The 54993-nt window shown below is 72.9% G+C and carries 60 protein-coding genes (1 of these 60 only partly in view); 27 read left to right on the forward strand and 33 right to left on the reverse strand.

Annotated features, from left to right (window positions below):
* Window positions 1-145 precede the first annotated feature (145 nt).
* The 4 genes from ACIQPT_RS26440 to ACIQPT_RS26455 form a co-directional block, all read right to left on the reverse strand.
* Complete coding sequence (locus ACIQPT_RS26440) at window positions 146-1078, reverse strand: sirohydrochlorin chelatase (RefSeq protein WP_401159152.1); 933 nt, start codon at window positions 1076-1078, stop codon at window positions 146-148.
* Window positions 1079-1289: 211 nt separating this feature from the next.
* Window positions 1290-2477 (reverse strand): N-acetylglucosamine kinase, encoded by a 1188-nt coding sequence (locus tag ACIQPT_RS26445; RefSeq protein WP_401159154.1) that lies wholly within the window; start codon window positions 2475-2477, stop codon window positions 1290-1292.
* On the reverse strand, window positions 2474-3151 hold the full coding sequence (locus ACIQPT_RS26450; protein ID WP_219577698.1) for a uracil-DNA glycosylase: 678 nt from the start codon (window positions 3149-3151) through the stop codon (window positions 2474-2476). The genes ACIQPT_RS26445 and ACIQPT_RS26450 overlap by 4 nt, the downstream gene beginning before the upstream one ends.
* Window positions 3152-3195: 44 nt before the next feature.
* Entirely contained in the window at window positions 3196-4281 is a 1086-nt protein-coding gene (locus ACIQPT_RS26455) for a WD40/YVTN/BNR-like repeat-containing protein (protein WP_401159156.1), read from the reverse strand.
* Between the two features lie 237 nt (window positions 4282-4518).
* Here ACIQPT_RS26455 and ACIQPT_RS26460 point away from each other — a divergent pair, with 237 nt between their 5' ends.
* The 3 genes from ACIQPT_RS26460 (at window position 4519) to ACIQPT_RS26470 (ending at window position 6715) form a co-directional block, all read left to right on the forward strand.
* Window positions 4519-5235 (forward strand): cupin domain-containing protein, encoded by a 717-nt coding sequence (locus tag ACIQPT_RS26460; RefSeq protein ID WP_401159158.1) that lies wholly within the window; start codon window positions 4519-4521, stop codon window positions 5233-5235.
* Window positions 5236-5389: 154 nt separating this feature from the next.
* A complete protein-coding gene (locus ACIQPT_RS26465) occupies window positions 5390-5851 on the forward strand; it encodes a hypothetical protein (RefSeq protein WP_401159414.1) in 462 nt (153 codons plus the stop codon).
* 78 nt (window positions 5852-5929) lie between these two features.
* The gene (locus ACIQPT_RS26470) at window positions 5930-6715 is read left to right on the forward strand and encodes a class I SAM-dependent methyltransferase (protein ID WP_401159160.1); all 786 of its coding nucleotides are present in this window, start codon (window positions 5930-5932) and stop codon (window positions 6713-6715) included.
* A gap of 85 nt (window positions 6716-6800) precedes the next feature.
* Here ACIQPT_RS26470 and ACIQPT_RS26475 read toward each other — a convergent pair whose 3' ends face one another.
* Entirely contained in the window at window positions 6801-8219 is a 1419-nt protein-coding gene (locus tag ACIQPT_RS26475) for an FAD-dependent oxidoreductase (RefSeq protein WP_401159162.1), read from the reverse strand.
* A 67-nt stretch (window positions 8220-8286) separates the two neighbouring features.
* Window positions 8287-8973 (reverse strand): DUF305 domain-containing protein, encoded by a 687-nt coding sequence (locus ACIQPT_RS26480; protein ID WP_401159163.1) that lies wholly within the window; start codon window positions 8971-8973, stop codon window positions 8287-8289.
* Between the two features lie 160 nt (window positions 8974-9133).
* Here ACIQPT_RS26480 and ACIQPT_RS26485 point away from each other — a divergent pair, with 160 nt between their 5' ends.
* Window positions 9134-10627, forward strand: a complete 1494-nt coding sequence (locus tag ACIQPT_RS26485; RefSeq protein ID WP_401159165.1) for an LVIVD repeat-containing protein — start codon at window positions 9134-9136, stop codon at window positions 10625-10627.
* A 307-nt stretch (window positions 10628-10934) separates the two neighbouring features.
* Here ACIQPT_RS26485 and ACIQPT_RS26490 read toward each other — a convergent pair whose 3' ends face one another.
* The 5 genes from ACIQPT_RS26490 to ACIQPT_RS26510 all read right to left on the reverse strand — a co-directional run bounded on the left by ACIQPT_RS26490 (window position 10935) and on the right by ACIQPT_RS26510 (window position 14378).
* Window positions 10935-11111, reverse strand: a complete 177-nt coding sequence (locus ACIQPT_RS26490) for a hypothetical protein (RefSeq protein WP_401159167.1) — start codon at window positions 11109-11111, stop codon at window positions 10935-10937.
* A 96-nt stretch (window positions 11112-11207) separates the two neighbouring features.
* A complete protein-coding gene (locus ACIQPT_RS26495; RefSeq protein WP_401159170.1) occupies window positions 11208-11903 on the reverse strand; it encodes an HAD family hydrolase in 696 nt (231 codons plus the stop codon).
* 55 nt (window positions 11904-11958) lie between these two features.
* On the reverse strand, window positions 11959-12663 hold the full coding sequence (locus tag ACIQPT_RS26500; protein ID WP_401159172.1) for a phosphatase PAP2 family protein: 705 nt from the start codon (window positions 12661-12663) through the stop codon (window positions 11959-11961).
* Between the two features lie 70 nt (window positions 12664-12733).
* Window positions 12734-13669 (reverse strand): M56 family metallopeptidase, encoded by a 936-nt coding sequence (locus ACIQPT_RS26505; RefSeq protein WP_401159175.1) that lies wholly within the window; start codon window positions 13667-13669, stop codon window positions 12734-12736.
* Window positions 13670-13766: 97 nt separating this feature from the next.
* A complete protein-coding gene (locus ACIQPT_RS26510) occupies window positions 13767-14378 on the reverse strand; it encodes a DUF5134 domain-containing protein (protein ID WP_401159177.1) in 612 nt (203 codons plus the stop codon).
* Window positions 14379-14562: 184 nt separating this feature from the next.
* Between ACIQPT_RS26510 and ACIQPT_RS26515 the strand changes: the two genes are divergently transcribed.
* Window positions 14563-15123 carry a GNAT family N-acetyltransferase gene (locus ACIQPT_RS26515; protein ID WP_401159179.1) on the forward strand — a complete coding sequence of 187 codons (561 nt, stop codon included), beginning with the start codon at window positions 14563-14565 and terminating at the stop codon, window positions 15121-15123.
* Window positions 15124-15179: 56 nt separating this feature from the next.
* On the opposite strand, the gene ACIQPT_RS26520 is transcribed toward ACIQPT_RS26515, so the two are convergent.
* Window positions 15180-15863, reverse strand: a complete 684-nt coding sequence (locus ACIQPT_RS26520; RefSeq protein WP_401159181.1) for a glycerophosphodiester phosphodiesterase — start codon at window positions 15861-15863, stop codon at window positions 15180-15182.
* Window positions 15864-16158: 295 nt separating this feature from the next.
* On the opposite strand from ACIQPT_RS26520, the gene ACIQPT_RS26525 reads away from it, so the two are divergent.
* The 4 genes from ACIQPT_RS26525 to ACIQPT_RS26540 all read left to right on the forward strand — a co-directional run bounded on the left by ACIQPT_RS26525 (window position 16159) and on the right by ACIQPT_RS26540 (window position 20091).
* Window positions 16159-17556 carry a DUF6421 family protein gene (locus ACIQPT_RS26525; protein WP_401159183.1) on the forward strand — a complete coding sequence of 466 codons (1398 nt, stop codon included), beginning with the start codon at window positions 16159-16161 and terminating at the stop codon, window positions 17554-17556.
* 26 nt (window positions 17557-17582) lie between these two features.
* On the forward strand, window positions 17583-18350 hold the full coding sequence (locus tag ACIQPT_RS26530) for an SDR family NAD(P)-dependent oxidoreductase (RefSeq protein WP_401159186.1): 768 nt from the start codon (window positions 17583-17585) through the stop codon (window positions 18348-18350).
* Window positions 18347-19408: a threonine aldolase family protein gene (locus ACIQPT_RS26535; protein ID WP_401159415.1), complete on the forward strand. Its 1062-nt coding sequence runs from the start codon at window positions 18347-18349 to the stop codon at window positions 19406-19408. The genes ACIQPT_RS26530 and ACIQPT_RS26535 overlap by 4 nt, the downstream gene beginning before the upstream one ends.
* 83 nt (window positions 19409-19491) lie before the next feature.
* Window positions 19492-20091 (forward strand): transglutaminase family protein, encoded by a 600-nt coding sequence (locus ACIQPT_RS26540; protein WP_401159187.1) that lies wholly within the window; start codon window positions 19492-19494, stop codon window positions 20089-20091.
* 68 nt (window positions 20092-20159) lie between these two features.
* Here ACIQPT_RS26540 and ACIQPT_RS26545 read toward each other — a convergent pair whose 3' ends face one another.
* Window positions 20160-20882, reverse strand: coding sequence for a lysophospholipid acyltransferase family protein (locus ACIQPT_RS26545; protein WP_401159188.1), 723 nt, complete (start codon window positions 20880-20882; stop codon window positions 20160-20162).
* 230 nt (window positions 20883-21112) lie between these two features.
* Between ACIQPT_RS26545 and ACIQPT_RS26550 the strand changes: the two genes are divergently transcribed.
* From ACIQPT_RS26550 to ACIQPT_RS26575, 6 genes are all read left to right on the forward strand, one after another.
* On the forward strand, window positions 21113-21439 hold the full coding sequence (locus ACIQPT_RS26550; RefSeq protein ID WP_401159190.1) for a thioredoxin family protein: 327 nt from the start codon (window positions 21113-21115) through the stop codon (window positions 21437-21439).
* Between the two features lie 72 nt (window positions 21440-21511).
* Window positions 21512-21592 carry a putative leader peptide gene (locus ACIQPT_RS26555; protein WP_343240489.1) on the forward strand — a complete coding sequence of 27 codons (81 nt, stop codon included), beginning with the start codon at window positions 21512-21514 and terminating at the stop codon, window positions 21590-21592.
* Between the two features lie 43 nt (window positions 21593-21635).
* Window positions 21636-22145: a flavin reductase family protein gene (locus ACIQPT_RS26560; protein ID WP_401159191.1), complete on the forward strand. Its 510-nt coding sequence runs from the start codon at window positions 21636-21638 to the stop codon at window positions 22143-22145.
* Between the two features lie 196 nt (window positions 22146-22341).
* Window positions 22342-23127 (forward strand): electron transfer flavoprotein subunit beta/FixA family protein, encoded by a 786-nt coding sequence (locus ACIQPT_RS26565; RefSeq protein ID WP_401157045.1) that lies wholly within the window; start codon window positions 22342-22344, stop codon window positions 23125-23127.
* A 54-nt stretch (window positions 23128-23181) separates the two neighbouring features.
* Entirely contained in the window at window positions 23182-24144 is a 963-nt protein-coding gene (locus tag ACIQPT_RS26570; RefSeq protein WP_401159193.1) for an electron transfer flavoprotein subunit alpha/FixB family protein, read from the forward strand.
* A 164-nt stretch (window positions 24145-24308) separates the two neighbouring features.
* On the forward strand, window positions 24309-25607 hold the full coding sequence (locus tag ACIQPT_RS26575; protein WP_401159195.1) for a DUF6986 family protein: 1299 nt from the start codon (window positions 24309-24311) through the stop codon (window positions 25605-25607).
* 7 nt (window positions 25608-25614) lie between these two features.
* Here ACIQPT_RS26575 and ACIQPT_RS26580 read toward each other — a convergent pair whose 3' ends face one another.
* Both ACIQPT_RS26580 and ACIQPT_RS26585 read right to left on the reverse strand, forming a co-directional pair.
* A complete protein-coding gene (locus tag ACIQPT_RS26580; protein ID WP_401159198.1) occupies window positions 25615-26577 on the reverse strand; it encodes an SMP-30/gluconolactonase/LRE family protein in 963 nt (320 codons plus the stop codon).
* 230 nt (window positions 26578-26807) lie between these two features.
* On the reverse strand, window positions 26808-27356 hold the full coding sequence (locus tag ACIQPT_RS26585; RefSeq protein WP_401159199.1) for a CGNR zinc finger domain-containing protein: 549 nt from the start codon (window positions 27354-27356) through the stop codon (window positions 26808-26810).
* Between the two features lie 101 nt (window positions 27357-27457).
* Here ACIQPT_RS26585 and ACIQPT_RS26590 point away from each other — a divergent pair, with 101 nt between their 5' ends.
* On the forward strand, window positions 27458-28291 hold the full coding sequence (locus ACIQPT_RS26590; RefSeq protein WP_401159201.1) for an alpha/beta fold hydrolase: 834 nt from the start codon (window positions 27458-27460) through the stop codon (window positions 28289-28291).
* 36 nt (window positions 28292-28327) lie between these two features.
* Here the strand turns inward: ACIQPT_RS26590 and ACIQPT_RS26595 are convergent, their stop codons facing one another.
* Entirely contained in the window at window positions 28328-29356 is a 1029-nt protein-coding gene (locus ACIQPT_RS26595) for a LacI family DNA-binding transcriptional regulator (RefSeq protein WP_401159203.1), read from the reverse strand.
* A gap of 207 nt (window positions 29357-29563) precedes the next feature.
* Between ACIQPT_RS26595 and ACIQPT_RS26600 the strand changes: the two genes are divergently transcribed.
* Window positions 29564-30493: an ROK family protein gene (locus tag ACIQPT_RS26600; protein WP_401159204.1), complete on the forward strand. Its 930-nt coding sequence runs from the start codon at window positions 29564-29566 to the stop codon at window positions 30491-30493.
* A gap of 216 nt (window positions 30494-30709) precedes the next feature.
* A complete protein-coding gene (locus ACIQPT_RS26605) occupies window positions 30710-31747 on the forward strand; it encodes an NUDIX domain-containing protein (protein ID WP_401159206.1) in 1038 nt (345 codons plus the stop codon).
* A 47-nt stretch (window positions 31748-31794) separates the two neighbouring features.
* On the opposite strand, the gene ACIQPT_RS26610 is transcribed toward ACIQPT_RS26605, so the two are convergent.
* Together ACIQPT_RS26610 and ACIQPT_RS26615 are read right to left on the reverse strand one after the other, a co-directional pair.
* Window positions 31795-32481 (reverse strand): MBL fold metallo-hydrolase, encoded by a 687-nt coding sequence (locus ACIQPT_RS26610; protein WP_401159209.1) that lies wholly within the window; start codon window positions 32479-32481, stop codon window positions 31795-31797.
* A 75-nt stretch (window positions 32482-32556) separates the two neighbouring features.
* A complete protein-coding gene (locus ACIQPT_RS26615) occupies window positions 32557-33921 on the reverse strand; it encodes a dipeptidase (RefSeq protein ID WP_401159211.1) in 1365 nt (454 codons plus the stop codon).
* 195 nt (window positions 33922-34116) lie between these two features.
* Here ACIQPT_RS26615 and ACIQPT_RS26620 point away from each other — a divergent pair, with 195 nt between their 5' ends.
* The gene (locus tag ACIQPT_RS26620) at window positions 34117-35331 is read left to right on the forward strand and encodes a geranylgeranyl reductase family protein (protein ID WP_401159213.1); all 1215 of its coding nucleotides are present in this window, start codon (window positions 34117-34119) and stop codon (window positions 35329-35331) included.
* Window positions 35332-35428: 97 nt separating this feature from the next.
* Here ACIQPT_RS26620 and ACIQPT_RS26625 read toward each other — a convergent pair whose 3' ends face one another.
* Entirely contained in the window at window positions 35429-35884 is a 456-nt protein-coding gene (locus ACIQPT_RS26625) for a nitroreductase family deazaflavin-dependent oxidoreductase (protein WP_401159215.1), read from the reverse strand.
* Window positions 35885-36022: 138 nt separating this feature from the next.
* Here ACIQPT_RS26625 and ACIQPT_RS26630 point away from each other — a divergent pair, with 138 nt between their 5' ends.
* The 3 genes from ACIQPT_RS26630 to ACIQPT_RS26640 all read left to right on the forward strand — a co-directional run bounded on the left by ACIQPT_RS26630 (window position 36023) and on the right by ACIQPT_RS26640 (window position 38795).
* Window positions 36023-36745, forward strand: a complete 723-nt coding sequence (locus ACIQPT_RS26630) for a TetR/AcrR family transcriptional regulator (RefSeq protein WP_401159217.1) — start codon at window positions 36023-36025, stop codon at window positions 36743-36745.
* A 104-nt stretch (window positions 36746-36849) separates the two neighbouring features.
* Window positions 36850-38133, forward strand: a complete 1284-nt coding sequence (locus ACIQPT_RS26635; protein WP_401159218.1) for a sensor histidine kinase — start codon at window positions 36850-36852, stop codon at window positions 38131-38133.
* Complete coding sequence (locus ACIQPT_RS26640; protein WP_364889924.1) at window positions 38130-38795, forward strand: response regulator transcription factor; 666 nt, start codon at window positions 38130-38132, stop codon at window positions 38793-38795. The genes ACIQPT_RS26635 and ACIQPT_RS26640 overlap by 4 nt, the downstream gene beginning before the upstream one ends.
* On the opposite strand, the gene ACIQPT_RS26645 is transcribed toward ACIQPT_RS26640, so the two are convergent.
* The 4 genes from ACIQPT_RS26645 to ACIQPT_RS26660 form a co-directional block, all read right to left on the reverse strand.
* The gene (locus tag ACIQPT_RS26645) at window positions 38756-39022 is read right to left on the reverse strand and encodes a DUF6332 family protein (protein ID WP_401159220.1); all 267 of its coding nucleotides are present in this window, start codon (window positions 39020-39022) and stop codon (window positions 38756-38758) included. The genes ACIQPT_RS26640 and ACIQPT_RS26645 overlap by 40 nt on opposite strands.
* 89 nt (window positions 39023-39111) lie before the next feature.
* A complete protein-coding gene (locus tag ACIQPT_RS26650; RefSeq protein ID WP_401159221.1) occupies window positions 39112-39867 on the reverse strand; it encodes a maleylpyruvate isomerase family mycothiol-dependent enzyme in 756 nt (251 codons plus the stop codon).
* Between the two features lie 42 nt (window positions 39868-39909).
* Window positions 39910-40293 carry an SCO4225 family membrane protein gene (locus ACIQPT_RS26655; protein WP_401159223.1) on the reverse strand — a complete coding sequence of 128 codons (384 nt, stop codon included), beginning with the start codon at window positions 40291-40293 and terminating at the stop codon, window positions 39910-39912.
* Window positions 40294-40421: 128 nt separating this feature from the next.
* Complete coding sequence (locus ACIQPT_RS26660) at window positions 40422-41552, reverse strand: MFS transporter (RefSeq protein ID WP_401159225.1); 1131 nt, start codon at window positions 41550-41552, stop codon at window positions 40422-40424.
* A gap of 239 nt (window positions 41553-41791) precedes the next feature.
* On the opposite strand from ACIQPT_RS26660, the gene ACIQPT_RS26665 reads away from it, so the two are divergent.
* On the forward strand, window positions 41792-43006 hold the full coding sequence (locus ACIQPT_RS26665) for an ROK family protein (protein ID WP_401159227.1): 1215 nt from the start codon (window positions 41792-41794) through the stop codon (window positions 43004-43006).
* 100 nt (window positions 43007-43106) lie between these two features.
* Here the strand turns inward: ACIQPT_RS26665 and ACIQPT_RS26670 are convergent, their stop codons facing one another.
* Both ACIQPT_RS26670 and ACIQPT_RS26675 read right to left on the reverse strand, forming a co-directional pair.
* On the reverse strand, window positions 43107-43688 hold the full coding sequence (locus tag ACIQPT_RS26670; protein ID WP_401159228.1) for a DUF4865 family protein: 582 nt from the start codon (window positions 43686-43688) through the stop codon (window positions 43107-43109).
* Between the two features lie 10 nt (window positions 43689-43698).
* Window positions 43699-44283 carry a TetR/AcrR family transcriptional regulator gene (locus tag ACIQPT_RS26675; protein ID WP_401159230.1) on the reverse strand — a complete coding sequence of 195 codons (585 nt, stop codon included), beginning with the start codon at window positions 44281-44283 and terminating at the stop codon, window positions 43699-43701.
* Window positions 44284-44448: 165 nt separating this feature from the next.
* Between ACIQPT_RS26675 and ACIQPT_RS26680 the strand changes: the two genes are divergently transcribed.
* Window positions 44449-44742: an SHOCT domain-containing protein gene (locus ACIQPT_RS26680; RefSeq protein ID WP_401159232.1), complete on the forward strand. Its 294-nt coding sequence runs from the start codon at window positions 44449-44451 to the stop codon at window positions 44740-44742.
* Between the two features lie 40 nt (window positions 44743-44782).
* On the opposite strand, the gene ACIQPT_RS26685 is transcribed toward ACIQPT_RS26680, so the two are convergent.
* Both ACIQPT_RS26685 and ACIQPT_RS26690 read right to left on the reverse strand, forming a co-directional pair.
* Entirely contained in the window at window positions 44783-45301 is a 519-nt protein-coding gene (locus ACIQPT_RS26685; protein ID WP_401159233.1) for an ATP-binding protein, read from the reverse strand.
* Window positions 45302-45557: 256 nt separating this feature from the next.
* Window positions 45558-45875 (reverse strand): hypothetical protein, encoded by a 318-nt coding sequence (locus ACIQPT_RS26690; protein ID WP_266406844.1) that lies wholly within the window; start codon window positions 45873-45875, stop codon window positions 45558-45560.
* A gap of 234 nt (window positions 45876-46109) precedes the next feature.
* Between ACIQPT_RS26690 and ACIQPT_RS26695 the strand changes: the two genes are divergently transcribed.
* The gene (locus tag ACIQPT_RS26695) at window positions 46110-47243 is read left to right on the forward strand and encodes a PLP-dependent cysteine synthase family protein (RefSeq protein ID WP_401159235.1); all 1134 of its coding nucleotides are present in this window, start codon (window positions 46110-46112) and stop codon (window positions 47241-47243) included.
* Window positions 47244-47278: 35 nt separating this feature from the next.
* Window positions 47279-47461: a hypothetical protein gene (locus ACIQPT_RS26700; protein ID WP_401159237.1), complete on the forward strand. Its 183-nt coding sequence runs from the start codon at window positions 47279-47281 to the stop codon at window positions 47459-47461.
* A gap of 24 nt (window positions 47462-47485) precedes the next feature.
* On the opposite strand, the gene ACIQPT_RS26705 is transcribed toward ACIQPT_RS26700, so the two are convergent.
* From ACIQPT_RS26705 to ACIQPT_RS26730, 6 genes are all read right to left on the reverse strand, one after another.
* The gene (locus ACIQPT_RS26705) at window positions 47486-48175 is read right to left on the reverse strand and encodes an SMI1/KNR4 family protein (RefSeq protein ID WP_401159239.1); all 690 of its coding nucleotides are present in this window, start codon (window positions 48173-48175) and stop codon (window positions 47486-47488) included.
* A 154-nt stretch (window positions 48176-48329) separates the two neighbouring features.
* Window positions 48330-48809 carry an SRPBCC family protein gene (locus ACIQPT_RS26710; RefSeq protein ID WP_401159241.1) on the reverse strand — a complete coding sequence of 160 codons (480 nt, stop codon included), beginning with the start codon at window positions 48807-48809 and terminating at the stop codon, window positions 48330-48332.
* Window positions 48810-48870: 61 nt separating this feature from the next.
* Window positions 48871-50466 carry an SDR family oxidoreductase gene (locus ACIQPT_RS26715; protein WP_401159243.1) on the reverse strand — a complete coding sequence of 532 codons (1596 nt, stop codon included), beginning with the start codon at window positions 50464-50466 and terminating at the stop codon, window positions 48871-48873.
* A 113-nt stretch (window positions 50467-50579) separates the two neighbouring features.
* Complete coding sequence (locus ACIQPT_RS26720; RefSeq protein ID WP_401159245.1) at window positions 50580-52607, reverse strand: hypothetical protein; 2028 nt, start codon at window positions 52605-52607, stop codon at window positions 50580-50582.
* A gap of 119 nt (window positions 52608-52726) precedes the next feature.
* On the reverse strand, window positions 52727-53173 hold the full coding sequence (locus tag ACIQPT_RS26725) for an SRPBCC family protein (protein WP_401159246.1): 447 nt from the start codon (window positions 53171-53173) through the stop codon (window positions 52727-52729).
* 64 nt (window positions 53174-53237) lie between these two features.
* A complete protein-coding gene (locus ACIQPT_RS26730; protein WP_401159248.1) occupies window positions 53238-54116 on the reverse strand; it encodes a DeoR/GlpR family DNA-binding transcription regulator in 879 nt (292 codons plus the stop codon).
* Window positions 54117-54378: 262 nt separating this feature from the next.
* On the opposite strand from ACIQPT_RS26730, the gene ACIQPT_RS26735 reads away from it, so the two are divergent.
* Window positions 54379-54993, forward strand: partial view of a hypothetical protein gene (locus tag ACIQPT_RS26735; protein WP_401159250.1) — the 5' portion only. It continues 1836 nt past the right edge of the window; 615 of the gene's 2451 nt are visible here — the first part of the coding sequence; it begins with the start codon at window positions 54379-54381; the stop codon falls past the right edge of the window.

Here is a 54993-nt window from a genome sequence, read left to right on the forward strand (position 1 = left end):
CCGGCGCCGGGGGGGGGGGGCCCCCCCCCCCCCCCCCCCCCCCCCCCCCCCCCCCCGCGCGGCCCGCCCGCGCCCACCCCGCGCGGGCGCCCCCCGCGGCCCTGTCCGGCTTCCCGAGCCGCCGCCCGCCGGCGACGGCGTCCGGTCAGTGCGCCTGAGCTCCCTGCGCGCCCTGCGGCGTCGCCGGCGTGATGCCCAGCGTCGTGGCGTACAGGGACAGTACGAGCTTGCCGATCGCCGGGTAGGCGCCCAGCGGCTCGGCCGTCGCGCAGCCCGCCTCCTTCGCGGCGGCGTCCAGCAGGCCGGGGTCGACCTCCGGGCCCACCAGGTACGGCGCCAGCGCCAGCTGCGCGGAGCCGGAGCCCTGCAGCTGCTCCGCGATCGAGGCGACCGAGCCCTCCACGTCCAGCGCGGCGGCCATCACCGGCACGGCGAGCCGGGCGGCCAGCAGCATGCCGGTGATCCCGGCGGCCTGCACGGCCTCCTCGCCGCCCACGGTGGCCAGCACGATGCCGTCGGCGGCGGTGGCGACGGTGAACAGCCGGGCGCGGTCGGCGCGCGCGAGACCGGCCTCCGACAGCCGTACGTGCAGGGCCTCGGCGAGCAGCGGGTGCGGGCCGAGCACATCGGTCAGCTCGGCCTGGGTACCGCTGTCCATCACGGCCTGCCGTATCCGCCGGATCAGCGCGCTGTCGGGACCCGCGAGCAGCGGGACCACGACGGCGGGCGGACCCGTGGGCTCGGCGACCTCACGCCCGGCGGCGACGGCCTGCTCGAAGCGCGCGACGCGCTCGGCGGCGGTGTGGGCGAGAACGGTGACAAGGGTCGGGTACTCGGCATCGTCGCCGTCGAGGTAGCCGATCCGGGCGTTGAGGCCGGGCAGCTCGGAACGGGCGATGCTGATCACCTCTTCGGCCAGACTGCGCGTGGCCGAAGAAGGGGTACCGGGAACGGCGAGAACGAGCGCGGCAGCGCCCTCGGGTGCGACCACGGGCTCCGGGCGGCGGTGCCGTCCGGACTGGCGAGGTCGCGGCATTCGTACAGGCAGGCCGGAAGCGGGCCCAGTGGGGGTGCTCATGGCGCCGCATGCTACTGGTTTTGCCTGCCCCTCTGTTCGGGGAGGGTCCGGTCGAGCGTTAACTATCCGCTTATGTCCGATGAGTGATGTACCACCGGAGTGTCCCTGTCTGTCGGGTCGTTGTTCCGCCCGGGCCCCGCCCGGGCCCCGCCCGGGCCCCGCCCGGGCCCCGCCCGATTCCCGGTCCGATTCCCTTCCGGCTCCCTGTCCGTCACCCCGTCCGTGGCTCGTCCTGTTCCGCCGTTCCGACGCGCTGCCCGGTCTCGTGCTCCCGGGGCACGAACAGCATCGTCGGGTGGCGCGGCAAGCGGAGATCCCCGGCCGCCAGGGCATGCGCGATCCGGAGTGCGCCGGTCAGCGGATCGCCGGTCGCCGTCGTCACGCGAGCCCCCGGCAGGAGGTGCGCCAGCTCCTCGCGTAGGGGCGCGATCAGCGGCTCACCCATCCGGAACAGGCCGCCCGTCAGGGCCACTTCGCCGACCGCGCGGAGCTCGCTGCCCTCGCTGTCCGTGCCGTCGGCCGTCGGGTGCCCCGTCGTCGGGCAGACGGCCGCCGCCGCCTCGGCGATATGTCCTGCGGCCGCCCGCAGGATGCCCGCGGCGACCGGATCCGCTCCGGCGCACGCCGCCACCTCCGGGGCGAACGAGGCCAGCACGGCCGGCCGGTCGGAGCGTGGATAGAGCAGCCCCGGCAGCGCCTCGGCCGGCCCGAACACGGCCCGCAGCCGGTCCAGCAGTGCGGGGGAACCGCCACGCCGTCCGTCGTGGGCCCGCATCGCCGCGTCCAGCCCGGCCCGGCCGATCCACGCGCCGCCGCCACTGTCACCCAGAAGATGACCCCAGCCGTCGGCCCGGTGCCACTCCGTCAGGTCCGTACCGAGGGCGATCATGCCCGTGCCGCCCGCGACGACCGCCCCGGGGCGCTGTCCCACCGCGCCCGCGTAGGCCGTCACCGCGTCGGCGGCCAGCGCCAGCCGGCGTACCCCCAGCGCGTCCGCGAGCGCACCGGGCAGCTCCGCCCGCAACCGCTCGCCCAGGGTGGCCATGCCGGCCGCCCCGATCGCCAGCGCCGCGACCTCGCCCGCCGCGACCTCGCCCGCCGGGGCGTCGTCGGACGCGGAGGCGGCCGCCCGCTCCAGCAACTCCCGGGCGGCGGGCAACAGCTGGGCCAGCAGATGTCCGGCGTCGATGCCGCCGGGCCCCGTCCGCACCGGCTCGGCGCAGACCGTCGTCAAGAGCGGCGTCGTCGGGAGGGGCCCGGACAGCCCCGTCCGGCCGAGCGCCACCCGCAGCCCGGATCCCCCGGAGTCGACCCCGAGGACATACGCGCCGCGCCCGGCCGGGACGCTTCCGGCCGGGGCGGGCGTTGTCGGGGTGGACGACGCCGGAGGACGGGTCACGGAAGCCGCCAGTCCACCGGCTGGGCCCCTTGGCGCTCCAGCAGTTCGTTGACGCGGCTGAACGGCCGTGAGCCGAAGAAGCCCCGGTCCGCGGACATGGGGGAGGGGTGCGAGGACTCGATCGCGGGGAAGTCGCCCAGCTGCGGGCGCAGATTGCGGGCATCGCGCCCCCACAGCACCGACACCAGCGGAGTGCCCCGGGCCACCAGCGCCTTGATGGCCTGCTCGGTCACCTCTTCCCAGCCCTTGCCCCGGTGGGCGGCGGGCCGCCGGGGCGCGGTGGTCAGCGCCCTGTTGAGCAGCAGCACCCCCTGCCGCGTCCACGGTGTGAGATCGCCGTTGGACGGCCTGGGCAGTCCCAGATCCGCGTGCAGCTCCCGGAAGATGTTTTCCAGGCTGCCCGGCAGCGGCCGGACGTCGGGGGCCACCGCGAAGCTCAGCCCGATCGCGTGTCCCGGGGTGGGATACGGATCCTGACCGACGACGAGCACTCTCACCTCCTCGAACGGCTGCTGGAACGCCCGCAGTACATGAGCCCCGGAGGGCAGGTACGTGCGTCCCGCGGCGATCTCCGCGCGGAGGAAGTCGCCCATAGCGGCGATGCGTTCGGCGACGGGTTCGAGGGCGTCGGCCCACCCCGGCTCGATGATCTCTTTCAACGGTCGTGCTGCCACGGCCCGCACTCTACTGCTGATACGACCACTCCGATCAACTGCCGTCAGCCGAGCGCCACCGCCCGCACGCACAGGACGTCCGGCAGATGCGAGGCGAGCTGCTGCCAGCTGTCCCCGTCGTCCGCGCTGGCGTACAACTCGCCGTTGCGGTTGCCGAAGTAGACCCCGGCGGGATCGGCGTCGTCGGTGCACAGCGCGTCCCGCAGCACCGTGCCGTAGTGCGCCCCGTCCGGCAGGCCTTCCGTGAGCGGCTCCCAGGTGTGCCCCGCGTCGGTCGTACGGAACACCCGGCAGCGGTGCTCCGCCGGGACCCGGTCGGCGTCGGCGTTGATCGGGAAGATGTACGCCGTGTCGCCGCGGTGCGGGTGCGCGACGGCGGCGAACCCGAAGTCGGAGGGCAGGCCCGCGCCGATGTCGCTCCAGTGGTCGCCGGAGTCGTCGCTGCGGAACACGCCCCAGTGGTTCTGCAGATAGAGCCGGTCCGGGTCGGCCGCGTCCCGGGTGACCTTGTGGACGCACTGGCCGAACTCCGGGTCGGGGTCCGGGAGGAAGACCGCGGAGACGCCCCTGTTCGACGGGGCCCAGCTCGCACCGCCGTCCTTGGTCCGGAACACGCCCGCCGTCGACACGGCGACGGTCACGGTCTTCGCGTCCCGGGGGTCGGTCAGGACGGTGTGCAGCCCCTCGCCACCGCCGCCCGGCTCCCACCGCGAGCGGGTCGGGTGCTCCCAGAGCGGCCGGACCAGCTCGAACGACTCGCCCCGGTCCTCGGAACGGAACAGCGCGGCCGGCTCCGTGCCCGCGTAGACCACGTCCGGGGCCTCGGGGCCCGCCGGGTGCAGCTGCCAGACGCGCTCCAGCGACGCCCCGGTGGACTTGGGGAACTTGACCGCGGGCTGCCGTGGCTCGACCCAGCTCTCGCCCAGGTCGTCGGAGTGGAAGACGGACGGCCCCCAGTGGGCGCTGTCCCCGCCGACCAGGATTCTCGGGGTGCCGCCCCGGGTGTCCACGGCGACCGAGTAGATCGCCTGCGCGTTGAAGTGCGGGCCCGTGATCTCCCAGGTCCCACCGCGTCTGCGGCCGATGAACAGACCCTTGCGGGTGCCTGCGGTGAGCAGTACGTCGGTCATGGTCCTGGACCTCCCGATACGCCGTTGTGCCGGAACAGTGCCAGTCTGCACCCGGCCACTGACAGTGGCCCGCGCACACGCCCACCGCCCTCGCTGCCCGCGCACACGCCCACCGCCCTCGCGGCCCTCGCCGCCCTTGACCGGCGTCCGGCGGCGGCCCTAGCGTTCGGAAGCGATAGAAAGCGCTTGCTCTCGCCCCTGTCGAGAGGCCCGTTCCGCCCCGACCCAGGAGCACTCGTGGTGACCTTCGAAGGACTGCCCGGCGCCGTCGCCGTCTCCCACCTGAGCGTCTACGACTGGCCCGCCGCCGACGGGCTGCGCGGGGGCACCCCGCATCTGCATCTGACCTGCTCGGAGGGGTACGTGGTGGTCGGCGGCAGCGGTTCCGTGCAGACCCTCACGGCCGCCGGATTCCGGGAGACGCCGCTGACGCCCGGCGCGCTCGTGTGGTTCACCCCGGGCGCCGTCCACCGCCTGGTCAACGAGGACGGGCTGCGCGTCATCGTGCTCATGCAGAACAGCGGGCTGCCCGAGGCCGGTGACGCCGTGCTCACCCTGCCACCCCACTGCCTTGCGGGCCCCGACTCCTATCGCGCGGCGGCGGCGCTGCCCGTGGACGCCGAGGAGGCCGTGCAGGAGCGGGCGGCGCGGGCCCGGCGCGACCTCGCCGTGGAAGGGTTCCTCGCCCTGCGCGAAGCGGTGGAGGACGGCGACCCTGAGCCGCTGGCCGCGTTCCACCGGGCCGCCGCAGCGCTCGTCCGCTCCCGGGTGCCCGAGTGGCGCGCCCGCTGGGAGAAGGGGGCCGCGACGGCCGCCACCGCCACCGCCGGCCAGCTCGACGCGCTGGACCGGGGCGACGCCGGCCACCTCGCCGACGCCCGCGTCCACGCCGAACGGCCCTCCGCGCACGGCAGGTTCGGCATGTGCGGCCGGCTGGACGTCTACCGGACCTGAGCCCGTCCCGCCGGGCGTTCCCGGTCGGCGCGAGGCATGTCGCCGGCCCCGCTCGCGCGCCCCGCCGCCGGGTGCTGACATCCTGGCGGAGGCCGTGCGACGGCCGGACGACGGCCCGGACGCGGCCGAGGACAGGGACACCGAGGAGACGACGATGGGCAGCGGGATCACGGACGCCGACGGCCACCCGGTGCCGGTCACGGTCACCGCGGGCGAGGCCGCGCCGGGCGCGGTCGCCGCGGGGAAGACGGGAGAGGCGGGGGAGGCGGGGGAGGCGGACCGGGGCCCCCGCGTCGGCATCCGGCTCTCGCCCCCGGCCGGCGACCTCGTCTGGTCCTGCACCCCGGCGGCGGCCCGCGAGCTGGCCGCCGTACTCCTCCGGGCGGCCGAGGAGACCGAGAACGCGCCCGGGGAGCGTCCCGTCACGGTCACGGCGGGCGAACTGCGCCGCGGCGACGTGCGCGACGGCGACCGGGCCATGACCGTGGAGAGCGCCCGGACCGACGGTTCAACGGTCCACGTCACCTGGAAGTCCGGGGCCGGCCGCAGCTGGACCCAGGCGTACGCCGCGGATACGGCCATCACCCTCAAGCGGCGACTTCCCGGGGGTCGTTGACGCGGGCGGGGCCCCACATCGGGCGACGCGGCAGCGGGTGGCCGCAGGGGGTGCGCCGCGTCGGTAGGGTGGCCCGTGATGTTCACCAAACAGGACCCCGAGCAGGGCCCCACCGTGCGCGAACTGGCCGTCCAGGCGCTCTCCTCGACCGAGCGCGGCTACGACCTCCTCGCCCCGAAGTTCGACCGGACGCCCTACCGCACACCGGACCGCGTGCTCGACGCCGTCACCCGGGCGGTGCGTGAGCTCGGCCCCTTCGACACCGGACTCGACGTCTGCTGCGGCACCGGGGCGGGCATGGGCGTACTCCGGCAGCTGTGCCGGGAACGGGCGGTCGGGGTCGACTTCAGCGCGGGCATGCTCGCCGAGGCCCGGGCCGCCTTCCCGCCCGGGAGCGACGGTCCGGCGGACCCGGCGACCGGCGAGGGACGTGCGGCCGACGAGGGGCCGGCGGTGGACTGGGTACGGGCCGACGCCCGCTCGCTGCCCTTCGCGCCCGCCTTCGATCTCGCCCTGAGCTTCGGCGCGTTCGGCCACTTCCTGCCCGCCGAACGGTTCGGCCTCTTCGCCGAGGTGTACGGATCCCTCCGGCCGGGCGGACAGTTCGTCTTCCCGATCGCCGCACCGCCCCCGGTCGGATCGCGCGCCTACTGGTCGCTGTTCGGCTTCGACGCGGCGATGCGGGTGCGCAACGCCCTGTGGCGGCCGCAGTTCGTCATGTACTACCGCACGTTCCGGCTCGGCGATGTGCTGGAGGACCTGACCCAGGCCGGATTCGTCGTGCGGCTGATGGCGCTGACCGAACTGGGCCCGCGCCCCGACGGAAGCCCCCGGGCCCGGCTGGTGGTGGCGACCCGGGAGTGAGAGAGCGCGGGGCGCCCCTCGGCGGTTCACGAGCGACAGCGCGGGGCGCCACGCAGCGGTCGGGACCGCAAGCGCGGGCTGCCCCTCATGCCCCTCGGCTGTCCCCGTTCCGGGCCGCCGCCAGCAGCCCCGGCCAGTCGGGGATCTTCACCGGGCCGCGCCCCAGCGAACGGCCCAGCTCCGCCTCCGCGCGCTCGATCGACAGCCAGCCGGCCCACTCCACCGGCCGCAGCCCCCACAAGCGCAGTACCGCCAGCGGATCGTCCGCCGCCGTACGCCGCGTCAGCGCGGCCGCGTCCTCCAGGAGCGAGGCCACGGTCTCCTTGGCGCAGGAGCGGTTCGAGCCGATCACCCCGGTCGGCCCCCGCTTGATCCACCCCGCCACGTACTCACCCGGCGACGGCACTCCCTCCCGCAGCACCCGGCCCGCCACATGCGGCACCGTGCCGCGCGCCGGGTCGAAGGGCAGCCCCGGCAGCTCCACCCCGCGATAGCCGACCGCCCGCAGGACGAGCTGCGCCTCGATGTCCTCGTAACCGCCGGTGTCCCGGACCCCGCCCGCGCCGTCCGGAGCCGTCCGGGCGAACCGCACCCCGGCGACCCGCCCGGCGCGCTCCAGCAGCTCCACGGGCCGCAGGAAGAACCGCAGCCGGATGCGGCGCGCGGTCCCGGCGGCGGAGGGAGGCCCCTCCGCCGCCCCGTCCGCCGACCAGCCGCGCAGGACCGCCAGGTTCCGCCGCACCACGGCGGGCAACGGGGGCGACCCCGGCAGGCCGTCCGGAGCCGCGTACGCCGGGTCGAGCGCGAGCTCCGCCGGGTCGACGACCACCCGCGCCCCGGGCAGGGCCCCCAGCTCCCGCAGCTCCTTGGTGGTGAACCGGGCCTGGGAGGGGCCCCGCCGGCCCACGATATGCACATCGCGCACCCGGCTGGCCTCCAGCGCGCTCAGCGCGGCGCGGGGCACATCGGTGGTCCGCAGTTCGCCGGCGCCGCGGGCCAGGATCCGGGCCACGTCGACCGCCACGTTGCCCACGCCGATCACGACGGCCGAGCGGGCGTCCAGGGCGAACGGATCGGCGCCGATGTCCGGGTGGGCGCTGTACCAGGAGACGAAGCGGGTGGCGGAGTAGCTGCCCGGCAGGCTCTCGCCCGGCACCGCAAGCGGGCGGTCCGCCGACGCCCCGACGCAGTAGACGACCGCGTGGTACAGCTCCGCGAGCCGGGCGGGGGAGACCACACCGGCCCCACCGGCCCCACTTGCCCCGCCGACGCCGACGTTGCCCACGAAGGTGACCCGCTCGTCCTCCAGCACCGTCCGCAGGCTGTTCTGCAGCGACTTGATCTTCTCGTGGTCGGGGGCCACCCCGTACCGCACGAGTCCGTACGGGGTGGGCAGCCGGTCCAGGACGTGCACGCGCACATCGGGCACGAGCGACTGCTGGAGCAGGGCCTGGGCGGTGTAGACCCCACTGGGGCCGGAACCGACGACGGCGACTGAGAGCACGGCGCACCTCTTCCCGGAGGTTGCTTCCAGGATGGCACCGAAGGGCGGATCGGGGCAGTGGACGGGCTCAGGTCATCAGCGACCGCATCCGGTTGATCTCCACGGTCTGCTGGGCGACCACATCGCTCGCCATCTCCTCGACGATGACGTCGTTGCCCTCGGTGAGCGCCTCCGTGGCCATGGTGATCGCCCCCTGGTGGTGGGTGATCATCAGCTCCAGGAAGAGCTTGTCGAAGGCCTTGCCCTCGGCGGCGCGCAGCTTCTTCAGCTGCGCGTCGGTCGCCATGCCGGGCATCCCGGCGTGGTCGTGCTGCTGCTTGCGCCGATCGCCGCCGTTCCTTTTGAGCCATCCTTCCATCGCGCCGATCTCCGGCTTCTGACCGGCCGATATGCGCTCGGCGAGCCGTTTGACGGTGGCGGAGGAGGCTCGTTCCGGAACGAGCTCGGTCATCACGAGCGCCTGCCCGTGGTGTTCGATCATCATCTGCGCGTAGCGGAAGTCCGCGGAGTTGGCGGTGTCCTGGCCGGCCTCCTTGACGGCCTCCTCGGCGGAGAGCGTCCGGGCGGGCTCGCCCGGTCTGCCGGGCGCGACCACGCCCGGACCTGCGTCCTTGGCCTTGTCCGACGTTCCGTCACCGCTGTCCGCGTCACAGGCTCCCAGGGCGAGCACGGCGGCAACCACCGCCGCCGCGAGAGCGGTTGAGCGCGAAGCTGCGGACCGGCGATGGATCAACACGGCGACCTCCTGTGCCACATGGTTTGTTGCAGACCGTCCTAACACGCTTCCACGGGCCGAAGATCAAAAACTTTCATTACGTCTGTGTTGCCATCTGTTGATGTGTACATGGGAGGGACGATACTGCCGGGGGTTCATGAACCGTTCGCAACCCCGAACGGATACAAGGGAGGACGCAGTGACCTCGTTGCACACCACCCGCGTGCGGCGCAGACGTCTGGGCGCGGTGGCAGCCGCGGCCGGACTCCTCGCCACGCTGCTGACGGCCACCACAGCGGCCGCGACCCCCGATCCGGGCGACGCCCCGGTCGACCGCGGTTCCGTCACCAAGAGCGAGCAGGCCGAGGCCAGGGCCGCGATAGCCGGCGGTGACATACCGGGCGTGGACGAGATCGTCCACAGCCCGAACATCAAGCACCTGACGAATGTGCCGAAGGGCGCCCTCCAGGGCACCAACACGGACCTCGCGTTCCAGGGCAAGTACGCCTTCGTCGGCAACTACGACGGCTTCGTCATCTATGACATCAGCAAGCCGAAGAAGCCCAAGACGGTCGCCCAGGTGCTCTGCCCCGGCTCGCAGAACGACATCTCGGTCTCCGGCAACCTGCTGTTCCTGTCGACGGACTCCTCGCGCAGCGACGACTCCTGCTCCAGCACCTCCCAGCCCGCCACGGAGAAGTCCTCCTGGGAGGGCATGAAGATCTTCGACATCAGCAACAAGCGGCAGCCGAAGTACATCGCCGCCGTGGAGACCGCCTGCGGTTCCCACACGCACACGCTGGTGCCGGACGGCAAGAAGAACGTGTACGTGTACGTCTCCTCGTACGCGCCCAACGCGACGTTCCCGGACTGCCAGCCGCCGCACGACGGGATCTCCATCATCAAGGTGCCGCTCAAGGCGCCGCAGAAGGCCCGGATCGTCAACTTCCCGGTGCTCTTCCCGGACGGTGGCAACCCGGGTGCGCCCGAGAACCCGGGCGTCTCCCAGACGACCGGCTGCCACGACATCACGGTGCTGCCGTCCAAGGACCTGGCGGCCGGAGCCTGCATGGGTGACGGTCTGCTGTTCTCCATCAAGGACCCGGAGCGCCCGAAGATCATCGACCGGGTCCAGGACAACGTGAACTTCGCGTTCTGGCACTCGGCGACCTTCAACCAGGGTGCGAACAAGGTCGTCTTCACCGACGAGCTCGGCGGCGGCGGCGCGGCCACCTGCAACGAGGAGATCGGTCCCGAGCGCGGAGCCGACGGCATCTACGACATCGTCGGCAAGGGCGACAAGCGCAAGCTGGTCTTCCGCAGCTACTTCAAGATCGACCGCCACCAGGCCGACGCCGAGGTCTGCGTCGCCCACAACGGCTCGATCATCCCGGTGAAGGGCCGCGACCTGATGGTCCAGGCCTGGTACCAGGGCGGCATCTCCGTATGGGACTTCACCAACTCGGCCAAGCCCAAGGAGATCGCCTTCTTCGAGCGCGGCCCGGTCACGCTCGACCAGGTCACCACGGCCGGCCCCTGGTCGGCGTACTACTACAACGGTCACATCTACTCCAGCGACATCGCCAAGGGCTTCGACGTGCTGAAGCTCGACGACAAGCGCACCGACCCGGCCAAGCGGGTCAAGCTGGACGAGCTCAACGTGCAGACGCAGCCGGACTACTTCCGCCGCTGATCCGTCAGCGGGTTCCGTGGCCGACCCGTCACGCATTCCGGGGCCGGTGTCTCCCGGGCGGTCATCCGCCCGTGCGGCACCGGCCCCGGTGCGTGCGGAGCCGGAAATTCATTGACCGATGAGCCGGGTCGGGACATGCTGGATCCCTGCGACGGCGGGCTCCGCAACTCCGGTCCCCGGCGCGGTCCACGGCCGTGTCCCACGTGGCACGCCGAGGGTGCGCCCGGATCCGGCGACGCGGGGGATCGCCGGATCGGGCGCGATTCCCCCCCGTCTGCCTCCGGCCACGGAGTCGGGGGTGCGACGGTCAGGCGGCGGCGCGGACGCTTCCGCCGGTGGCGGCGGCCCACTCCACCAGCAGTCGCTGGTAGTCCGCCTCGTCCTGTGGCGTCAGAGACCCGCCCGAGCGCTGCCACAGGTCGCGGATCTCCGCGTTGACCTCGGCTGCGGAACGGGCGGACAGGGACGACGGCATCGGGGACATGTCCCCCAGGCTACGGCCACGAGCGACTGCCCTTACCCCTTCCGTGGCGGGATATGCCTCACACCCCGATCCGCTTTCCCTGTTTCGCTGTGGGCTTCAGCGGGGGACCAGCCCCAGCGAACGCAGGCCGTCGGGCCGTTCCGACACCGGCAGATGGTCCACGAACCGGACCTCGCAGCCCAGGGCCGCCGCGCCCCCGTCCGCGTTCCGGTCGTCACCGACCATGACCACGTCGGCCGGATCCCGGCCGATCAGCGAGCAGCCGATACGGAACAGTCCCGCGGCGGGCTTCTGGAGCCCGTGCTCGAAGGACAGGACGTAGGCCTCGACCAGGGCGTCGAGCCCGTGTGCGCGGAAGACCGGGCGCAGGTCCCAGCCGATGTTGCTGACCACACCGACCGCGATCCCCGCCCTCCGCAGTCCCGTCAGCACCTCGACGGCGTCCGGGTAGGGCTGCCAGGCCTCCGGCCGCATATGGCGGTCGTACAACGCGTCGTACAGCCCCGGACCGGGCAGGGCGACGCCCCGGGCCAGACCGGTGTACGCCTCGCGGTGCAGAGCGGCGGTCAGATCCCGGCGCGCCATCGCGTCGGCCAGCTCCTCCGGGACCCGGACCGGAGGCGGGCCGCCCGGGAGAGCGCCGGCCGCGGTGAGCCCGCTCACGTACCGTTCGAAATCCTCCGGCGCTACGTCGACGCCCTCCTCGCGCAGGACAGCGGCGAGCCAGTCACGGACCGGCTCGATACGGAACAGGGTTCCGGAGAAGTCGAACAGCGCGCCTTTGATCACCATGGGGGCGATCCTTCCCTGTCCGTCCCCGCGCCGACAAGAGCACCCTGGCCAGGCCTCAGGCCCGCGGGGTCCGGTTCTCCGCGGCCGGAACCCGGGGCGCCGCGTACCGGGCGTACCCGGCGGCGGTCAACGCGACCAGGGCCACCCCCAGCAGCGCACCGCCCACGACATCGGTCAGCCAGTGCACCCCCAGATACACCCGGGTGGCCGCCACACCCACCGTCGAGACGACCGCCACGGCCAGCGCCGCGCCCAGGGCGCCGGGGCCCGCACCGTACAGCCGCAGCACCCAGACGAGCAGCCCGCAGCTCACGACCGCCGTCATGGCGTGCCCGGAGGGGAAGGCGGCGTACTGCGCCGTGTCCACCGGATCGGGCCACTGCGGGCGCTCCCGGCCCACCACGGCCTTGAGCCCCTGCTGGAGAAGGGAGGCGAGCAGGCTCGTCGCGGCCACCCAGAGAGCGAGCAGGCGCGCGCCGCGCCACCACAGGGCGACCACGACCACCGCGATCAGGGCGCGCATGGTCAAGGGATCCCACACCCAGTCGGTCAGCACCCGGTTCACCCGGATCAGACCGGGATCGGCCACCGCGTGCCGGTGCAGCGCGTCGGCGACCGCCCGGTCCAGGGACATCAGCGGCGGCCAGCGCACCGCCACCAGCACGAGCAGCACCACGGACGCCGCGACGACGGCTCCGGTCCACCGGGCGGCCGCGATGCGGGGGGAGCGGTCCGGCGGGCGGGGGAGGGGGGAGGACATGGGGTGATCCTCGCGGAGGACGACGCCCGGGGGCCAACCCCGCGCCGGGTGGGCACCCGTGACCCGGGGACTACCCCAGTGCGCGGAGCCCCGGGACGAAGGTCACGACCACAGGGATGACCGGCACCAGCGCGGCGGCGGCCGTCAGCCGGATCCTGCGGCCCGCCGTCAGCCGGTCGACCGGGGCCAGCAACCGGTTGACCCGGAGGGGCACTTGGGCGTGCGGGGTGGGGCAGGGGCCGAACACCCCGCGGTCCTCGTTGAGTCCGACCAGGGCGAGCGCGGTCGTCAGCCGGCCGAAGCGGCGTGACGCCACGTCGTCGGCGGCCAGCTCGACCAGCCGGTGCATCTCGTCGCGGAACGCGGCGAACACCGGGATCTGCGGAAAACCTACCGCCAGCGCCGACGAGCAGTGCAGCAGCCAGTCGTGCCGGGCCTGGGCGTGTCCCTGTTCATGGGCGAGCACGGCATCGAGCTGACGGCCCTTCAGGCGGCCCAGCGCGGCGGTGGTGATGACGAGTTGCGGAGCCGCGCCGGGCAGCCACCAGGCGTCGGGGCGCTCGCCCTCCAGCACCACGAGACGGTCGGCGCCGGGCTCCTCGCCGGGCATCAGCGGGGCCCGCACCAGCAGTTCCGCCCGGCGCTGCTTGCGGCGACGCCGCGCCCGCCGGATCTCCCGCAGGAGCATCGCGCCGGTCCACAGCCCGCCCAGCGCCAGCAGCACCGCGATGACCGCCGACCACGGCCCGTACGCCGCCAGGGCGTACGCCTCGACCACGGCGTGCGGGGCGGGGGCGAAGACATGGCCGCGCACCGCCTGCCAGGCGGCGGCCGCGCTCAACGTCATGGACAGGGCGAACGACAGAAGGACCCCGGCCACCACGCACTGCCAGACCCACAGGGCCACGACCGGCTCGCGCTCCGGCCACCGGGCGCGCGCCATCAGGCGCGGGGTCACCAGGGCGGTCAGTGCACCGAGCAGCAGCAGCGCGAGGGAGACCAGCATGGCTTCAGCTTAGGAGGGGCGGGTCGGCCGGGGTACGGCCTCGACCGGCAAGTGACGTAGACCACGGTTTGCCGGGGGTTCTGTCCCACTTCCTGTCTCACAGGGTGAGCAGCATGGCGAACATGCCGATGCCCATCGTCAGCCGGCAGGCCGTCGTGAGCTCGGGCCGGCCGTCCGTCCCGCCCCCGAAACCTCCCGGGCCCCGCCCGGCGATGCCCGTACCGCCGGCCGGGACCACAGCCGTCCCGGGCAGCAGCCGGCCGGCCGAGCCCAGCACGTAGAACGCGTAGTAGACGAGCAGGGCCCCGGTCAGCAGGGGTATGCCTCCGGCTCCGCCGCCGCCCGCCCCGTGCCCGGCATGCCCGCCCCCGCCGCTCCCCGTGACCGCCGGGGCCATCGCGACTGCCATGTAGACCATGGCCAGCGAGCCGACCAGGTGGTGCCGGTGGTGGCCGCCGCGCAGGGCGGGCCGCAGTGCCCGCAGCGCCGCCGCGCCGAACAGCACCGCGTACACCGCCCAGGCCCAGTCCGGGGGCGACAGCACCGCCGCCGGAACGGCCATCGCCGCCATGCCGAAGCCCATGAGCGCCTCCGAACGTGCGGTGCTGCGCTCCTGCGGCGTCCCCGCGCGGGTGCGCAGCAGGCAGTAGGCGCCGCTCACCGCGCACAACGCCATCAGCAGCCAGCCGGTCGGGGCCCCTCCGTGCACGGCGCGCCTCCCCCCGGTCGGACGTACGCACTGTTACGGGTCGACTCCATCGATGCCCGGGCGGCCGCCGCCGAACCCGGCGCACGGGGGTGTGAAGGGGGTGCGCCCGGGGCTCGCCGGGGGCGCTCCGGGTCGCGCTACTCTCGACCGCACGTACGGCAGCACAGAGACGGAGAGCCCCACCATGGACACCGCCACGCCCCCCGACGCGGCCCGGCTGACCTTCCGCGACGCGACCGGGGGCGACGTTCCGGCGCTGGTGGCCCTGATCGAGTCCGCCTATCGCGGGGACTCCAGCCGCACCGGCTGGACCACCGAGGCCGACATCATCCAGGGGCAGCGGACCGACGAGCAGGGGGTGCGCGAGGTCCTCGACGCTCCGGCGGGCAGGCTCCTCGCGGTCGAGCGCGGCGGCGAGCTCGTCGCCTGCTGCCAGCTCGAACACCGGGGCGACGCCGCCTACTTCGGGATGTTCGCGGTCCGGCCCGGACTCCAGGGCGGCGGCCTCGGCAAGCTGATCATCGCCGAGGCGGAGCGCATCGCCAGGGAGTCCTGGGGCGTCGGCGAGATGCACATGACGGTGATCTCGGTGCGCGAGGACCTGATCGCCTGGTACGAGCGCCGCGGCTACCGCCGTACGGGAGTGCTCACTCCGTTCCCGTACGGCGACGAGCGCTTCGGCATCCCGCAGCGCGACGACCTGGCCTTCGAACTGCTCGTCAAGGACATCGGGGAAAGCGCCTGAAGGGAAAGCGCCTGAGGGCAAAGCGGCATCGGGGAAGCGCCTGAGGGCGCCCGCCCTCAGGCCGTGAAGCGTCCGGCGCGACGGATCTCGGGGAAGTCGGTCGTCGCGCCGTCCAGGCCCAGCGCCCGCGCGAGGCGCAGCTGGTCCTGGGTGTTCACCACCCAGCCGATCACCTTCACGCCCTCGGCGTGCGCCTGCTCCACGACCTCCAGGGTGAGGCGGCGGATGTTCAGCGCGAGCGTCGCCGCGTCCGCCGCCTTCGCCCGGTCCACCACGTCGGCGCCCCAGCGGCTGGCGATGAGCACCGTCCGTACACCGGGCACCAGCCGGGCGATCTCGGTGACGGCCTCGTCGTGGAACGAGGACACCTCCACCCGCTCGACGAGCTCGCGCTCCAGGATCACGTCCGCCAGCGCGCGGGCCGCCGCCACGTCCTTGATCTCCGCCTGGAGCGGGGAGGACACGGCGTCCAGCACCTCCTCGAAGACGGGGATCCGCTCGCCCTGACCGGCGTCGAGCTCGCGCAGCTCCGCCAGGGTCCTGGCCGCGATCGGCCCGGTCCCGTCCGTCGTGCGGTCCACCTCCGTGTCGTGCATCACGACGAGCGCGCCGTCCTTGCTGAGGTGGAGGTCCAGCTCGATCGCGTCCATCCCGGACGCCTCGGCGCGGACGAAGGAGCGCAGCGTGTTCTCGGGCTCGACGCCCATCACTCCGCGATGACCCAGGGTGAGAAATGACAAGGCGACCTCGTTTCCGTCGGCGGGGGTCCGTCGACTGCTCCTGCCCGCGCGGAGGTTGCGGCAATACGGCACTGGGGAGGGTAGCGGCCCCGGCCCGCGATGTCCCCCGCCGTGCGGGCCCGGTCGCCGGTTCCCGCGCGAGGCTGTGGGAACTGCACGCCTACCCGGGATACGGCAGGAAAAACAGCGGTGACCATGGGGGGTACGCAGGATAATTTTCAGGCCCCCACTTGTCGGGAGGAACCCCGCACGGCTACGGTGAATCCACGCGAGGTTCTCCCGTGGAGGAAGTGTTATGACGGAAATTCTTGTGCAGCATGCCACCGACGGCACGATAGCTACGGCCCAGCGGGTGGTCGAGCACCCGGCCTGGCCTGTGCTCAAGGATGCCGTCGAGGAGATCCGCCCCTGGCAGTCGAAGGACGGATCCATCGACTTCGAGGCCGAGGGCGCCCCGTCCCCGGCCACCGTCGAACAGGTCCTCGACCGGGTGATCGCGGCGGTCGAGGAGCTCTCCCCGCTCCTCCCGCACGACGTCGCCTACCACCGTGCGCTCGTCACCGACCTGCGCCGCTGGGCCGCCGACGGCTTCCGCGTCCCCGACTTCCTGGACTCGCTGCTCGCCTTCCAGCCCGCGAAGGACCGGGCGGACGGCCTCCAGCACCTCGTCGTCTTCGCGATGTACACGCAGAACGGCAACCCCGACCGCAACCTCGAAGCGGTCGTCCTCAAGATGGTCTGGCCCGAGTGGCTCGCCGACCTGGAGGCGAACCGCTACGACAATCCGCTCTTCTGCGGCATCACCTTCGAGGACTTCACCTCGGGTTACGACACCAACTCCGCGGTGCTCTTCCCGGAGACCATCGCCGTGCGCGAGGCCCCCGAGCGCTTCAGCTGGGGCGGCATCTTCTGCGACCGCGAGGCCGCCCGCTTCCGCCGCGTCACCGAGGCCTCCGTCGAGCTGCTCGGCCTGGAGCTGCCCGACGACATCCGCGAGATGATCGGCGACCAACAGCGCTGCGAGCAGGCGTTCGTCCTGTGGGACATGGTCCACGACCGCACCCACAGCCACGGTGACCTGCCGTTCGACCCGTTCATGATCAAGCAGCGCCAGCCGTTCTGGATGTACGGCCTGGAGGAGCTGCGCTGCGACCTCACCGCCTTCAAGGAGGCCGTGAAACTGGAGTCCGAGGGCAACGCCCACGGCCGTGACGTGCAGTACGCGGTGCTCTTCGACCGGATGTTCCGCTTCCCCGTCTCCGGCGAGCGCGTCCGCAACTACGACGGCCTCGGCGGCCAGCTGCTCTTCGCGTACCTCCATAAGCACGACGTCGTCCGCTGGACCGACAACACCCTGAAGATCGACTGGGACCGTGCCCCGCAGGTCACCAACCAGCTCTGCGGTGAGATCGAGAAGCTCTACCGCGACGGCATCGACCGCCCCAAGCTGGTCCACTGGTTCGCCGCGTACGACCTGGTCTCCACCTATCTCGCCCCGCACCCGGGATCCCGCTGGGCCAAGGGCCCCGACGCCCTGGACCTCACACTTCCTCCTCGCAAGCTCGTCGACGACGTGCTTCCGGACGAGTTTCCCCTGAGCATGTTCTATGAGGCGCTCGCCAAGAAGCTGAAGCACGTGATTGCCTCCACCAAGGGAATCACCGCGGCGAACGACGAGCGGGCAGCCGCGTGAACCATTCTCCTGAGGAGGCGGTGGCCATGAACGGAAACGGCACGGGCGAGGGGACGGGTGCGCTCGAAGGAGCCGTGGTCGCGGTCGCCGGAGCGGCCGGCCCCGCGGGCCGCGCGACGCTGCTGCGGCTCGCCGAGGCGGGCGCGACGGTCGTCGGATGCGACGCCAACCCCGAACGGCTCGCCGAGGCGGTGGACGCCGCCCGGTACGCCCACGGGGGCGCGACCGTCACCGGCGAGACCGTCGACCTGCTCGACCTCGACGCCACCCGGGACTGGGCCAAGCGCACCGAGGCGGAGTTCGGCCGCATCGACGGCCTGGTCCACCTCGTCGGCGGCTGGCGCGGCAGCAAGTCGTTCCAGGAGACCGTCCTGTCCGACTGGGACGCCCTGGAGAAGCTGCTCATCCGCACCGTCCAGTCGACCACGCTGGCCTTCCAGGAGGCCCTCCAGCGCAGCGACCGGGGCCGCTACCTCCTGATCAGCGCCGCCGGGGCCAGCAAGCCCACCGCCGGCAACGCCGCCTACTCCTCCGCCAAGGCCGCCGCCGAGGCGTGGACCCTCGCGCTCGGCGACGCCTTCCGCAAGGAGGGGGGCGAGGACGGACCGCGTACCGCTGCTGCGATCCTGGTGGTCAAGGCACTGGTGAACGACGCCATGCGCGCCGAGCGCCCGAATGCGAAGTTCGCGGGCTTCACCGACGTCACGGAGCTGGCCCGGGCCATCGCCGACGTCTGGGACAAGCCCGCCCCCGAAGTGAACGGAAAGCGCCTGTGGCTGACCCCGCAACCGTGAGGACCGATGCGCGACGTCACCACGATCCGCAGGTACGCGGCTTCGCCAGTGACAACTACGCCGGCGCGCACCCGGAGGTTCTCGCGGCCATCGCGCTCGCCAACGGCGGCCACCAGGTCGCCTACGGCGAGGACGACTACACCGGCCACCTCCAGCGGGTCATGCACAGCCACTTCGGCCCCACCGCCGAGGCCTTCCCGGTCTTCAACGGCACGGGCGCCAACGTGGTGGCCCTCCAGGCGCTCACCGACCGCTGGGGCGCCGTCATCTGCGCCGAGTCCGCGCACATCAACGTGGACGAGGGCGGTGCGCCCGAGCGGATGGGCGGGCTGAAGCTCCTCACCGTGCCCACCCCGGACGGCAAGCTCACCCCCGAGCTCATCGACCGGCAGGCGTACGGCTGGGACGACGAGCACCGGGCCATGCCGCAGGTCGTCTCGATCACCCAGAACACCGAGCTGGGCACCGTCTACACCCCCGACGAGATCCGCGCCATCTGCGACCACGCCCACGAGCGCGGCATGAAGGTGCACCTCGACGGGGCGCGGATAGCCAACGCCGCCGCCTCCCTGGACGTGCCGATGCGGACGTTCACCAACACGGTCGGCGTCGACGTGCTGTCCTTCGGCGGCACGAAGAACGGTGCGCTCTTCGGCGAGGCCGTCGTCGTGCTGAACCCGGACGCGGTCCGGGCGATGAAGCACCTGCGCAAGCTCTCCATGCAGCTCGCCTCCAAGATGCGCTTCGTCTCCGTCCAGCTGGAGGCGCTGCTCGCCAAGGACCTGTGGCTGCGCAACGCCCGGCACGCCAACGCCATGGCCCAGCGGCTCGCCGAGGGCGTCCGGGCGATCGACGGGGTGGAGATCCTCTACCCGGTCCAGGCCAACGCCGTGTTCGCCCGGCTGCCGCACGCGGTCAGCGAGCGGCTCCAGGAGCGCTTCCGCTTCTACTTCTGGGACGAGGCGGCCGGGGACGTCCGCTGGATGTGCGCGTTCGACACCGGCGAGGACGACGTCGACGCCTTCCTCCAGGCACTGAAGGAAGAAATGGCGCGGTAGTACACCCGCCCCGCCATGCGTGAGTATGCGGCCGACCGGAAATCAATTGATGCCTGGTCGGCCGCTTCGTACGCTCCGGAGTCATGGAACTGATCCAGCAGAACCCGGACATCGCCGCGTATCTGGCCGTCGGCGAGGCCGTCGACCACGATCATCCCCGGGTGCGGGAGACGGCGGCCGACCTGGCCCGGGAGGCCGACGACGCATACACATACGCCCGCACCGCCTTCGAGTACGTACGCGACACCATCCCGCACTCCGCCGACTCGGGCGATCCACGCGTCACCTGGCGCGCCTCCGACGTCCTCGCCACCCGTAACGGCATCTGCTACGCCAAGTCCATCGCGCTCACCGCACTGCTCCGGGCCCACGGTGTCCCGGCCGGGCTCTGCTACCAGCGGCTCACCGACGATGCCGGAGCCGACCCGGTGCTCCACGGCCTGGTCGCGGTGCGCCTGCCCGGTCACGACCGCTGGTCGCGGGTGGACCCCCGGGGCAACAAACCGGGCATCGACGCACAGTTCTCGACGGAGAAGGAGCGACTGGCGTGGGTGGTGCGCGAAGAGTTCGATGAAATCGACTATCCAGTGGTCTACGCCGCACCACCCGAGGTGATTCTCCGAGCGCTGAAGGGCGCCCGGGACCGCTCGGAGCTCTGGCGGAACCTCCCCGCGGGCCTCTGAGCCCCGGGGCGCGGATCACCGTCCACGCACCGCGCTGAAGTGACGGGCCGCTCCCCGGGGGGCGCTCGTCAGCCGAGCTCGCGCACCTCGGCGGGGGTCGGAGCCGTACCGCCGAGATGGGCGGGCACCCACCAGGTGTCGCTCGCGTCCTTCGGGCGTACGGGGTAGGCCCGCTGCGCCGCTTCCAGCAGCTCCTGGACCCGCTCGCGCAGCCGCCGGGTGATGGCGCCGGCGTACTGGTCGGCGGGCGCCTCCACGGGCTCGCCGACGCGGATGGTGATCGGGATGTGGCTGCGCTTGAAGTTGCGCGGCCGCCCCTTGGTCCAGATCCGCTGCGTGCCCCAGAGCGCCATGGGGATCAGCGGGACCCCGGCCTCCTGGGCCAGGCGCGCGGCACCCGACTTGAAGCTCTTCAGCGTGAAGGACTGCGAGATGGTGGCCTCGGGGAAGACGCCGACGATCTCACCGGAGCGCAGCGACCGGAGCGCGTGGGCGTACGCGTCCTCGCCCTGGTTGCGGTCGACCGGGATGTGCTTCATTCCCCGCATCAGCGGTCCGGAGACCTTGTGCCGGAAGACCGATTCCTTCGCCATGAAGCGGACCAGCCGCTTCTGCGGCAGGGCGCCCAGGCCGGTGAAGATGAAGTCGAGGTAGCTGATGTGATTGCTGACCAGCACCGCACCACCGGTCTTCGGGATGTGCTCCGAACCCTGAGTGTCGATCTTCAGGTCGAGCGCCTTGAACAGGGTGCGAGCGGCGCCGACGACCGGTCGATAGACGAGTTCTGCCATCTGGAGAAGACCCTTCTTCAGTGCCTGGGGAGGGTTCTCCCGGCGGAAGTTACGCAGCCGTAGGTTTTCGGCATTGTGGCGATGGTGCCCCATGCGCGGGCCGGTGGCCAGTCCCGGCGGACGCGGGGCGCGAGATTCTCGTCACGTGCGTGTCCCCCGGGAGCTGCGGGAATGTCCGGGCGGCGGCCGGTGCTGACCCCTTACGAAGAGCTCTGATCAGGAGGCACCAGGTGGACCGAGGGACGCACGGACAGCGGCTCGACGCATCCCAACTCGGCGCGGAACTCGGGGAGCGCGCGACGCTCGTCCAGTTCTCCAGCGCCTTCTGCCAGCCGTGCCGGGCCACCCGCCGCACCCTCCACGAGGTGGCCGGAATGGTCGACGGGGTCGCCCACATCGAGGTCGACGCCGAGGCCCACCTCGCGCTCGTGCGACAGCTGGACATCACGAAGACGCCGACCGTCCTGGTGCTCGACGCCGAGGGCGAGGTGGTCCGCCGGGCATCGGGTCAGCCCCGCATCGTCGACGTCGTCGCGGCACTGGGGCACGCCATATGACGGACCGTGACGCATCTCCCACATTCCGGAACGCACTTGACTGTGCCCACCACGCATCGTCAGTCTGACGTTATGCCGCCAGAACTCCTTCTTTACGGCCGGGTCCATGTGGACCTCGCACGCTACGCGAGTGCGCGCTGTCCGGGTGTCTGAGCACCCACGGACCCGTACGCCACTCCCGCAGAAGGACACGTCCATGACGGCAACGCCCGATCTCGCCCACGCCCCGACGGTCGCCACGCCCGAGCTCTTCCGCTCGGTCTTCCGCCGCCACGCCGCGGGCGTGGCCGTGATCACGGCCAGGGGGGAGCGCCCGGTCGGCTTCACCGCCACCTCGCTGACCTCCGTCGCCGCCGAACCCCCGCTGATCTCCTTCGGCATCGGCACGACGTCCTCCAGTTGGCCCGTGCTGTCCGAGGCCGAGCACGTCGGCGTCCACATACTCGGCGAGCACCAGCGGGAACTGGCCACGACGTTCGCCCGCAGCGGGGCCGACCGCTTCGGCCCGTCGACCGACTGGAGCAGCGGCCCCGAAGGCGTTCCGCTGCTCGCCGGCGTGTCCGCCTGGCTGGTCTGCCGCGTCGTGAGCCGTGTCCCGGCCGGGGACCACCGCATCGTCATCGCCGAGGTCGTGGCGGGAGCGCCCGCCGGAGCCGATCGTCCGCTGGTCTACCACCAGGGACGGTTCACGGCTCTGCGAGACTGAGCTCACGCACGCACAGGCCCGCCGCGTTGGCAAGGTCACAGTGCACAGCGCTTGCTCACGGGTAAGAGACTGGGTGTACTGGCGAGTAATATCGGGCTCGGAGCCTCGGTCGTCCTGACCGGATTCGGCCCGACAAGGCGCCTATGCTGCGTGCAACAAGGCAGCCCAGAAATGACGATGCAGTAGGAGAGCCGGCGTGAGCTTGAGGATCGTTGTCTGTGTGAAGTACGTGCCCGACGCGACCGGTGACCGGCGTTTCGCCGATGACCTGACGCTGGACCGTGAGGATGTCGACGGTCTGTTGTCGGAGTTGGACGAGTACGCGGTCGAGCAGGCGTTGCAGATCGCTGACGAGGCTGATGATGCGGAGATCACCGTGGTGACGGTGGGTCCGGAGGATGCCAAGGACGCGTTGCGCAAGGCGTTGTCGATGGGTGCGGACAAGGCGGTTCACGTCGAGGACGACGATCTGCACGGCAGTGATGTGATGGGGACGTCGTTGGTGCTGGCGAAGGCTGTGGAGAAGACCGGGTATGACCTGGTGATCTGCGGGATGGCGTCGACGGACGGTGTGATGGGTGTGCTGCCGGCGTTGCTGGCGGAGCGTCTGGGTGTGCCGCAGGTGACGTTGCTGTCCGAGGTCGCGGTGAATGACGGTGTCGTGACGGGGCGGCGTGACGGTGACACGGCGTCCGAGGAGTTGGAGGCTTCGCTTCCGGCGGTGGTGTCGGTGACCGACCAGTCGGGTGAGGCGCGTTACCCCTCGTTCAAGGGGATCATGGCGGCGAAGAAGAAGCCGGTCGAGTCGCTGGATCTGGATGATCTGGGTCTGGAGGCGGACGAGGTGGGTCTGGCGGGTGCGTGGACGGCGGTGGACTCCGCGACGGAGCGTCCGGCGCGTACGGCGGGCACGATCGTGAAGGACGAGGGTGAGGGCGGCAAGCAGCTCGCCGAGTTCCTCGCGGGCCAGAAGTTCATCTAGCCCCTCCCTTCCCCCTCCCTCTGTCTCTTCCCTTCTCTTCTGGAGTGCGTTGTCATGGCTGAAGTTCTTGTTCTGGTCGATCATGTGGACGGTGCGGTCCGTAAGCCCACGCTGGAGCTGTTGACGCTGGCGCGTCGGATCGGTGACCCGGTCGCGGTGGCGCTGGGTGCGGGTGCGGAGGCGACCGCTTCGGTGCTGGGTGAGCACGGTGCGGTGAAGGTCCTGGTGTCGGACGCGTCGGAGTTCGCGGACTATCTGGTGGTTCCGAAGGTCGATGCGCTGCAGGCGGCGTTCGGGGCGGTGTCTCCGGTGGCGGTTTTGGTGGTGTCCTCGGCCGAGGGCAAGGAGATCGCCGCGCGCCTGGCGCTGCGGGTCGGCTCCGGTGTCATCACCGACGCGACCGATCTGGAGGCCGGCGAGCAGGGCCCGGTCGCCACGCAGGCCGCGTTCGCCGCGTCGTTCACGACGAAGTCCCGCGTCTCCCGGGGTGTTCCGGTCATCACGGTGAAGCCGAACTCGGCCCCCGTCGAGCCGGCCGCCGCCGCGGGTGCGGTGGAGGCGCTGTCGGTGTCGTTCGGCAAGAGCGCGACGGGGACGAAGGTGACCTCGCGCACGCCGCGTGAGTCGACGGGGCGTCCGGAGCTGACGGAGGCGGCGATCGTGGTCTCGGGCGGCCGTGGGGTCAACGGTGCGGAGAACTTCCCCGTCATCGAGGCCCTCGCGGACTCCCTGGGTGCCGCGGTGGGTGCGTCGCGTGCGGCGGTGGACGCGGGCTGGTACCCGCACACCTCGCAGGTCGGGCAGACCGGCAAGTCCGTCTCCCCGCAGCTGTACATCGCCTCGGGCATCTCCGGCGCGATCCAGCACCGGGCGGGCATGCAGACCTCGAAGACGATCGTCGCGATCAACAAGGACGCCGAGGCCCCGATCTTCGAACTCGTCGACTACGGCGTCGTCGGCGACCTCTTCGCCGTCGTCCCCCAGCTCACCGAAGAGATCAACACCCGCAAGGGCTGACATCCCCGGAGAGCAGACCCGTCCTGGGCCGCACGGTGCACCCCACCGTGCGGCCCAGGGCCGTTCCGGGCGACCATTGACGCAGGTCGAGCAGCCTTATAACTTCACTATACGGATTGTTGATTCCGGGAAGCGGAAACAACGAGAGCGTGGAGGGTACGGTCATGGGTCAGCAGGAGAAGGTGGCAACGAGCCTCGCCGGTGCGGTCAGCGAGGAGATCAGCGCCTCCCTCACGGCGGTCGACGCGGAACTCGCCCGCCGCTACCCAGGCGATCCCGGGACCCGCCAGCCCGTGCACACCGTCTATGTACCCGGTGACGTCTTCGAGCCCGGCACGCTGCGTTCCTGGGGCGACCAGGCGCTGGCCGCCCTCGACGAACACGCCCCCGACGCCTCTTCGTTCGCCGCCGTCCTCGGCATCCCCGAGGAGCTGGCCGGGCCGGTTTACGACCGCGTACGCGCCAAGCTGGAGCGCGAGCCCGTCGAGGACCTGCGCATCGACTTCGAGGACGGCTACGGCCCCCGCCCGGACGCCGAGGAGGACGAGGCCGCCGCCCGCGCCGCCCGGCTGGTCGCGGAGGCGTACGCGAACGGCACGGCGGCCCCGTACATGGGCATCCGGATGAAGTGCATGGAGGCCGGTGTACGGGACCGGGGCATCCGCACCACGGACGTCTTCCTCAGCGGTCTGATGGCCACCGGCGGGCTCCCCGAAGGGCTCGTGCTGACCCTGCCGAAGGTCACGTACCCCGAGCAGGTCACCGCCTTCGTCCAGCTCCTCGAAGCTTTCGAGAAGGCCCACGGCCTGGACGCCGGACGCATCGGCTTCGAGATCCAGATCGAGACCAGCCAGTCGATCCTCGCCGCCGACGGGACCGCCGCCGTCGCCCGCATGATCGACGCGGCGCGGGGCCGGGCGACCGGACTGCACTACGGCACCTTCGACTACAGCGCCTGCGTCGGCGTCAGCGCCGCCTACCAGGCCAGCGACCACCCGGCCGCCGACCACGCCAAGGCCGTCATGCAGGTCGCCGCCGCCGGCACCGGCGTACGCGTCTCCGACGGCTCGACCAACGTCCTGCCCGTCGGCCCGACCGACCAGGTCCACCAGGCCTGGCGGCTCCACTACGGCCTCACCCGCCGCGCTCTGGCCCGCGCCTACTACCAGGGCTGGGACATGCACCCCGGCCACCTGCCGACGCGCTACGCGGCCGTCTACACCTTCTACCGCGAGGGCCTGGAGCCGGCCGCCGCCCGGCTCGCCGCCTACGTGGCCAAGGCGGGCGGCGACGTCATGGACGAGCCCGCCACCGCCAAGGCGCTGAGCGGCTACCTGCTGCGCGGCATCGACTGCGGCGCGCTGGACACCGCCGAGGTCGCCCGGCTGACCGGCCTGACCCGCGCGGACCTGGACGCCTTCGCCTCGCCGCGCCGGGGAGACCTGACCGTTACGGCTCCGTAGGGGGCCGTCAGTAGGCGTCGCGCCCCGGCGGAACGGCCAGTCCCGCCGGGGTGTGCAGGCCGGCGGCGGGCAGCGTGCGCTGCCCGCCGCGCACCGGCAGTTGCACCACCCGGTCGTTGTTGAAGTCCGCGATGTACAGCGCGCCCGCCGGGTCGAAGGCCAGACCGTACGGGGAGTTGAGCCCGGCCGCCGGAACGGTCCGCTGCGGCCCGCCGCCTGCCGGCAGCCGCACCACCCGGTTGTTCCCGCTGTCGGAGACGAAGAGGTCCCCTCGTCCGTCGAAGGCGAGTCCGGTCGGCTGGGAGAGCCCGGTGGTGGGCACGGTCGTCTGCGGGCCGCCGTCGGCGGGGACCTTCACCACGCGGTCGTTGACGAAGTCCGCCACGAAGAGGTTCCCCGCACCGTCCAGGGCCAGCCCGTTGGGGTGGAGCAGCCCGCTGGTGGGGACGGTGACCTGGCCGCTGCCGTCGGCGGGCACCCTCACCACCCGGTCGTTGAAGCTGTCGGCGATGTAGAGGTCGCCGTCCGCGTTCAACGCCAGCCCGATGGGGCGGGAGAGATCGATGGTGTCCACGGTGACCTGCGGGCCTCCGTCCCCCGGCACCCGTACGACCCGGTTGTTGCCCGTATCGGCGATGTAGAGGTCCCCCGAGGCGTCGAGCGCCATCCCGGTCGGGCGGGTCAGGCCGTTCGCCGCGACCGTGACCGGCTCGCCGCCGCCGGGCGGCAGCCGGAGCACGGTGTTGTCGGTGTAGTGGGAGACGTACAAGGGTGCCGCGCCGTGCACCGGAGGGTGTCCGTCCGCCGTACCGGGTGCCGCGGAGGCGATCGGCGCCGCGCACAGCAGCAGCAGTGCCGCCGCCATCGCCGCCGCCCGCCGGCGAGGCCGCCCGCGGACCGGCTTCGGGGCATCCCGCCCCGGCCCGCCGGAATCCGTGGACGTCGACGGGGCTGTTACGAGATGGCTCATGAGGTACGCACCTGTTCTGGACGTGCTGCGGCTGCCGCTGAGGTACGGGCCCGGGGCGTGTTCGGCGTATCCGGCCCTGATTCGGCGGACAGCGCCCCCGGGGCGCCGGCGGCCGACGTTAGGAATCGCCCCCGCCGATCCGTCGGCACCACGCCCCGACGGGCCCGGCCGCCACCCCAACGGCCCCCGACGCGCCCGTCGCACCCCGCCCGGCGCATTCCGGCCGGATCTCAGGCGTCCTTGCGTGCGGTTGCTCCGCCACGGGCTCGGTAGGCGCGCATCTTGTGCCGCGCGCCGCACACGTCCATGTCGCACCAGAGGCCGTTCGACGACGGCGCCCGGTCGTAGAAGATCCAGCGGCACTCCGGGGCCGCGCAGGCCTTGAGGCGGCCGGCGTGACGCCCGGTCAGGCCGTGGACCAGGAGGGCTTCGAGCACCGGGCGGACCACCTCCGCCACCGCCCCGCCGGAGGCCGGGCGCAGGGTGAGCGTGCCGTCGGGGCGCACGGCCGGTGCCCCCGCGACCTCGGCGATGAGTCGGTTGAGCGCGTCGACCGCCTCCGGTGAGGTCCGCTCGACCAGGAAGGCCCGTACCGTCTCCCGCGCCTCCGCGAGCGACGCCAGGTCTCCGGGATCGCTCAGTACCGGGAAGCCGTGCGCGACGAGCCACCGGGCCGCCGACTCCGGGCGGGCGAGGTCGTCCTCGCCGTGGAGGTGGGTGGCCGTGTTGCAGAACTCCTCGACGCATTCGAGCTCCGCGGGTGCAGGGTTCCTTCGCATGATCACCACTTTACCAACGTTACCGGCAAGCCACCTTTGCTGGTAACGTCGATCGTCCGGCGGGGTCCCGCCCCTCCCACCCGCACATCAGGAGGCACACCATGAACGGGAATCTGACCAGGACGTTCGAGACTCCGGACGGGGCGGTGCGCTGGGATGTGCTGGGGGAGGGGGAGCCGGTGGTCCTGCTGCACGGCACCCCGTTCTCCTCGCTCATCTGGCGCGACATCGCACCGGCCCTCGCCCGCGACCACCGCGTCCACCTCTTCGACCTGCTCGGGTTCGGGCAGTCGGAACAGCGCGACGGGCAGGACGTCGGCCCGGCGGCGCAGGCGAAGGTGTTCACCCGGCTCCTGAAACACTGGGGGCTGGAGCGGCCGCGCGTGATCGCCCACGACATCGGCGGGGCCGTGGCCCTGCGGGCCCTGCTCCTGGAGGGGGCGCGGTACGCGGACCTCACCCTGGTCGACGCGGTGGCCTGCGGGGAATGGGGCACCGGGCTCTTCCGGCTCATCAGGGAGAACGCCCACATCTTCGAGCAACTCCCCGGTTACGCCCATGAGGCGCTGGTCGAGAGCCATCTGCGCCACGCCACCCACACCGGCTACCGGCCCGACGTGCTGGCCGCCCATGTCGATCCCTGGCGCGGCGAGCGCGGCCGGGCCGCGTACTACCGCCAGTACCGGCAGGCCGAACAGGCCGCGACCGACGATTTCCAGCACCTGCTGGGGACCGTACCGGTGCCGACCCGGATCATCTGGGGACGCGAGGACCGATTCCTGCCGGCCGGCTTCGCCGAGCAGCTGCACGCACTGATCCCGCACTCCGAACTGCACTGGATCGAGGGCGCGGGCCACACCGTGCAGGAGGACGCCCCCGCACAACTGCTGGCCCTGCTGACCCGGGAGTTCCGGGCGGTCGGCGCCGGAGTCTGACCGGATCCGCCGTGGTCCGCCGTGGTCCGACGGGCCTCAGGCCGGGGGAAGTTCGCCGGAGCCGCGCGGGATCAGCGTCGTCGGCAGCTCCACCCGGGCCGTGGCGTGGTCCGCCCCGTCGAGGCGGCGGAAGAGATGCTCGGCGGCGGTCCTGCCGACCGCCGCCGCGTCCTGCGAGATCACGGTGATGCCGAGCAGATCGGCCAGCTCGATGTCGTCGAACCCCACCAGCGCCACCGGCCGCTCCCGCTCCGCGATCACCCGGACCGCCGTCACCGTCACCCGGTTGTTGCCCGCGAACAGGGCGGTGACCGGCTCGGGTCCGCCGAGCATCTCCTCGGCGGCGGCCCGCACCCGCTCCGGCTCGGTGGAGCCGAGGGAGACCCAGCCGTCCTCGACGGTGATGCCCGCGTCCGTCATGGCGGCGTGATAGCCGCGCAGTCGCTCGGTGGCCGTGTGGATCCGCGGCTGGTCGCCGATGAAGCCGATCCTGCGGTGACCGTGCGCGATGAGGTGCGCCACGCCCTCCCTGGCCCCGCCGAAGCTGTCGGAGAGCACCATGTCGACGTCCACATGGCCCGCCGGGCGGTCCACGAAGACCGTTGCGATGCCCGCCTTGATCTCCGGCTCCAGATAGCGGTGGTCGTCGCCCGCCGGGATCACGATCAGACCGTCCACGCGGCGGGCGCACAGCGCCAGCACCAACTCCTGCTCCCGTTCCGGATCCTCGGCGCTGGAACCGTTGATCAGCAGCGCCCCGTGCGCGCGGGCGACCTCCTCCACCGCACGGCTCAGCGGACCGTAGAACGGGTCCGCCAGATCCTCCAGGACCAGTCCGATGGATGCCGTACGGCCCTTGCGCAGCACGCGGGCGCTGTCGTTGCGGCGGAAGCCGAGCGCGTCGATCGCCTCCTGCACGCGGCGCTCGGTGTCGGGCGTGACGCCGGGCTCGCTGTTCACCACCCGGGAGACCGTCTTCAGGCCGACTCCGGCGCGGGCCGCCACGTCCTTCATGGTCGGCCGGTTGCCGTAGCGGGTCTCGGAATGACGGGCGGTCCGGTCCACGTGCGCTGTCCTGTCGTCGGATACGGGCGGGGCTGCGGTGCTCCGGCCGGGCCGGGCGGAGCCCGACTGGGGGCGCCGCGGGGGTGATCGGAGGCTGTGGCGTCGAGCATAGGCCCTGGACAACGTTGTCAACAGAATGGAGACTGTGCAGACTATGGACGGAACCCGCAGGTCCCGCCCCTTCACTGATCCGGAGAGCCCACACCGATGCATACCGACCTCGTCGCCGCGCTCGACATCGGCGGCACCAAGATCGCCGGCGCGTTGGTGGACGGCGACGGATCCCTCCTCGTACGGGCGCAGCGCCCGACGCCCGCACAGGAGGGCGCCGAGGCGGTCATGGGGGCCGTGGACGAGGTGCTGGGCGAGCTGATGGCCTCGCCGCTGTGGGGCAGGGCCGGTTCCGTGGGCATCGGCAGCGCCGGTCCGGTGGACGCCGCCGCCGGTACGGTCAGCCCGGTCAACGTCCCGGGCTGGCGGGACTTCCCGCTGGTGGACCGGGTGCACAAGACGGCGGGCGGGCTGTCGGTCGCGCTGGTCGGCGACGGGGTCGCGATGACGGCGGCCGAGCACTGGCTCGGCGCGGCCCGCGGTTACGACAACGCGCTCTGCCTCGTCGTGTCGACGGGCGTCGGCGGCGGCCTCGTCCTGGGCGGCACCCTGCGCCCCGGCCCCTCGGGCAACGCCGGGCACATCGGCCACATCAGCGTCGACCTGGACGGCGACCCGTGCCCCTGCGGCGCGCGCGGCTGCGTCGAGGGCATCGCCAGCGGCCCCAACATCGCCCGCCGCGCCCTGGAGAACGGCTGGCGGCCCGGCCCGGACGGCGACGCGACGGCCGCCGCGGTGGCCGTCGCCGCCCGCGCCGGCGACCCGGTCGCCATCGCCTCCTACGAGCGCGCGGCCCAGGCCCTGGCGGCCGGCATCGCCGCCACCGCCACCCTGGCGGACCTCGACATCGCGGTGGTCGGCGGGGGCGTGGCCGGGGCCGGCGACGTGCTCTTCGTGCCGCTGCGCCGCAGCCTGCGCGAGTACGCCACGCTCTCCTACCTCCGGCGGCTGACCGTGGCGCCCGCCGTGATGGGCACCGACGCGGGTCTGGTCGGGGCCGCGGCGGCGGCCATCGCGCTGCGCTAGGGCCCGACAGGCCCCAGCGTCCGTCGGGCCGCGTCAACAGCTTCCAGGGGGCGCCCGGTTCGTCAGGCCGGGCGCCCCCTGGGCCACCCCTCGCACGTTCTGTCCGACCCCGGATCGGGCCGGAGGACCGCATCCGGCCAACGCCGTCGCCGTCGCGGGGTTTCCGCGGCAGGGTGTTGCGGGCAAGCCACAGGGGGCTACGGAAGAGGGGGAACCGTGATCGTCTGGATCAACGGTGCGTTCAGTGCGGGCAAGACCAGCGCCGCGGGCGAACTGATCGATCTGATCCCGAACAGCACGCTGTACGACCCGGAGATCACCGGCGCGGGGCTGCGCGCCCTGCTGCCGCAGAAGAGGCTCGCCGAGGTCACCGACTTCCAGGACCTGCCGATCTGGCGGCGGCTCGTGGTGGACACGGCGGCGGCGCTGCTCGCCGAGGTGCCCGGGGTGCTGGTGGTGCCGATGACCCTGCTGCGACAGGAGTACCGCGACGAGATCTTCGGAGGGCTCGCCTCCCGGCGCATCCCCGTACGGCATGTGGCGCTCTCACCTGAGGAAACGATCCTGCGCGGCCGGATCGCGGGCCGCGAGGAGTTTCCCGGCGACGAGGAACAGTGCGAGCGGGTGCGCCGGTGGGCTTACGAGCACATCGGACCGTTCCGCGACGCCCTCGGCTGGATCACCGAGGACGCCCATGTGGTCGACAACAGCGCCCTAACACCCCGGGAGACCGCCGAGCGGATCGCGGACGCCGTGCGCACGGGGAGCGCCGCGCCGTGCCCGATCGTCCAGAGCCCCGAGCCGACCGCCGAGACGGTGGCCGCCGGGGTGCTGCTCTTCGACGAGCGGGACCGGGTGCTGCTCGTCGACCCCACGTACAAACCGGGGTGGGAGTTCCCCGGCGGGGTCGTCGAGGCGGGCGAGGCCCCCGCGCAGGCCGGGATCCGTGAGGTCGCCGAGGAGATAGGCCTCCGCCTCGACCGGGTCCCGACGCTGCTGCTCGTCGACTGGGAGTCGCCCCGCCCGCCCGGCTACGGCGGACTGCGCTTCCTCTTCGACGGCGGCCTGTTGCGCTCAGAGGACGCCGGCCGGCTGCTGCTGCCCGGCTCCGAGCTGCGCGGCTGGCGCTTCGTCACCGAGGAGGAGGCCGCGGGGATGCTGCCGCCCACCCGGTACGAGCGGCTGCGCTGGGCGCTGCGGGCGCGCGAGCGGTCGACGGTGCTCAACCTGGAGGCGGGGGTGCCGGTGGGCTGAGCGGGCGTGCCCGGGCTCTTCACGGCAGGCCCTCCACGCGGACGCCCTCAGGCGCCGTCGGCCGCAGCCCGCATCTCCGCGGCCGCGTCCTCGGTGAGCGGGTCGCCGTGTCCGCAGCAGACGGTACGGGGCGCGAGCGCGGCCAGCCGCCGGAACGTGGCCGCCGCCCCGGCCCGGTCCACGTTGAACACGCCGAGCATCACCCGCTCCACGGAGGCGACGGCGTCACCGGTGAACAGCACGCCGTGGCGCGGCAGATGGAGGGCGATGGAGCCCGGTGTGTGACCGGGGGCGTGGACCACCCGCGCACCGTCCCCGAACGGCAGCACCTCGTCGCCGGTCACCTCGCGGTCGACCTGGGTGGGCGGGGCCTCGGGGCAGGTCAACCCATGTGCGTACAGAGGGCGTTCCCAGTCCAGCAGGTCCGGCTCCGGTACGGGGCGCTCGCCCCGGATCCCCGGTGCGTCCAGCGCGTGGGCGATGATCTCGGCGCCGTACCGGTCCGCCAGCTCCTGCGCGGCCCCGTAGTGGTCGCGGTGGCCGTGGGTGAGGACGATGCGGCGGATCCGGGCCGGGTCGGAGCCGAGCGAGCGGATCACGTCCTCGATCGCGGCGGCCGACTCGATGTCGCCCGCGTCGATCAGCGTCAGATCCGGTCCGTCACGCCAGAGATAGGCCTGACCGATCCGGAAGCGGAACATATGTAGCTGGGGGAGCACCTCGACGAGATCCATGCGGCGAACGTAAGCGGCGGCGGACGTCCGCCGCACGGATCTACGCTTCGGGCGACTTCGCCGACGGCGTAGCGGTCAGGCCTTCTTCGACTCCGCGTAGTTCCGCAGGAACAGCGCCTCGGCGACCGACATCCGCTCCAGCTCCTCGGGCGACACGCTCTCGTTCACCGCGTGGATCTGCGCCTCGGGCTCGCTCAGCCCGATCAGCAGGATCTCCGCCTCCGGGTAGAGGCCCGCCAGCGTGTTGCAGAGAGGGATGGAGCCGCCCATGCCGGAGGACTGCATCTCCTGGCCCGGGTAGGCGTCCCGCATCGCGTCCGCCATCGCCGTGTACGCCGGGCTGGTCATGTCGGCGCGGAACGGCTGGCCCTGGCCCACCTGTTCCACCTTCACCCGCGCACCCCACGGAGCACGCGACTCCAGATGTGAGGTGAGGAGCTTCGTCGCCTCGGCGGCGTCCTGGCCCGGCGGCACCCGCAGGCTGATCTGCGCCCGCGCGCTCGCCTGCACGGACGGCGTCGCGCCGACCACCGGCGGGCAGTCGATGCCGATGACGGTGACGGCGGGACGCGCCCAGATCCGGTCCGCGACCGTGCCCGTGCCGATCAGCTCCACCCCGTCCAGCACCTTGGCGTCCTGCCGGAACTCCGCCTCCGGGTACTGCAGTCCGTCCCAGTCGGCGTCACCGGTCAGACCGTCGACCGTGGTCGTGCCGTCCTCGGCGCGCAACGAGGCCAGCAGCTGGATCATCGCGGCCAGCGCGTCCGGGGCCGCGCCGCCGAACTGCCCCGAGTGCAGGTTGCCCTCAAGCGTGTCCAACCGCACCCGCAGCATCGTCATCCCGCGCAGCGTCGAGGTGACCGTCGGCAGTCCGACCCGGAAGTTCCCGGTGTCGCCGATGACGATCGTGTCGGCCGCCAGCAGCTCCGGATGCGCCTCCGCGTACCGCTCCAGACCGCCGGTGCCCTGCTCCTCGGAGCCCTCGGCGATCACCTTCACCGAGACCGGGACGCCGCCGTTCGCCTTGAGGGCGCGCAGCGCGAGCAGGTGCATGATGAACCCGCCCTTGCAGTCGGCCGCGCCCCGGCCGAACCAGCGCCCGTCGCGGTCGGTGAGCTCGAACGGCGGGGAGATCCACGCCGACTCGTCCAGCGGCGGCTGCACGTCGTAGTGCGCGTAGAGCAGCACGGTCGGCGCCCCGGCCGGCCCGGGCAGGAACCCGTAGACGGACTGTGTGCCGTCGGGGGTGTCCAGCAGCGCGACGTCCGTGAACTCCTCGGCGCGCAGCGCGTCGGCGACCCACCTCGCCGCGCCCTCGCACTCGCTCCTCGGGAACACCGCCGGGTCCGCCACCGACTGGAACGCCACCAGCTCGGCCAGCTCCTCCCGGGCGCGGGGCATCAACGAGGCGACGGTCTCGGAAATCGGACGGGCGGTCATGGGCACGCTCCTCGTGGGTGCGACGTTATGGGTAGGGCGCGGTGTGTACGCGACCGTGTACGACGCCGTTGATGCGGCGACGCGTGTACGACGAAATCATGGCCGATCCTCCCACAGGAGGGCTCGGCCGGAACGCGCCGTAGGATGCCGTGAGCAGCTTGGGGCCACTGGTCGGATCGGGAGCAGAAGCACATCGTGAGCAGCGAGAACGCAGACGCCGGACATGAGCCGGAAGAGTCGTCCGTGTGGGATGTCGTCGTGGTCGGCGCCGGACCGGCCGGCGCATCGGCGGCGTACGCGGCAGCAGTGGCGGGCCGAAGAGTCCTGCTGCTGGAGAAAGCGGAACTGCCGCGCTACAAGACCTGCGGCGGGGGAATCATCGGCTTCTCGCGGGACTCCCTGCCGCCCGGGTTCGAACTGCCCCTGAAGGACCGCATCCACGCGGTCACCTTCTCGCTCAACGGCAAGTTGTCGCGCACCCGCCGCTCCCGGCGCATGCTCTTCGGGCTGATCAACCGCCCGGAGTTCGACGCCGGGCTGGTCGAGGAGGCGCAGAAGGCCGGGGCCGAACTGCGTACCGGGGCGTCGGTGGTGCGGGTCGAGCAGCACGGTCCCGCCGTGCCCGACCGGCGAACGGTCGCCGTGGTGCTGGCCGGTGGCGAGACGGTGCTCGCGCGGGCGGTCGTCGGCGCGGACGGCAGTGCGGGCCGGATAGGAGCCCATGTCGGGGTGAAGCTCGACCAGGTCGACCTCGGCCTGGAGGCGGAGATCCCGGTTCCGGCCACCGTCGCGGAGGACTGGGCGGGCCGGGTGCTCATCGACTGGGGCCCGATGCCGGGAAGTTACGGCTGGGTCTTCCCCAAGGGGGACACGCTCACCGTGGGCGTCATCTCGGCGCGCGGCGACGGCGCGGGCACCAAGCGGTATCTGGAGGACTTCATCGCCCGCCTCGGCCTCGCCGGGTTCGAGCCGGCCGTCTCCTCGGGCCATCTCACCCGCTGCCGCAGCGACGACTCACCGCTCTCCCGCGGCCGGGTCGTGGTCTGCGGGGACGCGGCCGGACTGCTGGAGCCGTGGACCCGCGAGGGCATCTCCTTCGCGCTGCGCTCGGGCCGGCTCGCGGGGGAGTGGGCGGTCAGGATCGCCGAGTCGCACGACGCGGTGGACGCCCGCCGTCAGGCCCTCAACTACGCCTTCGCCATCAAGGCGGGGCTCGGCGTGGAGATGGGCGTCGGCCGCCGCATGCTCAAGCTGTTCGAGCGCCGCCCGGGCATGCTGCACGCGGTGCTGACCGGCTTCCGCCCGGCGTGGAAGGCGTTCGCCGGGATCACCCGGGGAACGACGTCGCTGGCCGAGCTGGTCCGTACGCACCCCATGGCGCAGCGGGCGCTGTCCGCGATGGACCGCTAGACACCGACATCCGGGCACGCACGCCACGACCGCACTTCTCGGGGTGCCGTTCCGCCTTCCGGGCGGAACGGCACCCCGAGCCCGTGCCGGGCACGGCTCAGGCCTCGACCGTGATGCGGAAGACCGGGTGGTCCGGGCAGGCCGCCAGCAGTTCGGCGTCCGTGGACTTCGCCGTGATCCCCTGGAAGTACTGGTTGACCTCCCAGCCCCACCGCTCCAGATAGGCGCGGACGATCCGCGCCTTCTGGGCGTCGTCGGCGATCTCCACGGCGGTGAACCGGCTGACCTTGCGCCCCAGCCGCAGCTCCCCGCCGCCCGCGACGCGCATGTTGCGCACCCACTGCGAGTGGCCGCGTGCCGAAACGATGTACCGCTCGCCCTCGAAGCTGTGGGTATTGACCGGGACGCGCTGCATCCGGCCGCTCTTGCGCCCGCGCACCGACAGCTCGGCGGAGCCCATCAGGCTGAGGCCGTGCCGGGCCAGCCAGCCGACGATCTTGTTGAAACGGTTGGCGGAGGCGCTCGCCCGGAGGTAGTAGGCCTGCTGCGACATGGTGACTCCCGAAGTGTCCTGAAGCATGGGGAGAGCGGTGCTCTCGCTTGAGATCAGTGTGCACGGAAGAGGTGTTCAAAAGCAAGAGCACTGCTCTCGTTCTTGGTCGGTGCTCCGTACGCATGGCAGACTGATCGCATGAGCACCATCCGGGGCGCCAGGGAACGCGCACGCATCGAAGTGACCGCGGCCATCAAGGACGAGGCCAGGAAGCAGCTCGCCGAGGAGGGCGCCGCGAAGCTCTCGCTGCGGGCCGTCGCCCGGGAGCTGGGCATGGTCTCCTCCGCGCTCTACCGCTACTTCCCCAGCCGCGACGACCTGCTCACCGCGCTGATCGTCGACGCGTTCGACGCGATCGGCGAGGTCGCGGAAGGGGCGGCGGAGGACACGGCGGAGGCGGCGGAGCGGGCCGGGACGGTGCCACCCGTCGATCGCTGGGTCGCCGTGGCCTGTGCCGTACGGGAATGGGGGCTCGCCCACCCGCATGAGTACGCCCTGATCTACGGTTCGCCCGTCCCCGGCTACATCGCCCCGATGGACACGGTGGGGCCCGCGTCGCGGGTGGGCCTGGTCTTCATCGACATCGTCCGCGCCGCGTTCCGGGCCGACGCTCTCGACGTGCCGCCGCTCGCCCCCGGCCTGGGCGCCGACGCGGAGCGGATGGCCGCCGACTTCGCCCCGGGCGTGCCTCCGGGGGCCGTGGCGGCCCTGGTCGCCGCCTGGGCCCAGCTGTTCGGCCTGATCTCCTTCGAGCTGTTCGGCCAGTTCAACCGGGTCGTCGAGGCGCGCGAGCCGCTGTTCCGGCAGGCCGCGGGTGAGCTGGCCCGCTCGGTGGGCCTGCGCGGCGTCGTCACGGCCTGACGGTACGCCGCCGCCCTCCCCGGCGGCGTACTCCCCACGGAGTACGGGTGATCACCACGCACGGCGGACGCCTCCGCACCCGTCCGCCGTCTAGCGTGGCCGCCATGGACGAACAGCGACCCTGCGGTTTCCCCGGGCCCCGGCCGCCCGGACGGCCGGGGCGGCGGGGCGGACCGCCGCCGTGGCTGTCCGGCGCGCGCTCGCGGACCGCCGCCGGGCTGCCCTGGGTGACGACCGCCGTGCTCCTGGTGTTCGTCATGGTCGGTACGGGCTTCGCCGAACAGGGACAGGACCGCCGGCCCCTGGACCCGGCGGCCCGGCTGCTGCTGTTCGTCGCGGTCGGCGTGCTGCTCTTCCGCCACCGCCGCCCGGTCGTCGCCGTGGCCACCACCTGCGCGGTGACCCTGGTCTACCTCGCGGCGGGCTATCCGTACGGGCCGGTGTTCGTCGCCGTCGCCGTCGGCTGCTTCAGCGCGATCGTGGCCGGACACCGCAAGGCCGCCTGGTGGGCCCTGGGCGCGCTGTGGGCCGGGCATGTTCTGGTCGCCCACTGGCTGTACCGCTGGCTGCCGCCGGACGGCGACCCGGCCGCGCCCTGGGCGCAGGAGGGCTTCATCACCGCGTGGGTCGTGGCCGTCGTGGCCGCCGCCGAACTGCTGCGGGTCCGCCGGGAGCAGTGGGCGGCCGCCCGTGCGGAACGGGAGGCGGCGGAGCGGCGGCGGGCCGACGAGGAACGGCTGCGCATGGCCCGCGAACTCCACGACGTGCTGGCCCACTCCATCTCCGTCATCAACGTGCAGGCCGGGGTCGGGCTCGCGCTGCTCGACTCCGACCCGGAACAGGCCAGGACCGCCCTCACCACGATCAAGGGGGCCAGCAAGGAAGCGCTCGACGAGGTACGTCAGGTGCTCGCCAACCTCCGTACGCCCGGCGACGCCCCCACGGCCCCTGCCCCCGGCCTCGACCGGCTCCCCGAACTCGTCGAACAGGCAGCCGGCGCCGGACTCGCCGTCACCGTGGAGAGCGAGGGCGATCCGGCCGCCGTCCCGCCCGGCGCCGGTCTCGCCGCCTTCCGCATCGTCCAGGAAGCCCTGACCAACGTCGTCCGCCACTCCGGCTCCCGTACCGCACAGGTGCGCATCGGCTACGGCCCCGGGCGTCTCCGGCTCCGTATCGACGACGCGGGACCCGCCACCGGCGACGACGCGGGCGGCAGCGGCAACGGACTCGTCGGGATGCGGGAGCGGGCCGCCGCCCTGGGTGGCACGATCGAGGCGGGACCCCGCCCCGACGGAGGCTTCCGGGTTCTCGCGGAACTGCCGTTCGCCGGTCCGGACCGCGACCGGAACCGCCAGGACCCGCCGGAGCCCTCCGAGGAGACACCGTGATCCGCGTACTGCTTGCCGACGACCAGCTGCTGGTACGGGCAGGCTTCCGGGCCCTACTGGACGCGCAGCCGGACATCGAGGTCGCCGGGGAGGCCGCCGACGGCGACGAGGCGGTCCGGCTGGTACGCGAACTGCGCCCCGACATCGTGCTGATGGACATCCGCATGCCCCGCCTGGACGGGCTGGCCGCCACCCGGCGGATCACCGGCGACCCGGACCTGGACGAGGTGAAGGTGGTCATGCTCACCACCTTCGAACTCGACGAGTACGTCTTCGAGGCCATCCGCAACGGGGCCTCGGGCTTCCTGGTCAAGGACACCGAGCCGGAGGAACTGCTGCGCGCGGTACGGGCCGTGGTCGGCGGGGACGCGCTGCTCTCCCCGGGTGTGACGCGCCGGCTGATCGCGGAGTTCGCGGCCCGCTCCAAGGAGCCGACGGCCGCCGCCTCGCTCGCCCGGCTCACCGAACGGGAGCGGGAGGTGATGGCGCTGGTCGGCATCGGCCTGTCGAACGAGGAGATCGCCCGCAGACTGGTCGTCAGCCCGCTCACCGCGAAGACCCACGTCAGCCGCACGATGGTCAAGCTCGGAGCCCGCGACCGGGCCCAACTCGTCGTCCTCGCCTACGAGTCGGGGCTGGTACGTCCCGGCTGGCTCGGCTGATCCGGGGCGGGCGGTTCGGTGCCCCCGTGTCGCGGGAACCGCCACAGCACATGGACGACCCGGAGGACGAAGGACAGTGCGGCGGCCGTGGCGGCGGCATACAGGAGCACCCGCCGCACGGTCGGGCCGGGATCGAAGAAGAACAGCGCGGGCACGAGAACGCCCGCGAAGGTCAGGCCGGCCACGAAGGCCGCGCTGACCAGCGCGTAGCCGATCTCGACCGTCATCGCGTCCCGCCCGGCCTGCGTCCGCCGCCGACCGGCGGCGGCGTCGGACCCCTGAGGTGTCCGCTCGGGCTGTGGCGGTCCGGAGCCCCTCACCAGCTGACCGCGGAGTTGTCCGTCCAGAGACGGGCCACCGCACGGTCGCCGCGCAGGGTGAGGGCGGTGAGCGGCAGCCGGTTCCAGAGGGTGAGGTAGAGCCCCTCGGCCGTACCGCTCAGCTCGCAGTCGACGCCGTCACCCGGGTCGGAGCCGCCCACCGCACGTACGGTCTCCGGGGGGTCCTCCGAGATCCGTACCGTCCAGGTCGCCTCCGCGTCCACGGCCCGCACCCGCAGCGTGCGGGGCTTCCTGGAGCGGACCTTGCTCTTGGGCCGGGCGTGGAAGCCGGTCAGGAGTTCGTCGATGCCGTCGACCGCCCGGTCCGCGGCCACCGGGGTCAGCGGACCGCCGAGCGCCGACTCCGCGTCCACGCGGTGCACGGTCGTCTCGTTGAGCTGGCGGCGGGACCAGAAGGCCAGCGGCGAGGGGGCCGGCAGGAAGGTCCAGCAGTCCAGGTCGGCGGGCGCTTCCTCCAGGGACCGGACCAGATGGCGGTGCCCCTCGCGGAACCAGGCCAGGAGTTCGGCGCCGTCGAGGGCGGGTTCGCCGCCGTCCGGTCGGTAGGTGGTGTGGCCCTCGGTGACGAACGCCGCCGCCCATCGGTGCACCATGCCGGTGTGCCGCAGGAGATGGCGTATCTGCCAGCCGGGGCAGGTCGGGACCGATGCCCCGGGGCCGGCCTGCTCGGCGGCGGCCGCGAGCAGCCGCCCTTCCTCGGACAACGACGCGATGTGCTCGGCGATCTGCATGGCGGTGATTGTGCCAGGGCCGTGCCGGCCGTCCTACGGGTGTCAGATGCCCTGCGGGTGCGCGGATCCGGCCGATCCGGCCCGGCGCACCAGGCGGACGAACCAGCCCAGGGCCAGCGACTGGACGAGGACCGAGACCACCAGGCCGAGGACCAGGAACCACGCGGGCCCGCCCGCCTCGGCGCCCGCCAGGGAGCTGCCGAAGAAGAACAGGAAGACGGTCGGGGCCGCGAGGAGGAACAGCCAGACGCCGGAGAACGAGGCGTCCTCGTGGGTGACGAACAGGGTGTCCACGGTGACGAAGAGCGTCGCCGCGAGCACCAGCCCGAGGTAGATCAGGGAAGCGGGGTTGCGGAAGGTCAGCCGGACCACGGCGTTGAGGTGCGGGTGGTCGGTCAGTCGGTTCAGCCGATTCAGCCGCTTCATGGTGTGCTCCCCTGCTTCTTGTGCTTCTTGTGCTTCTTGTGCTTCTTGCTCGGTCGAGGCCTCCATCGTGCGCCGGGGGAGCGGGCGGCGCCTGAGTACGGCTACTCAATCGACCAGGTGTGCGGTGATCAGGCGTGCGCATCCGACGTGGCGTTGCGGGCCCCGTACCCCAGGGCGGCCGCCGCCGTGGCCAGCAGGGCGACCGTCGTCAGGGCCAGGGGCAGCGAGAACCAGTCGGCGAGGAAGCCGATCGCGGGCGGGCCGAGCAGCATCCCGCCGTAACCGAGCGTCGAGGCCGCGGCGACCCCGCTCGGCCCCGCGAGTTCGCCCGCGCGTCCCACCGCGACGGGGAAGATGTTGGCGAGCCCGAGGCCGGTGACCGCGAACCCGGCCAGTGCCAGCCAGAGGGTCGGCGCCAGCGAGCCGAGCAGCATTCCGGCCGCGGCCGTCGCCCCGCCGAGGACGAGGGTGCGGGTCTGGCCGAGGCGTTCCAGGAGCATCGTCCCGGTCAGTCGGCCCGCCGTCATCGTCAGGGCGAACAGTGCGTATCCGGCCGCCGCGAGCCCGGGGTGCGCGTCCAGGTCCTGTTCCAGGTGCAGTGCGCCCCAGTCGGCGAGAGCCCCTTCCCCGTACGCCGTGCACAGGGCGATCACGCCGAAGAGCACGACGATCCGGCGGGCCCGGGGCGACAGCCGCCGCTTCGGCTGCTGCGGGGAGAGGGACTCCGGAGCGGTGGGGGCCGGGCGGTGGCGCAGCAGGGAGGGTCCGGCGAAGGCGGTGACGAGCAGGCCGATCCCGGCCAGCAGGAAGAGGTGGGTGGACGCGGAGAGACCCCCCGCGACCAGCCCGCCGAGCCCGGCGCCGACCATGCCGCCCAGGCTGAACGCCGCGTGGAAGCTCGGCATCACGGGCCGGCGCAGTTGGGCGACGAGGTCGACGGCGGCGCTGTTCATCGCCACGTTCATCCCGCCGTACGCCGCACCGAACACCAGCAGCACGAGGCCGAGGGAGAGTGCCGAGTGGGTCTGGGCGGGCAGGGCGATGCTCAGGGGGAGCAGGACGCCGCAGACCACGGTGACGGCGTGGCTGCCGTAACGGCGGCAGAGCCGGCCGGTGAGCATCATGGTGATCACCGCACCGGCGGAGACGCCGAGCAGGGCGAGGCCGAGGGTGGAGGCCGAGGCGCCGGTCTGCTGCTTGATGGCCGGGATGCGGACCACCCAGCCGGCGAAGAGGAACCCGTCGAGGGCGAAGAACACGGTCAGCGCGGTACGGAGGCGGGCCGACGCGGGTGGGGCGGTGTCTCCGCCAGGTCCCCCCGGTAGGGCCGTCCGCAGTTTGTTTAGTTGCGGCACAAACTCAGCATAGAGGCGCTCCGGAGCCGGACGCAACACTGCTGCGCACCGGACGTTCCCGGGGCTCGGCCGTGGCCGGAACGGGGTCCCCGGACCGGCCCTGGGCGTCCGGGGCGCCTCCGGATCATGGGAGACTCGCCCCCATGAACGGCAAGGCGACCACCACCCGGACGAAGTTGGAGAGGGGCCGCAGTGCGCTCGGGCCCGCACTGGAACTGGTCCACACCGGACGGGCCCCCACCCGGGCCGTGCTCACCTCCGAACTCGGTGTCACCCGCGCCACCGCCGGGGCGGTCGCCGCTGAACTGGAGGCGCTCGGGCTGATCCGGGTCGACTCCAGCCCCGGGTCGGCGGCCGGATCCCAGGGCCGCCCCTCGCACCGGCTGTCCGTCCTGGAGACCGGTCCCGTCGTCCTCGCCGCCCAGGTGCACGCCGACGGCTTCCGGGCCGCGCTCGTCGGGCTCGGCGGCCGGATCGTCGCCACCTCGCCGGGCTGCGTCGCGGTGATGGCCGACCCCGCCCAGGTGCTCGGCGAGGTCGTGGAGGCGGGAGCGGAACTGCTGCGCGAGAGCGGGCTGCGCTGCGTCGGGGCCGGGCTCGCCGTGCCGTCCGCGGTCGCCGAGCCGGAGGGAACCGCCCTCAACCCGCTGCACATCGCCTGGCCCGCGGGCTCCCCGGTCCGGGACATCTTCGCCGCCTGCGTCCGCGAAGCGGGCATCACCGGACCCGCGTTCACCGGCAACGACGTCAACCTCACCGCGCTGGCCGAGCACCGGCACGGCGCGGGGCGCGGCGCCCAGCACCTGCTCTGCGTGGCCACCGGACACCGGGGCGTCGGCGGGGCACTCGTGCTCGACGGCCGCCTGCACAGCGGCAGTTCGGGCCTCGCGCTGGAGGTGGGCCATCTCACCGTGAACCCCGAGGGGCGGCCCTGCCACTGCGGCGGGCGCGGCTGCCTCGACGTGGAGACCGACCCGCTGGCCTTCCTCACCACCGCCGGCCGTGAACCGGGCCCCGAGGAGTCCCTCCTCAAGCAGGCCGGGAACCTGCTCCGCACGGAGTACGGCGACCCCGCCGTGCGGCACGCCGCCGAGGCGCTGATCGACCGTCTGGGTCTCGGGCTCGCCGGGCTGGTCAACATCCTCAACCCCGACCGCATCATCCTCGGCGGACTCCACCGCGACCTGCTGGAGGCGGACCCGGAACGGCTGCGCGCCGTCGTCGCCGACCGGAGCCTGTGGGGGCGCAGCGGCAGTGTGCCGATCCTGTCGTGCACCCTGGCCCACAACAGCCTGGTGGGCGCCGCCGAACTGGCCTGGCAGCCGGTCCTCGACGACCCCCTGGCTGCGCTGGCGTGAAGCCCGCGCCGGTCTGAAGCCCGCGCCGGTCTGAAGCCGCGCGGTCCTGAAGCCGTGCCGGGGCGAGGCCCGACGGCCCCCGACGCCGCCTACCTGCCGTTCACCACTGCCGCCCCCGCCGTAGCCGGCCGGCCTCCGGTGCCGACAGGTGCAGCACCTCGTAAACTTCGCCCGCCGCCCCGGGCTCCGGCCGCTCCCACAGGGTGAAGTGCACCAGCTCCCAGCGGCGCGGATCGACCGCCAGCGCGGTGGCGACCACCCCGGGCAGGGCGGCGATCCGGTGTGTCTCCTCCAGGGCCGCTCCGACCGCGTCGGCGGGCCGTACGTCGGCGGGCACCGCCTGCCGCAGCCGGACGGCCGCGCGGGGGAGCGCGCCGGACGACGGCCCCTCCTCGTAGGCCAGACCCGTCCAGTGCTGGACCTCGGGGCGGCCGAAGTCGTCGGCCAGGCCCTGGAAACCCGCGCCCCACAGGAAGGTGTTCATCCCCTCGGGGGCGTTCCACAGGTAGAACGGGGCGTACTGGTTCACCGGGGAGCCCGCCTCGCGCTCCCGGATCAGATAGGCCTTGAGGCCGAGCCCCGGGAAGTCGTCGAGGAGATGGCCCTTGGTCGCGACCCGGGTGCGGATGATCCCCATGTCGTAGTCGGCCGGGAGCGTGATCTCGTACTGCATGGCGTGCACGCGGGACTCCTCAGATCTGGTGCGTACGGGCGGCGAGCAGCGACAACAGGCCCTCCACGGCGCTGTCGAAGGCGGCGGACGAGCCCGAGGCGCGGGCCAGCACATAGCCGCCCTGCACCGTGGCGACGACGGCCGCCGCGACCGGCCCGGGATCGGTCCCCGGAGTGAACTCGCCGGTGTCCACGCCCTCCTGGACGATCGCCGCGATCCGGCCGCGCAGCCAGTCCAGCGTGGCGTCCACCGGTGCGCGCAGCTCGTCGTCGGCGATGACGTCCGGGTCCATCGTCAGCCGCCCCACCGGGCAGCCGCGCAGCACATCGCGCTCGCGCAGCAGATACGCCGCGATCCGCTCGTACGCGCCTCCGGGGCCGTCCAGCAGCCGCCCCGCGGTCCGGCGCATCTCCTCGGCGGTACGGGTGATGGCGGCGAGCGCCAGCCCGGGCTTCCCGCTGAAGTGGTGGTACATGCTGCCCTGGCCGGCGCCGGCCAGCTGCTGAATGGCTTTGGGACTGGTGCCCACATAGCCGCGCTCCCACAGGAGCTCCTGCGTGGCCTCGATCAGCCGGTCCGGGGTACTCATGGAGGGAGTGTACATACCAGTAGGTACAGAAGAGGAGGGGGTGGGCCGGCTCCGGCTGCTCCCACCGGAGTACGCACACGGCCGCCGGGTGTACGACGCCCCGGAGCCCCTCCTCCGGGCAGGCTCGAAAGCGACCGGAAAAGGCACCACGCCCTTCCGCGAACGAGGGAGCTGACCGAGATGAACACCCTGGCGCACTCCGGCGGACCCGGCCCCTGGGTCCTGCTCTTCCCGCTCTTCTGGGCGGCGGTCGTCATCGGGATCGTCACCCTGCTGCGCCGCACCGTGTGGCGCGGGCGCCGAGGCCCGTGGGGTGCCGCCCGCACTCCGGGGGCCGGCCCCGGCGAGGCCTCGCCGATCACCCTGCTCGGCCGCCGCTTCGCCGCGGGTGAGATCGACGAGGACGAGTACTGGCGCCGGCTGTCCGTGCTGGACGAACAGTTCGGCCCGGCCGCGGGCGGCGGCAAGGCGTGACCCCGGCCGCCCCGCCGCCCTTCGTTCCCGCCCCGCCCGGTCAGCCGACGACGGCCGACCGGGCGGGCACGGCCACGATGTCGTCGGGGGTGATGGTCACGGCCCCGAACGGCCCGTCGGTCATCGACCCGTACACCGCGAGCGGTGGCAGGGTCGAGGCGGTGGAGGCCGCGGGGAGGGTGAACCAGACGGCCTTCCCGGCCGAGCCGATCGGCCGCACGCCCCAGCTCTCGCTGACGGCGGCGATCAGCGCCAGGCCCCGGCCCGACGTGGCGAACGAGTCCGCCTCGTTCACCGTGGGCAGGCGCGGGTCGTGGTCGTGGACGGAGACCGTCAGGCGGTCGAGCAGCAGCTCGATGTCGACGGTGCATGACTTGTCCGGCTGTGCGTGCCGGTGAACGTTGGTGAGAAGCTCGGTGACGCCCAGGGCCGCCTGGTCGATCAGAGGATCGAGATGCCAGTAGCGCAGTTGCGCCGAGATGATTCTGCGGACCTGACCGATCCGCGACGGCAGGGCCTGGAGCTCCACCGTGCAGTGCCTGCTTGGCTCGCTGATCACGGCTGCGACTCCCCGAAATAGGTCCGGAAGAAGAGAAGAGATACGAACGGAGCCGGCGGACGACTGACTGCCGAATCCGCTCTGCTCTTGTCGTGTCTGCTCGTGTCGCGCGACCCGGTCCGTGGAGCGGATCGCTCTGTCACCGAGGGTGCACCTTCAGTGACGTGGATCCAGCGTGGCTCAGGGGATACGGCTCCGCAACTCGCGGCGGAGCCCGGCGGCCCGGGAACCGGCCCGCCGTGTCCGTACCGGTCGGTCAGTCCCGGCGGCCGCGCGCGCTGCGCAGCGTCTCCAGAAAACGCCGCAGCGGAGCCGCCCCGTCGCGTCTGCGACTGCGCTGCCCCATCGTCAACCGGTAGCGCACCCCGTTCACCCGGGCGATGACGGAATCCGCCGCGATGAACCACCACTTGCGTGCGCTGACCGTGCCCACCGGGGCGCTGTCGATCTCCCGCCCGCTGCTCGTGAGCAGGGACAGCCGACCGTCCTTGACGACCACCTGACCAGCCCTGGTCAGGGATCGGGTGAAGCGCTCGATCCTGACCCCCGACGCACTGAACTCGACGTCCGCCATCGCGGATTCGCCCCCCTTCGTCACCACTCCTGCTGTGCAGTGTGCCCCGGTACGGGCCGGATCGCCAGAGGGCCCGGAGCCCTGTCGCGCCGCCGCCCGCACCGCCCGCGACCGCCGTCCCCGCAGGCACCGGTCAAAGGCAGCGCTATGGACCACCAAAGTGACCGTTTGTGCAGGTGGGGTGCATATCGTGGAGGCACGAGCACCGGATCGACGAGCAACAGGAGCAGGCCCATGGACACCAGTGAGCACACACCCGGGCACGGGGCCACGGCGACCGTGGACGTCGACCGCAGCGACCCGGAGTACCGGGCCTGGCTGAAGGAGGCCGTCCGCAAGGTCCAGGCCGACGCGAACCGCTCCGCCGACACCCACCTGCTGCGCTTCCCGCTGCCCGAGGCGTGGGGCATCGACCTCTACCTCAAGGACGAGTCGACGCACCCCACCGGCAGCCTCAAGCACCGCCTCGCCCGCTCGCTCTTCCTCTACGGGCTCTGCAACGGCTGGATCCGGCCCGGCAAGCCGGTCATCGAGGCGTCCAGCGGTTCGACCGCCGTGTCGGAGGCGTACTTCGCCAAGCTGATCGGCGTCCCGTTCATCGCCGTGATGCCGCGCACCACCAGCCCCGAGAAGTGCCGCCTGATCGAATTCCACGGCGGCCGGTGCCACTTCGTCGAGGACTCGCGCACGATGTACGAGCAGTCCGCCGCCCTCGCCGCCGAGACCGGCGGGCACTACATGGACCAGTTCACCTACGCGGAGCGCGCCACCGACTGGCGCGGCAACAACAACATCGCGGAGTCGATCTACCAGCAGCTGCGTCTGGAGCGCTACCCGGAACCCGCCTGGATCGTCGCCACCGCCGGGACCGGCGGCACCTCGGCGACCATCGCCCGCTACGTCCACTACCTCCAGCACGACACCCGCATCTGTGTGCCCGACCCGGAGAACTCCTGTTTCTTCGACGGCTGGACCCGCAACGACCCGCTCGCCACCAGCGACCGCGGCTCGCGCATCGAGGGCATCGGCCGCCCGCGCATGGAGCCCAGCTTCGTGCCCGGGGCCATCGACCGCATGATGAAGGTGCCCGACGCCGCCAGCGTCGCCGCCGTCCGCGCCCTGGACCGCGCCATCGGCCGCAAGGCGGGCGGCTCCACCGGCACCGGCCTGTGGAGCGCGTTCAAGCTGATCGCCGAGATGGTGGAGCGGGGCGAGCAGGGCAGCGTCGTCACGCTGCTGTGCGACCCGGGCGACCGCTACCTGGACAAGTACTACTCCGACTCGTGGCTGGAAGAACAGGGCCTGGACATCGCCCCCTACACCGGTGCCATCGACGCGTTCCTCGCCACCGGGACCTGGCCCTGCTGAGGTCTGTCCGAGCGCGCCGGCCGGCCTGTCCGGGGATGAGGCCGACCATTACGCTCAGGTCCCGGACCCTGGACGACGTCACCGAGGATCTGGTCGCCATCGGGCTGGCTGCCCTGCCGGACCCGTGGCGGCTGGGCGTTTCGTTCTCGCCACGGGCCGACCTGGTCGCGACGCTCGGCGTACGCCACGGCACCTGGCGGATCACGCCCGCGGAGTGACAGAGGAGTCGACCCCCAGTGGCCTCAGACGTTCGCAGACGGACGGTGTGAGGTGAACTCCGCCTTGCGCAGCCAGTCGATGTACCAGTGGGCGAAGGCCATCGGTTTCCCGGCCCGGTCGAGGAGCGGGGCAAGATCGGCGTCGTCCGCCCGGCAATCGGACCAGACTGTGCCGCGGTGGGTGCCGCTGATGATCAGCCACTCCCGCTGGGCGCAACCGAGGTGGGAGATCACGATGGCGCCGGCTGTTCGCTCGGGGGCGAACAACAGGGCTTCCCAGCGTTCGTCCCACGCTTCGATGGCCTCGTCGAAGTCCTCGATCTCGTCGAAGTCCTCTTCTTCAGGACGAACGGCGAGAAGCGCGTCGAGGTCTTCGGGATCCGGACCGTGGTCAGGAAAGGGCCTGGTGAGCATGGTGAGATCGGCCAGGTCAGCACCGTCTCCTTCCCAGCGCCAGCGGCCCTGCACGCGGCGAACGGGGAAGAGGCCGTACGCAGGGCCGGCGCCGCCGGCGCCCACGCAGGTGAGGAAGCCGCGGTAATCATCCGGCAATCGCACGCCTACCTGCGCCTCCAGTTCGGCAAGTCCGTCATCCGTCAGGGGGTCTTCCAGGACCCACCTGTGCCCGAGAGAGCCGAACACCGTTCCGCTTGATGGCTGGTCGCCCAGCGCGATCACACGCTGCCGGACCCCGCTCCACTGCTGATCAACCATGTGGAGACCGTACGCGGAGCCAGTGACAGCGAAACCGGCCCGGGGTGGTCACCCCATGCCCGTGGCCATCTCGAAGGCTTCCACGGGCCAACCAGAGCGATCAGGGGCCAACCGAAACGTTCAGCCGCGTGAGGCCGGGCTCCCGGCGCGCCGCTCAGGGTGTCGTCGTCGCCAGTCGCGCGTCCAGGCGGCGCACGGCGTCCCGGAAGGACCGGCCCACCCCTGCCCGCGCCAGGCTCAGCACCAGGCGGAACAGCCCCGTCCCGTCGGCGGCGAAGGTCCACTGCACCCGGGTCCCGGACCCCTCAGGGGTGAGCCGCCACTCCTCCAGCAGGGCCCGCAGACCCGGGGCGTTGGACTCGTCGGCCCGGTAGGCGTAGCACGTGTCCGGTTCGGCGGCCACGATCGTCTCGCGGAACCGCACCCCGCCCCGCAGCCGCACCTCACGGCCCGCGCCCGCGTCGGTGGGCGTGGCCCGGGTGACAGCGGTGAACCAGGACGGCCACGACGCGACGTCCTCGGCGAGCGCGCGGTACACCACGTCCACCGGCGCGGACACCTCGGCGGCGAACACCAGACGTAGCGGCGCGGAGTCGGCGAACTCCCGTCCCACGGTACGGAGTCGGCGTGCCATCCCGTGCACCTCCCGGAGGTCTGTGGCGTGCGGAGCCGGGCACACCATAGCGGCCGGGCCGTCAGTTGTCTGTACCACTGCCGGCCATCGGTACGCGGCTCTTCTCCTCGGCGGCGGCCGCCTCGGCGATGTTGCGCGCCATGCCGCCGAACACCACCGAGTGGAAGGGCCACACGCTCCACCAGTACGCATGACCGGGCAGCCCGCGCGGATGGAACAGGGCGCGCTGCCCGTACACCGTCCGGCCCCGCTCGTCGCGGCGCACCGACAGCTCCAGCCAGGCCAGGCCCGGCAGCCGCATCTCGGCCCGCAGCCGCAGCAGTTCGCCCGGCACGATCTCCTCCACCCGCCAGAAGTCCAGCGAGTCGCCCACCCGCAGCCGCTGGGCGTCCCGTCGGCCGCGCCGCAGCCCCACCCCGCCGACGAGCCGGTCGAGCCATCCGCGGACCGCCCAGGCCAGCGGGAAGGAGTACCAGCCGTTCTCCCCGCCGATGCCCTCGATCACCCGCCACAGCGCGTCCGGGCCGACCGGCACGGCCAGCTCCCGCTCGTCGCGGTAGAGGCTGCCGCCCGCCCAGTCCGGGTCGGTGGGCAGCGGGTCGCTCGGTGCGCCGGGTACCGAGGCGTTGGACCATCGGGTGTCGACCCGTGCCTCCTGGATCCGCTTCAGGGCCAGCCGCAGCGCCCGGTCGAAGCCGATGGCCCCGTCCGGCGGATCGGGGACGTACTCCTTGATGTCGTGCTCCCGGCAGACCACCTCGTGCCGCAGCGACTCCGTGAGCGGCCGGGCGATGGAGCTGGGCACCGGTGTGACCAGACCGACCCAGCGGCTGGAGAGCGTCGGAGTGAGCACCGGCACCGGCAGGATCAGCCGCCGCCGCAGCCCCGCCACCCGGGCGTAGCGCTGCATCATGTCCCGGTACGTCATGACGTCCGGGCCACCGATGTCGAAGGCCCGGTTCACGTCCCCGGGCAGCGACGCGCATCCCACCAGATACCGGACCACGTCCCGTACGGCCACCGGCTGGATCCGGGTCCGTACCCAACTCGGGGTGATCATCAGCGGCAGCCGCTCGGTGAGATACCGCAGCATCTCGAACGAGGCGGATCCCGAACCGATGACGATCGCCGCGCGCAGCACCGCCGTCGGCACCCCGGAGTCCAGCAGGATGTGCCCCACCTCGGCCCGCGAACGCAGATGCGGCGACAGGCTCTTCTCCGGCACCCCGGCCGGGGTCAGCCCGCCCAGATAGACGATCCGGCGCACCCCGGCGGCCCGCGCCTGTTCCCCGAAGGTCCGGGCGGCCCGACGGTCGGTCTCCTCGAAGTCCGCACCGGAACCGAGCGCGTGCACCAGGTAGTACGCCACGTCGACGCCCCGCATCGCCTCCGCCAGCGACGCGGCGTCGGTGACATCGCCGCGCACCACCTCCACCCGGTCCGCCCAGGGGTAGTCGCGCAGCTTCTGCGGCGTTCTGGCCAGGGCGCGCACCCGGTGTCCGGAGTCGAGCAGGGCGGGCACCAGGCGGCCGCCGATGTAGCCGGTGGCCCCGGTCACCAGACAGCGCGGAGGCGAGCCGCCGGGGCCGTGGTCCGGACCGTCGGGAAGCCTCAGGTCGCCGGAGCCGTCATCAGAGCCGTCGTCAAGATCCGTCACCTGTCCGAGTCTGGCACCGGACGGCCCGCACGACCGGTCGGGGACTCCGTACGGCCGCATCGGCCGCATCGGCGGCATCGGTACGGTGACGGCTCCCCGGCCCTCGCGTCCGCTCAGCGCACCGCCGTGAGCGTCCCGCCCTCGCGCAGCGACGCCGTCAGCTCCACGTCGGCGTCACGCGGCGCCCGCACCGCGAACGTCGGACCGCCCGCCGCGCCCCGCACCGCCCCGCTCGCCTCGATCCGGGTCACCGCCCGGCTCCCCGCCGCCAGGACGTACCACCGGCCGGAGGCCGCCTTCCAATGGGTGCCCGCCAGGACGTGCTGCCCGAACCTGCTGCACAGGGCCGTGTCGTCGCGGTCGGCGACCACCGCGGCCGGGTCCGTGGGCGAGGCGGCGGGCCCGAGGAACTGGACCAGGACCCGGCCGGGGCCCCGCCAGGTGTCCGCCCGGGTGCACAGCCAGCCGGCCGACGCACCGCCCTCGGGCAGCTTCTGCTCGGCGAAGGCCCAGTTGTTGACCGCCCGCACACCGGAACCCGCGAGCGCCCGCAGCGAGCACGCCGTACGCGCCCAGGCGAGCAGCGCGTCCGTGCCCGTCGCCTCACGCGGCTGCCGGGCCGGCGCGCCCCGGCCGGGCTGCGGCGTGTACGTCAGGTGCGCGGGGGCCAGGTCGCCCAGATCCGTCACCAGGAACGCGTGCTTCTCCACGATCCGCTCGGAGGACCGCAACTGGAGCACCGGCCAGGAGTCGCACCCGCCGCCCGCGCCCGGCCGGGGCACCGCGGCGGTGACCCCGTCCGGGCCCACCTCCAGCGGCCGTCCGGGCGTGTCCGGCGCGAGCAGGTCCCGGGTGGTGGACTCCGCGATCCAGGGCGCGAGCAGGAACCGCGCGCCGTCGCCCGTACGGCTGACGACGACGGCCGCCCCCGTCGTCACGCCCGCGTCGTCCGTCCTGGCGAAGTCGAGGGCCGCCCCGCCGGACCCGGACAACGGTTCCGCGTACCGCACCACCCGGACCCCGCCGTCGTGGAACAGCACCACGGCCGCCCCGTCCACCTCACCGGCGAACAGCAGCCGGGGCGGCTGTACGGGCGGCACCGCGACCGTGCCCGGCGTGGTGGACACCCGGACCGTGCCCGGCGGCCCGGACCAGGCCCGCAGCGCCCGGCCCAGCAGCTCGCCGTCGCCCGCGCGCCCGCCCCGGGCGGGCCAGGCCGTGAAGTCGACGCGCGAGGTGTCCGCCCACTGCTCCGCCGCCGTCCGCAGCAGCTCGGCCGGATCGAGCACCGGGGCGAACACGCCCGCCGGGCCCCGGTCCTCGCCCGTGCGCCGCGTCCCCTCCTCGACGGCCACCGCCAGCCCGCCCGCCACCACGCACAGCGCGGCGGCCAGCGCCACCGCCCGTGCCCGGTGCCTGCGCCGCAGCAGGTCGCTCGGCCGGGTCTGGACCGTGCACGGGTCGAACTCGCCCGACCTGAGCATCGCCTGCGCCCCGGCCCGGTCCGGCTTCCCCAGCCGGGCCGCCCGGCGCACCGCACCCGCCGGATCCACCACCTCCGCCTCGGCCAGCAACGCCCGTGCCGCGCGCTCGTCGAGACCCTCCAGCAACTCCAGGGCGAACGCCGCCCGGACCGCCCCGGACACCGTGGACAGGGCGCGGTCCAGGGCCAGTTCGTCGACACCGCCCGCCCGGGGGAAGAGCCGCAGCCCCCACACCACCGGCACCGTCGGACGCAGCGCGGCCGGAGCCGGGAGCCGCCCGGGCCACCAGCGGGGCCGCCGCTCATGGGCCAGCGCCGCCCGCAGCACCCGCAGCCGCACCCACCCGTACGCCCCGCCCGAGAGGCCCCGGTCCTGCCCGGCGACAGGCGCGGGCTCCGCGCCCGCCGGGGTGTCGGACCGGCGGGACTGGGCGGGAACGCGCGGGCTCCGCACACTGCTTCCGGCCGTGGGCAGGGCCCGCTGGACGAGGGCGTGGGCGGCCAGGACCCGGCGGTGCCGGCCGAGCGCCGGCGGCAGAACGACGTAGGCGAGGCGCACCAGGCGGGGGTAGTGCTCCACGAGGGCGGCCTCGGCCTGCTGCACGCCCGTGCGGTCGGGGCGTACATCGGTCCGCTGCTGCGGTTGATGGATCGGCATGAAATGGGTGCCTTCCGGGGCCGTGGCGGGATGTCATACCGACAAACGAGTCAATCGTGTGACGGTCACATCGCCGGTGACGCCGCCGGTCCTGCCGGTCGCCGGTGGCCCCGGCGGTCCTACCGGTCGTCGGGGGAGGCGAGCAGGGCGTCCAGGACCCTGCCGAACACCCGGCGCCCGGTGGAGGCGAGCAGCGGATCGCCCCACCGGGGCACCAGCCGCACCCGCAGTTCCTCGACCCAGACCACATGCGAACCGGAATCCGTGGGCAGCACGTCGATCGAGGCCCGGCCCAGCACCACGGACCCCCGCTTCTCCAGCAGGCAGACCCCGGCCCGGCCCCCGGCGGGCGGCGTCCACCGCACCACTTCCATCGGATCGTCGAACGCCAGCGGGCCCAGCCCCGTACGCGCCACGAAGACCGTCCCGAGCTGCGAGGGAAGCCCGGTCGGGACCGAGATCGCGGTCAACGGCACCTGCGCGGCGTGCCGTTCCCAGTCGGTCACCCGCCGCCAGGCCTCGGCTGCGGGGAGAGGGGAGAAGCGCTCGATCCGGAAGACGGCCACACCACGATCCTATGGGGTGTCCGGCGGACCCGCGCCGAGCCGAACGGAATCCGGAGCGCCCGCCTCAGCCCTCGGTGGCGGGCGAGGCGTCGGCGGCCCCGGCGGTCGCGGCCGTCCCGGCGGGGGTGTCGCCCGCCACCAGCAGACCCGGCAGATGTTCCTCGATCTCCGCGCGCGTCCCGGGAGCCAGGCCGGCGTCCGTGACGAACGTGTCGACCTCCTCCAGAGCGGCGAAGGAACTCAGGCCCACCGTGCCCCACTTGGTGTGATCGGCCACGACCACGATCCGGCGCGCCGCCCGGACGAAACGGCGGTTGGTCTCCGCCTCCGCGAGATTGGGCGTCGAGAGCCCGGCCTCGGTCGAGATCCCGTGCACACCGAGGAACAGCACATCGAAGTGGAGGGAATCGATGGCCCGGTCCGCGACCGGCCCCACCAACGAGTCCGAGGGCGTGCGCACCCCGCCCGTCAGGACCACCGTCGCCGCCCCGGGCCGCGCGCCGCGCCCCCCGGCCGGACGCTGCGCGTCGTGGAACACGTCCGCCACCCGCACCGAGTTGGTCACCACCGTCAGATCCGGCACGTCCAGCAGATGCCGGGCCAGCGCGAACGTCGTCGTCCCGCCCGAGAGCGCGATGGCGCTGCCGGGCACCGCCAGCGCCGCCGCCGCCCGCGCGATGTCCTCCTTGGCGCTCAGCTCCAGCGCCGACTTCGCCTCGAACCCGGGCTCGTGCGTACTCGCCTCGACGACCGGGACCGCACCGCCGTGGACCTTTTCGATGACGCCCTGGCGGGCCAGCGCGTCCAGATCCCGGCGGATCGTCATGTCGGAGACGTTCAGCTTGCGGGTCAGCTCGTTGACCCGGACCCCACCACGCCTGCGCACCTCGTCGAGGATCAGCGCACGGCGCTGCTCCGCGAGCAGGTTCTGATTCTCGCTCAACGCCGGGTCCGGTCCTTCCCTCTGCCGTACGGTCCGCAGCGGTCTGCGCGACACGCTCATCCTGCCACGCAGGCATGTCCGGCGTATCACCTGGGGAGATTCCGTGTGACCGCTCACGCCCCCGCCCCGCGCCCGGAATCCTGGGTCCGGGCGACCGGCGGGTCACCATGCCCGGAGCCCACGGCGTCCCGGCCCGCCCCACCCGCTCCTGTGCACGTCCCCGCCGGCCGCGAGGCCGGCGCACCCGAGAGAGAGTTCCCCCTTGGCTCCTGCCGCCCCGCCCTCGCCCCCGCCCCCGTCGGCCTCCCCGTCCCCGTCCCCGCAGCACACCGGGACCGCACTGGAGCTGCTCGTCCACGGCGTCGGCGGCGCCACCCCGCAGGAGATGCTGGGCGACCCCCGTACCGTCCGGGTCACCGGGGACGCGACCGCCGCCGTGTACCGGCGCACCGAGGACGCCCACGGCGAGAAGCACCCCGAGCGCTACCGGGACGAGCCTGTGGCCGAGGCGTACTGCTGGTCCGGCCTCACCTCCGGCAACGGCTCCCGCGCCCTGTGGCTGCTGCTCCTGCCGTTCATGGTGGTCAACCTCGCCCACTGGATGCGCCCCACCGCCACCGGACGCACCCGCGCGGTCCGGCTGTACGGCGTCCTGGTGCGGCTCGTCGCGCTCAGCCTCACCGTGCTGCTCACGGCGGCCGCCTGCGAAGTCGCCCTGGACCTGCTGGCCTGGCAGTGCGCGGGCGCCGAGGCCTGCGCCGAACGGCGTTCCTGGCTCGGCTTCCTGTCGGCCCATCAGGGCGGCTGGTGGTCCCAGCCCGGCCGCCGTCTCGCCCTGGCGGCCGTCGTGCCCGCGGCCCTGGTCGGGCTCCTGTGG

It is taken from the genome of Streptomyces sp. NPDC091289, from assembly GCF_044757365.1.
Lineage (GTDB): Bacteria > Actinomycetota > Actinomycetes > Streptomycetales > Streptomycetaceae > Streptomyces.

Coding starts and splice junctions, on each gene's coding strand:
- ACIQPT_RS26440 (WP_401159152.1), bottom strand. CDS start 1,078: ATGAGCACCCCCACTGGGCCCGCTTCCGGCCTGCCTGTACGAATGCCG.
- ACIQPT_RS26455 (WP_401159156.1), bottom strand. CDS start 4,281: ATGACCGACGTACTGCTCACCGCAGGCACCCGCAAGGGTCTGTTCATC.
- ACIQPT_RS26465 (WP_401159414.1), top strand. CDS start 5,390: ATGGGCAGCGGGATCACGGACGCCGACGGCCACCCGGTGCCGGTCACG.
- ACIQPT_RS26470 (WP_401159160.1), top strand. CDS start 5,930: ATGTTCACCAAACAGGACCCCGAGCAGGGCCCCACCGTGCGCGAACTG.
- ACIQPT_RS26490 (WP_401159167.1), bottom strand. CDS start 11,111: ATGTCCCCGATGCCGTCGTCCCTGTCCGCCCGTTCCGCAGCCGAGGTC.
- ACIQPT_RS26495 (WP_401159170.1), bottom strand. CDS start 11,903: ATGGTGATCAAAGGCGCGCTGTTCGACTTCTCCGGAACCCTGTTCCGT.
- ACIQPT_RS26500 (WP_401159172.1), bottom strand. CDS start 12,663: ATGTCCTCCCCCCTCCCCCGCCCGCCGGACCGCTCCCCCCGCATCGCG.
- ACIQPT_RS26505 (WP_401159175.1), bottom strand. CDS start 13,669: ATGCTGGTCTCCCTCGCGCTGCTGCTGCTCGGTGCACTGACCGCCCTG.
- ACIQPT_RS26515 (WP_401159179.1), top strand. CDS start 14,563: ATGGACACCGCCACGCCCCCCGACGCGGCCCGGCTGACCTTCCGCGAC.
- ACIQPT_RS26525 (WP_401159183.1), top strand. CDS start 16,159: ATGACGGAAATTCTTGTGCAGCATGCCACCGACGGCACGATAGCTACG.
- ACIQPT_RS26530 (WP_401159186.1), top strand. CDS start 17,583: ATGAACGGAAACGGCACGGGCGAGGGGACGGGTGCGCTCGAAGGAGCC.
- ACIQPT_RS26540 (WP_401159187.1), top strand. CDS start 19,492: ATGGAACTGATCCAGCAGAACCCGGACATCGCCGCGTATCTGGCCGTC.
- ACIQPT_RS26545 (WP_401159188.1), bottom strand. CDS start 20,882: ATGGCAGAACTCGTCTATCGACCGGTCGTCGGCGCCGCTCGCACCCTG.
- ACIQPT_RS26555 (WP_343240489.1), top strand. CDS start 21,512: ATGCCGCCAGAACTCCTTCTTTACGGCCGGGTCCATGTGGACCTCGCA.
- ACIQPT_RS26560 (WP_401159191.1), top strand. CDS start 21,636: ATGACGGCAACGCCCGATCTCGCCCACGCCCCGACGGTCGCCACGCCC.
- ACIQPT_RS26570 (WP_401159193.1), top strand. CDS start 23,182: ATGGCTGAAGTTCTTGTTCTGGTCGATCATGTGGACGGTGCGGTCCGT.
- ACIQPT_RS26575 (WP_401159195.1), top strand. CDS start 24,309: ATGGGTCAGCAGGAGAAGGTGGCAACGAGCCTCGCCGGTGCGGTCAGC.
- ACIQPT_RS26580 (WP_401159198.1), bottom strand. CDS start 26,577: ATGAGCCATCTCGTAACAGCCCCGTCGACGTCCACGGATTCCGGCGGG.
- ACIQPT_RS26585 (WP_401159199.1), bottom strand. CDS start 27,356: ATGCGAAGGAACCCTGCACCCGCGGAGCTCGAATGCGTCGAGGAGTTC.
- ACIQPT_RS26590 (WP_401159201.1), top strand. CDS start 27,458: ATGAACGGGAATCTGACCAGGACGTTCGAGACTCCGGACGGGGCGGTG.
- ACIQPT_RS26600 (WP_401159204.1), top strand. CDS start 29,564: ATGCATACCGACCTCGTCGCCGCGCTCGACATCGGCGGCACCAAGATC.
- ACIQPT_RS26610 (WP_401159209.1), bottom strand. CDS start 32,481: ATGGATCTCGTCGAGGTGCTCCCCCAGCTACATATGTTCCGCTTCCGG.
- ACIQPT_RS26615 (WP_401159211.1), bottom strand. CDS start 33,921: ATGACCGCCCGTCCGATTTCCGAGACCGTCGCCTCGTTGATGCCCCGC.
- ACIQPT_RS26625 (WP_401159215.1), bottom strand. CDS start 35,884: ATGTCGCAGCAGGCCTACTACCTCCGGGCGAGCGCCTCCGCCAACCGT.
- ACIQPT_RS26630 (WP_401159217.1), top strand. CDS start 36,023: ATGAGCACCATCCGGGGCGCCAGGGAACGCGCACGCATCGAAGTGACC.
- ACIQPT_RS26635 (WP_401159218.1), top strand. CDS start 36,850: ATGGACGAACAGCGACCCTGCGGTTTCCCCGGGCCCCGGCCGCCCGGA.
- ACIQPT_RS26645 (WP_401159220.1), bottom strand. CDS start 39,022: ATGACGGTCGAGATCGGCTACGCGCTGGTCAGCGCGGCCTTCGTGGCC.
- ACIQPT_RS26650 (WP_401159221.1), bottom strand. CDS start 39,867: ATGCAGATCGCCGAGCACATCGCGTCGTTGTCCGAGGAAGGGCGGCTG.
- ACIQPT_RS26655 (WP_401159223.1), bottom strand. CDS start 40,293: ATGAAGCGGCTGAATCGGCTGAACCGACTGACCGACCACCCGCACCTC.
- ACIQPT_RS26665 (WP_401159227.1), top strand. CDS start 41,792: ATGAACGGCAAGGCGACCACCACCCGGACGAAGTTGGAGAGGGGCCGC.
- ACIQPT_RS26675 (WP_401159230.1), bottom strand. CDS start 44,283: ATGTACACTCCCTCCATGAGTACCCCGGACCGGCTGATCGAGGCCACG.
- ACIQPT_RS26680 (WP_401159232.1), top strand. CDS start 44,449: ATGAACACCCTGGCGCACTCCGGCGGACCCGGCCCCTGGGTCCTGCTC.
- ACIQPT_RS26690 (WP_266406844.1), bottom strand. CDS start 45,875: ATGGCGGACGTCGAGTTCAGTGCGTCGGGGGTCAGGATCGAGCGCTTC.
- ACIQPT_RS26695 (WP_401159235.1), top strand. CDS start 46,110: ATGGACACCAGTGAGCACACACCCGGGCACGGGGCCACGGCGACCGTG.
- ACIQPT_RS26700 (WP_401159237.1), top strand. CDS start 47,279: ATGAGGCCGACCATTACGCTCAGGTCCCGGACCCTGGACGACGTCACC.
- ACIQPT_RS26705 (WP_401159239.1), bottom strand. CDS start 48,175: ATGGTTGATCAGCAGTGGAGCGGGGTCCGGCAGCGTGTGATCGCGCTG.
- ACIQPT_RS26710 (WP_401159241.1), bottom strand. CDS start 48,809: ATGGCACGCCGACTCCGTACCGTGGGACGGGAGTTCGCCGACTCCGCG.
- ACIQPT_RS26720 (WP_401159245.1), bottom strand. CDS start 52,607: ATGCCGATCCATCAACCGCAGCAGCGGACCGATGTACGCCCCGACCGC.